This is a genomic window from Pseudomonas lundensis, assembly GCF_002269125.1.
Taxonomy (GTDB): domain Bacteria; phylum Pseudomonadota; class Gammaproteobacteria; order Pseudomonadales; family Pseudomonadaceae; genus Aquipseudomonas; species Aquipseudomonas lundensis_A.
In genome coordinates, this window is record NZ_NQKI01000001.1 from 284,342 (window position 1) to 341,026 (window position 56,685).

General features: G+C 58.4%; 53 protein-coding genes and 1 pseudogene (1 of these 54 running past the window's edge). 20 read left to right on the forward strand and 34 right to left on the reverse strand.

Annotated elements, in window-relative coordinates:
* Positions 1-11: 11 nt before the first annotated feature.
* Complete coding sequence (locus CJF39_RS01330; RefSeq protein ID WP_094991805.1) at positions 12-869, forward strand: SDR family oxidoreductase; 858 nt, start codon at positions 12-14, stop codon at positions 867-869.
* Positions 870-914: 45 nt separating this feature from the next.
* Here the strand turns inward: CJF39_RS01330 and CJF39_RS01335 are convergent, their stop codons facing one another.
* The 6 genes from CJF39_RS01335 to CJF39_RS01360 all read right to left on the reverse strand — a co-directional run bounded on the left by CJF39_RS01335 (position 915) and on the right by CJF39_RS01360 (position 6,239).
* Positions 915-1,658: a hypothetical protein gene (locus tag CJF39_RS01335; RefSeq protein WP_094991806.1), complete on the reverse strand. Its 744-nt coding sequence runs from the start codon at positions 1,656-1,658 to the stop codon at positions 915-917.
* A 70-nt stretch (positions 1,659-1,728) separates the two neighbouring features.
* A complete protein-coding gene (locus CJF39_RS01340; protein WP_019828190.1) occupies positions 1,729-2,109 on the reverse strand; it encodes a RidA family protein in 381 nt (126 codons plus the stop codon).
* Between the two features lie 34 nt (positions 2,110-2,143).
* Positions 2,144-4,249, reverse strand: coding sequence for a bifunctional GTP diphosphokinase/guanosine-3',5'-bis pyrophosphate 3'-pyrophosphohydrolase (gene spoT / locus CJF39_RS01345; RefSeq protein ID WP_047278746.1), 2,106 nt, complete (start codon positions 4,247-4,249; stop codon positions 2,144-2,146).
* Positions 4,250-4,309: 60 nt separating this feature from the next.
* Positions 4,310-4,573, reverse strand: a complete 264-nt coding sequence (gene rpoZ / locus CJF39_RS01350) for a DNA-directed RNA polymerase subunit omega (RefSeq protein ID WP_016782707.1) — start codon at positions 4,571-4,573, stop codon at positions 4,310-4,312.
* 168 nt (positions 4,574-4,741) lie between these two features.
* Entirely contained in the window at positions 4,742-5,362 is a 621-nt protein-coding gene (gene gmk / locus CJF39_RS01355) for a guanylate kinase (protein WP_094991807.1), read from the reverse strand.
* Between the two features lie 13 nt (positions 5,363-5,375).
* Positions 5,376-6,239 (reverse strand): YicC/YloC family endoribonuclease, encoded by an 864-nt coding sequence (locus tag CJF39_RS01360; RefSeq protein WP_094991808.1) that lies wholly within the window; start codon positions 6,237-6,239, stop codon positions 5,376-5,378.
* 285 nt (positions 6,240-6,524) lie between these two features.
* On the opposite strand from CJF39_RS01360, the gene rph reads away from it, so the two are divergent.
* Together rph and CJF39_RS01370 are read left to right on the forward strand one after the other, a co-directional pair.
* Positions 6,525-7,247 carry a ribonuclease PH gene (gene rph / locus CJF39_RS01365; protein WP_094991809.1) on the forward strand — a complete coding sequence of 241 codons (723 nt, stop codon included), beginning with the start codon at positions 6,525-6,527 and terminating at the stop codon, positions 7,245-7,247.
* A 35-nt stretch (positions 7,248-7,282) separates the two neighbouring features.
* A complete protein-coding gene (locus CJF39_RS01370; protein WP_094991810.1) occupies positions 7,283-7,657 on the forward strand; it encodes a DUF4870 domain-containing protein in 375 nt (124 codons plus the stop codon).
* A 102-nt stretch (positions 7,658-7,759) separates the two neighbouring features.
* On the opposite strand, the gene CJF39_RS01375 is transcribed toward CJF39_RS01370, so the two are convergent.
* Positions 7,760-7,963 (reverse strand): hypothetical protein, encoded by a 204-nt coding sequence (locus CJF39_RS01375; protein ID WP_094991811.1) that lies wholly within the window; start codon positions 7,961-7,963, stop codon positions 7,760-7,762.
* Between the two features lie 229 nt (positions 7,964-8,192).
* Positions 8,193-8,972 carry an exodeoxyribonuclease III gene (locus CJF39_RS01380; protein ID WP_094991812.1) on the reverse strand — a complete coding sequence of 260 codons (780 nt, stop codon included), beginning with the start codon at positions 8,970-8,972 and terminating at the stop codon, positions 8,193-8,195.
* Between the two features lie 83 nt (positions 8,973-9,055).
* Between CJF39_RS01380 and pyrE the strand changes: the two genes are divergently transcribed.
* Positions 9,056-9,697 carry an orotate phosphoribosyltransferase gene (pyrE, locus tag CJF39_RS01385; protein ID WP_094991813.1) on the forward strand — a complete coding sequence of 214 codons (642 nt, stop codon included), beginning with the start codon at positions 9,056-9,058 and terminating at the stop codon, positions 9,695-9,697.
* A gap of 66 nt (positions 9,698-9,763) precedes the next feature.
* Here the strand turns inward: pyrE and argB are convergent, their stop codons facing one another.
* From argB to coaBC, 4 genes and pseudogenes are all read right to left on the reverse strand, one after another.
* Complete coding sequence (argB, locus tag CJF39_RS01390) at positions 9,764-10,669, reverse strand: acetylglutamate kinase (protein WP_047278764.1); 906 nt, start codon at positions 10,667-10,669, stop codon at positions 9,764-9,766.
* A 25-nt stretch (positions 10,670-10,694) separates the two neighbouring features.
* Positions 10,695-12,080, reverse strand: a pseudogene (locus tag CJF39_RS01395) (phosphomannomutase/phosphoglucomutase); the annotation flags it as partial.
* Positions 12,081-12,396: 316 nt separating this feature from the next.
* Positions 12,397-12,852, reverse strand: a complete 456-nt coding sequence (gene dut, locus CJF39_RS01405) for a dUTP diphosphatase (RefSeq protein ID WP_047278770.1) — start codon at positions 12,850-12,852, stop codon at positions 12,397-12,399.
* A 5-nt stretch (positions 12,853-12,857) separates the two neighbouring features.
* Positions 12,858-14,066, reverse strand: a complete 1,209-nt coding sequence (gene coaBC / locus CJF39_RS01410; RefSeq protein WP_094991816.1) for a bifunctional phosphopantothenoylcysteine decarboxylase/phosphopantothenate--cysteine ligase CoaBC — start codon at positions 14,064-14,066, stop codon at positions 12,858-12,860.
* Positions 14,067-14,189: 123 nt separating this feature from the next.
* On the opposite strand from coaBC, the gene radC reads away from it, so the two are divergent.
* Positions 14,190-14,864, forward strand: coding sequence for a RadC family protein (gene radC / locus CJF39_RS01415; RefSeq protein ID WP_094991817.1), 675 nt, complete (start codon positions 14,190-14,192; stop codon positions 14,862-14,864).
* A 3-nt stretch (positions 14,865-14,867) separates the two neighbouring features.
* Here radC and CJF39_RS01420 read toward each other — a convergent pair whose 3' ends face one another.
* Positions 14,868-16,454 (reverse strand): ABC transporter substrate-binding protein, encoded by a 1,587-nt coding sequence (locus tag CJF39_RS01420; RefSeq protein ID WP_094991818.1) that lies wholly within the window; start codon positions 16,452-16,454, stop codon positions 14,868-14,870.
* A gap of 513 nt (positions 16,455-16,967) precedes the next feature.
* Here CJF39_RS01420 and rpmB point away from each other — a divergent pair.
* Together rpmB and rpmG are read left to right on the forward strand one after the other, a co-directional pair.
* Entirely contained in the window at positions 16,968-17,201 is a 234-nt protein-coding gene (gene rpmB / locus CJF39_RS01425) for a 50S ribosomal protein L28 (RefSeq protein WP_019410280.1), read from the forward strand.
* Between the two features lie 11 nt (positions 17,202-17,212).
* Positions 17,213-17,368, forward strand: a complete 156-nt coding sequence (gene rpmG / locus CJF39_RS01430) for a 50S ribosomal protein L33 (protein WP_003437824.1) — start codon at positions 17,213-17,215, stop codon at positions 17,366-17,368.
* Positions 17,369-17,499: 131 nt separating this feature from the next.
* Here the strand turns inward: rpmG and CJF39_RS01435 are convergent, their stop codons facing one another.
* From CJF39_RS01435 to CJF39_RS01450, 4 genes are all read right to left on the reverse strand, one after another.
* Positions 17,500-18,111, reverse strand: coding sequence for a hypothetical protein (locus CJF39_RS01435; protein ID WP_094991819.1), 612 nt, complete (start codon positions 18,109-18,111; stop codon positions 17,500-17,502).
* Between the two features lie 9 nt (positions 18,112-18,120).
* Positions 18,121-18,420 (reverse strand): I78 family peptidase inhibitor, encoded by a 300-nt coding sequence (locus tag CJF39_RS01440; RefSeq protein WP_094991820.1) that lies wholly within the window; start codon positions 18,418-18,420, stop codon positions 18,121-18,123.
* A gap of 61 nt (positions 18,421-18,481) precedes the next feature.
* Entirely contained in the window at positions 18,482-18,778 is a 297-nt protein-coding gene (locus CJF39_RS01445; protein WP_094991821.1) for a hypothetical protein, read from the reverse strand.
* Positions 18,779-18,992: 214 nt separating this feature from the next.
* Positions 18,993-19,355 (reverse strand): cupin domain-containing protein, encoded by a 363-nt coding sequence (locus CJF39_RS01450; protein WP_094991822.1) that lies wholly within the window; start codon positions 19,353-19,355, stop codon positions 18,993-18,995.
* A 238-nt stretch (positions 19,356-19,593) separates the two neighbouring features.
* Between CJF39_RS01450 and CJF39_RS01455 the strand changes: the two genes are divergently transcribed.
* Positions 19,594-21,087: an aldehyde dehydrogenase gene (locus tag CJF39_RS01455; protein ID WP_094991823.1), complete on the forward strand. Its 1,494-nt coding sequence runs from the start codon at positions 19,594-19,596 to the stop codon at positions 21,085-21,087.
* A gap of 144 nt (positions 21,088-21,231) precedes the next feature.
* On the forward strand, positions 21,232-22,377 hold the full coding sequence (locus tag CJF39_RS01460) for an MFS transporter (RefSeq protein ID WP_094991824.1): 1,146 nt from the start codon (positions 21,232-21,234) through the stop codon (positions 22,375-22,377).
* Here CJF39_RS01460 and CJF39_RS01465 read toward each other — a convergent pair.
* Positions 22,374-23,924 (reverse strand): phospholipase D family protein, encoded by a 1,551-nt coding sequence (locus CJF39_RS01465; protein WP_212555972.1) that lies wholly within the window; start codon positions 23,922-23,924, stop codon positions 22,374-22,376. The two genes, CJF39_RS01460 and CJF39_RS01465, sit on opposite strands and share 4 nt — an antisense overlap.
* A gap of 34 nt (positions 23,925-23,958) precedes the next feature.
* Positions 23,959-25,380, reverse strand: coding sequence for a PLP-dependent aminotransferase family protein (locus CJF39_RS01470; RefSeq protein ID WP_094991826.1), 1,422 nt, complete (start codon positions 25,378-25,380; stop codon positions 23,959-23,961).
* Positions 25,381-25,560: 180 nt separating this feature from the next.
* On the opposite strand from CJF39_RS01470, the gene CJF39_RS01475 reads away from it, so the two are divergent.
* Positions 25,561-25,794, forward strand: coding sequence for a DUF1127 domain-containing protein (locus tag CJF39_RS01475; protein WP_094991827.1), 234 nt, complete (start codon positions 25,561-25,563; stop codon positions 25,792-25,794).
* Positions 25,795-25,803: 9 nt separating this feature from the next.
* On the opposite strand, the gene CJF39_RS01480 is transcribed toward CJF39_RS01475, so the two are convergent.
* The gene (locus tag CJF39_RS01480; RefSeq protein ID WP_094991828.1) at positions 25,804-27,105 is read right to left on the reverse strand and encodes an NAD(P)/FAD-dependent oxidoreductase; all 1,302 of its coding nucleotides are present in this window, start codon (positions 27,103-27,105) and stop codon (positions 25,804-25,806) included.
* Positions 27,106-27,252: 147 nt separating this feature from the next.
* Here CJF39_RS01480 and CJF39_RS01485 point away from each other — a divergent pair, with 147 nt between their 5' ends.
* Positions 27,253-27,606 (forward strand): YkgJ family cysteine cluster protein, encoded by a 354-nt coding sequence (locus tag CJF39_RS01485; protein WP_094991829.1) that lies wholly within the window; start codon positions 27,253-27,255, stop codon positions 27,604-27,606.
* 24 nt (positions 27,607-27,630) lie between these two features.
* On the opposite strand, the gene CJF39_RS01490 is transcribed toward CJF39_RS01485, so the two are convergent.
* Entirely contained in the window at positions 27,631-28,119 is a 489-nt protein-coding gene (locus tag CJF39_RS01490; RefSeq protein WP_047278794.1) for an Lrp/AsnC ligand binding domain-containing protein, read from the reverse strand.
* A 156-nt stretch (positions 28,120-28,275) separates the two neighbouring features.
* On the opposite strand from CJF39_RS01490, the gene dadA reads away from it, so the two are divergent.
* The 7 genes from dadA to CJF39_RS01525 all read left to right on the forward strand — a co-directional run bounded on the left by dadA (position 28,276) and on the right by CJF39_RS01525 (position 35,434).
* Positions 28,276-29,577 carry a D-amino acid dehydrogenase gene (dadA, locus tag CJF39_RS01495; RefSeq protein ID WP_094991830.1) on the forward strand — a complete coding sequence of 434 codons (1,302 nt, stop codon included), beginning with the start codon at positions 28,276-28,278 and terminating at the stop codon, positions 29,575-29,577.
* A complete protein-coding gene (locus CJF39_RS01500; protein WP_094991831.1) occupies positions 29,549-29,902 on the forward strand; it encodes a RidA family protein in 354 nt (117 codons plus the stop codon). Before dadA ends, CJF39_RS01500 begins: the two co-directional genes overlap by 29 nt.
* A gap of 99 nt (positions 29,903-30,001) precedes the next feature.
* Positions 30,002-31,078: an alanine racemase gene (gene alr, locus CJF39_RS01505; RefSeq protein WP_094991832.1), complete on the forward strand. Its 1,077-nt coding sequence runs from the start codon at positions 30,002-30,004 to the stop codon at positions 31,076-31,078.
* Between the two features lie 127 nt (positions 31,079-31,205).
* Positions 31,206-31,754: a cupin domain-containing protein gene (locus CJF39_RS01510; RefSeq protein WP_047278802.1), complete on the forward strand. Its 549-nt coding sequence runs from the start codon at positions 31,206-31,208 to the stop codon at positions 31,752-31,754.
* 182 nt (positions 31,755-31,936) lie between these two features.
* Positions 31,937-32,350: a c-type cytochrome gene (locus CJF39_RS01515; protein WP_094991833.1), complete on the forward strand. Its 414-nt coding sequence runs from the start codon at positions 31,937-31,939 to the stop codon at positions 32,348-32,350.
* Between the two features lie 350 nt (positions 32,351-32,700).
* Positions 32,701-33,390: an S-type pyocin domain-containing protein gene (locus CJF39_RS01520; RefSeq protein ID WP_170942631.1), complete on the forward strand. Its 690-nt coding sequence runs from the start codon at positions 32,701-32,703 to the stop codon at positions 33,388-33,390.
* 115 nt (positions 33,391-33,505) lie between these two features.
* Complete coding sequence (locus CJF39_RS01525; protein ID WP_094991835.1) at positions 33,506-35,434, forward strand: acetyl-CoA hydrolase/transferase C-terminal domain-containing protein; 1,929 nt, start codon at positions 33,506-33,508, stop codon at positions 35,432-35,434.
* Between the two features lie 72 nt (positions 35,435-35,506).
* Here the strand turns inward: CJF39_RS01525 and CJF39_RS01530 are convergent, their stop codons facing one another.
* Together CJF39_RS01530 and rep are read right to left on the reverse strand one after the other, a co-directional pair.
* Entirely contained in the window at positions 35,507-36,079 is a 573-nt protein-coding gene (locus CJF39_RS01530) for a xanthine phosphoribosyltransferase (protein WP_047296491.1), read from the reverse strand.
* A 56-nt stretch (positions 36,080-36,135) separates the two neighbouring features.
* Positions 36,136-38,145, reverse strand: a complete 2,010-nt coding sequence (gene rep, locus CJF39_RS01535; RefSeq protein ID WP_094991836.1) for a DNA helicase Rep — start codon at positions 38,143-38,145, stop codon at positions 36,136-36,138.
* Positions 38,146-38,408: 263 nt separating this feature from the next.
* On the opposite strand from rep, the gene CJF39_RS01540 reads away from it, so the two are divergent.
* Entirely contained in the window at positions 38,409-40,076 is a 1,668-nt protein-coding gene (locus tag CJF39_RS01540; RefSeq protein WP_094991837.1) for a putative bifunctional diguanylate cyclase/phosphodiesterase, read from the forward strand.
* Positions 40,077-40,097: 21 nt separating this feature from the next.
* On the opposite strand, the gene CJF39_RS01545 is transcribed toward CJF39_RS01540, so the two are convergent.
* Positions 40,098-41,483, reverse strand: a complete 1,386-nt coding sequence (locus CJF39_RS01545; protein ID WP_094991838.1) for a NorM family multidrug efflux MATE transporter — start codon at positions 41,481-41,483, stop codon at positions 40,098-40,100.
* A gap of 152 nt (positions 41,484-41,635) precedes the next feature.
* On the opposite strand from CJF39_RS01545, the gene CJF39_RS01550 reads away from it, so the two are divergent.
* Positions 41,636-42,556, forward strand: coding sequence for a LysR substrate-binding domain-containing protein (locus CJF39_RS01550; protein ID WP_094991839.1), 921 nt, complete (start codon positions 41,636-41,638; stop codon positions 42,554-42,556).
* 32 nt (positions 42,557-42,588) lie between these two features.
* Here CJF39_RS01550 and CJF39_RS01555 read toward each other — a convergent pair whose 3' ends face one another.
* From CJF39_RS01555 to CJF39_RS01600, 10 genes are all read right to left on the reverse strand, one after another.
* Positions 42,589-43,821 carry a VWA domain-containing protein gene (locus CJF39_RS01555; RefSeq protein WP_094991840.1) on the reverse strand — a complete coding sequence of 411 codons (1,233 nt, stop codon included), beginning with the start codon at positions 43,819-43,821 and terminating at the stop codon, positions 42,589-42,591.
* Between the two features lie 63 nt (positions 43,822-43,884).
* Positions 43,885-44,388, reverse strand: a complete 504-nt coding sequence (locus tag CJF39_RS01560; protein WP_094991841.1) for a hypothetical protein — start codon at positions 44,386-44,388, stop codon at positions 43,885-43,887.
* Positions 44,389-44,392: 4 nt separating this feature from the next.
* Positions 44,393-45,127: a hypothetical protein gene (locus CJF39_RS01565; protein WP_094991842.1), complete on the reverse strand. Its 735-nt coding sequence runs from the start codon at positions 45,125-45,127 to the stop codon at positions 44,393-44,395.
* A 33-nt stretch (positions 45,128-45,160) separates the two neighbouring features.
* Positions 45,161-46,708, reverse strand: a complete 1,548-nt coding sequence (locus CJF39_RS01570; protein WP_094991843.1) for an SUMF1/EgtB/PvdO family nonheme iron enzyme — start codon at positions 46,706-46,708, stop codon at positions 45,161-45,163.
* Positions 46,698-47,921, reverse strand: a complete 1,224-nt coding sequence (locus CJF39_RS01575; protein WP_094991844.1) for an ABC transporter permease — start codon at positions 47,919-47,921, stop codon at positions 46,698-46,700. Before CJF39_RS01575 ends, CJF39_RS01570 begins: the two co-directional genes overlap by 11 nt.
* Complete coding sequence (locus CJF39_RS01580; RefSeq protein WP_094991845.1) at positions 47,905-48,609, reverse strand: ABC transporter ATP-binding protein; 705 nt, start codon at positions 48,607-48,609, stop codon at positions 47,905-47,907. The genes CJF39_RS01575 and CJF39_RS01580 overlap by 17 nt, the downstream gene beginning before the upstream one ends.
* 10 nt (positions 48,610-48,619) lie before the next feature.
* Positions 48,620-50,563 (reverse strand): vWA domain-containing protein, encoded by a 1,944-nt coding sequence (locus CJF39_RS01585; protein WP_170046388.1) that lies wholly within the window; start codon positions 50,561-50,563, stop codon positions 48,620-48,622.
* Between the two features lie 41 nt (positions 50,564-50,604).
* Entirely contained in the window at positions 50,605-51,654 is a 1,050-nt protein-coding gene (locus CJF39_RS01590) for a hypothetical protein (RefSeq protein WP_094991846.1), read from the reverse strand.
* A gap of 3 nt (positions 51,655-51,657) precedes the next feature.
* A complete protein-coding gene (locus CJF39_RS01595; protein ID WP_094991847.1) occupies positions 51,658-54,366 on the reverse strand; it encodes a putative virulence factor in 2,709 nt (902 codons plus the stop codon).
* Positions 54,363-56,685 carry the 3' portion of a virulence factor SrfB gene (locus tag CJF39_RS01600; RefSeq protein ID WP_094991848.1) on the reverse strand. The gene runs 749 nt beyond the window's last position, so 2,323 of the gene's 3,072 nt are visible here — the last part of the coding sequence; its start codon lies beyond the right edge, outside the window; the stop codon is at positions 54,363-54,365. The genes CJF39_RS01595 and CJF39_RS01600 overlap by 4 nt, the downstream gene beginning before the upstream one ends.

The following is a 56,685-nucleotide window of genomic DNA, read 5'->3' on the forward strand; positions in this document are numbered from 1 at the left end:
AGGAGTTTGAGATGACCAAAGGCGCTGTGTTGATCGTCGGTTGCGGCGATGTCGGAAGCCGACTTGCCACCCAGTTATTGCAGGCCGACTGGAAAGTGTACGGGTTGCGCCGCTCCATTGATCGACTGCCCAAGGGCGTGATCGGCGTTGCAGCCGACCTGTTCAGCACGCAGTGCCCGACCCAGTGGCCCACAGAACAGATTGATTACGTTGTCTATAGTGTGGCCGCGACCGAGCATGACGAAGCCGGCTATCAAGCCGCGTATGTGCAAGCCCTCACCCACACCTTGAGCTGGCTCAAACAGCACAACCAACACCCTAAACACTTGCTGTTTGTCTCCAGCAGCGGGGTCTATGTGCAACAAGCAGGGGAATGGGTCGACGAGAACTCACCGACCGAAGCTACGCGTTATTCAGGCCGCATCATGCTGGAGGCCGAACAGATCGCATTGAACAGCGGCATCTCCGCCAGCGTTGTACGTCTGACCGGTATTTACGGACCTGGCCGAGAGTGGCTGCTGGGGCAAGTGCGCAAGGGCTATCGTGTCGCGAATGATCCGCCGCAATATGGCAATCGAATCCACGCAGACGATGCGGGCGGGTTGCTGGCCTTTCTGCTGGAAGTCCACCAACAGGGCAAAAAGCTCGACGCGTGTTACATCGGCGTCGATAACGAACCTGCGTCGCTGGCAGAAGTCGTCGACTGGCTGCGCAAGCAACTGGGCGTCACTGAATGGAGTGATGAAGCGAGCGTGCGCCGTGCAGGCAGCAAGCGGTGCAGCAACGCACGTGTCAGGGCATTAGGCTGGGAACCGCGCTACCCGAGCTACCGTGAAGGCTATGCGGCAATTTTGGCAGGGCAGGCTTAATCATGGGCAAGGGCGGGAGCTGTTGAGCAGGCTCCCGCACACGCTCTAGCCCTGTTTTTCAAGCACCCATTCACGCTTGCCCGGATACAACTGGGGCATTTCGTCGGGTTGCGATGCATCCAGCGCTTCAAAGATTTCGAGCTGCTTACCTTTACGCACGAAAATGTGCGCAGCCCCCGCATCTCCTTGCTGCAGCCACAAGCTGTCGTATTCACCGCTCATCGAAGCACAATCGCCCGCCAAACAGAGAGCGTAGGCATTCATGCCGGGCAACCCCGTCAGCTGGCCACCCGGGGAAAACGTAACAGTGCCACCTTTCCCCATGCCACTTTGAATGCGCCACTGGCCACCCAGATAGGCTGATTTGAGCGCTTTTTCAAAGCTGGTGCCAAGCGGGTCATCGGCCATTACATTGACGCCCGACCGCACGAATGATTGCTGAGGATCGGCGTCAGCCGCAGACTGGATCAGCTCATCACCATCCACACTCAAGGCCGTTGCGGCGCTGCCATAAAAATTGACCTGCCACACACCCTTTTCTTCAGGCTGTAATTTGCCTTCGACCCGCTCGAATCCATTGGTATAGCGAGCTTGAGCGCGTTGGGTGTCAATGTCCCACTCGAGGTTGGGGCCGTACGTCAGCAATGCTTCACGCAGGTTGCCGCCCTTGGCAGCTGCATCAATCGCAGCCTGGTTGATCCAGATACCACTGACATCGCGGTGGGCGGGTTCGTTGGCACAGCCACCCAGAAAAACGGTGAGCAGTGACAAGGCTAGCGCTTTGCGCATGGTGGAATCCTTTTAAAACGGGGAAAAGCGGGGGAGTTGGCGCAGCATGAAGACGCTGCGCCGAGGGGCATTACTCGATAACCAGAATAGCGTCCATTTCAACCTGCGAACCCTTTGGCAGGGCTGCAACGCCAATGGCGGCACGTGCCGGGTAAGGTTGTTCGAAGTACGTGCCCATGATCTCGTTGACCTTGGCGAAGTGGCTCAAGTCAGTCAGGAAAATATTCAGCTTGACGATGTCTTTGAACGAACCACCGGCCGCTTCGGCAACCGACTTCAGGTTCTCAAACACCTGGATGGTCTGGGCTTCGAAGCCTTCAACCAGCTCCATGGTTTTTGGGTCCAGCGGGATCTGACCGGACATGTAGACGGTATTGCCAGCTTTGATCGCCTGGGAATAAGTACCGATGGCGGCAGGTGCCTTGTCGCTGGTGATAACAGTCTTGGTCATGTTTGACTCCTTGTAATGGCCGCCGGTAGACGGCCTATGCACGCATCCGAGTGATGCGGATAACCCCGGTAAGGGCACGCAGTTTTTTGATCACGCGAGCCAGGTGCACGCGGTCGTGCACGCTGACCACCAGTTGGACCACGCTGATTCGACCATCGCGTTCGTCCATGCTGATCTTCTCGATGTTACCGTCGGCAGCGTTGACGCTACTGGCCAGCAGCGCGATCAGGCCGCGCTGATGCTCCAGTTCGACGCGCAACTCGACGTTGAATTCGCCCGTTACATCCTTGGCCCATGCAAGCTGGATGCACTTCTCTGGGTTATGGCGGATTTCGCTGATATTGCGGCAGTTGTCCAAGTGCACAACCATGCCTTTGCCCGCAGACAAATGACCCACGATCGGGTCGCCCGGAATTGGCGTACAGCACTTGGCGTAGCTGAGCACCAAGCCCTCTGTCCCCCGGATGGCCAGCGGCCCTTCCGGGCTTGGCAACTGTTCGCCTTCGCCCATCAGGCGGCGAGCGACGACGTAAGCCATGCGATTGCCCAGGCCGATGTCCTCGAGCAAATCTTCGATCTGCTCCAGGCGATATTCGTTGAGCATCGCTTGCACACGCTCGGCCGGGATCTTGTCCAGCGAGCTGTTGAAGCCGTTAAGTACCTTGTTCAGCAATCGCTCGCCAAGGTTCACCGACTCGGAACGACGCTGCAACTTCAGGGCGTGACGGATGTGGGTACGGGCTTTGCCTGTCACCACAAAGTTGAGCCAGGCCGGATTCGGACGGGCGCCGGGCGCGCTGACAATCTCGACCGTGGAGCCGCTTTGCAACGGTTCGGACAGCGGTGCAAGACGACGATTGATCCGACAGGCAATGCAACTGTTGCCCACGTCAGTGTGTACCGCGTACGCAAAATCGACCGCCGTGGAGCCTTTTGGCAGCTCCATGATCCGGCCTTTGGGGGTGAACACGTAAACCTCGTCCGGAAACAGGTCGATTTTCACGCTTTCAATGAATTCAAGGGAGTTGCCTGCGCGCTGCTGCATTTCAAGCACGCCTTTGACCCATTGCCGTGCTCGGGCATGGGTGCCGGTGTGTTGCTCGTCGCCACTGGATTTGTACAACCAGTGGGCGGCAATACCGTTGTTGGCCATTTCTTCCATTTCACGGGTACGGATCTGAATCTCGATCGGTACGCCATGCATGCCAAACAGCGTGGTATGCAGCGATTGATAGCCGTTGGCCTTGGGAATGGCAATGTAGTCTTTGAAGCGCCCCGGAAGGGGTTTGTACAAATTATGTACAGCACCCAGCACGCGATAGCAGGTATCGACCTTGTCGACGATGATGCGGAACGCGTAAACGTCCATGATCTCGTTGAATGCCCGACGCTTGCCGCGCATCTTTTTGTAGATGCCGTAGATGTGTTTCTGGCGACCGCTAACCTCGCCCTGAATGCCGTCAACGGCCAGACAGTGACTCAGCGATTCTTCGATCTTGTTAACGATTTCCTTGCGATTGCCCCGAGCACGTTTAACGGCTTGATAGATGCGCGCCGAGCGCATCGGGTACATCGCTTTGAAACCGAGGTCTTCGAATTCGATTCGAATGTTGTGCATGCCCAGCCGGTTGGCAATGGGCGCATAGATTTCCAAGGTTTCCTTGGCAATCCGTCGGCGTTTTTCACCGGACAACACTTCGAGGGTACGCATGTTGTGCAGACGGTCAGCCAGTTTGACCAGAATCACACGGATATCCCGCGCCATGGCCATGGCCATTTTCTGGAAGTTTTCGGCTTGGGCTTCGGCTTTGGTTTCGAAGTTCATCTGGGTCAGCTTGCTGACGCCATCAACCAGTTCTGCCACGGTTTCGCCGAACTGCGCGACGAGCGCCTCTTTGGCAATACCGGTGTCTTCGATTACGTCGTGCAACATCGCCGCCATCAGGCTTTGATGATCCATGTGCATGTCGGCAAGAATATTCGCGACTGCCAGCGGGTGCGTGACATAAGGTTCGCCGCTACGTCGGCGCTGGCCGTCGTGGGCTTGTTCTGCGTAGTAGTACGCTCGGCGGACCAGATTGACCTGGTCCGGGCCGAGGTACGCCGACAAGCGATCGGCGAGGGCGTCTATGCTCGGCAAGAGTTAACCTCCGACCAAAACTTTGGACCCTTCGCCGTGCTACGTCGACCGGGCATAGGCTTAGTTCGCCTCGTTGGACTCGTCCTCGAACGCTGCAAACAGCGGTTCGTCTTCGACGATTTCAGCGTTGGCGATAAACTCGTAGCTCATCAGGCCTTCAGCGATTTCACGCAGGGCAACAACAGTAGGTTTGTCGTTTTCCCACTGAACCAACGGCTCTTTACCACCGGTGGCCAGTTGGCGGGCACGCTTGGTAGACAGCATGACCAGCTCAAAGCGGTTATCCACGTGTTCTAGACAGTCTTCAACGGTTACGCGGGCCATGGTCTTCCTCGTAGCAAATGCAATATGCGCGCTGCCCGGATGGGCGAGCGGACTGAACAGTTTAAAAAATCACCAGCCATTAGGGAAGCGCTGATTTTTCAAGCGCCCTCCCGAAACCGTCTGTAAGCGCCAATGTAAAGGCGTTACAGGGGTTTTGGGAAGAGCCCTTTAGCCGAGCAGTTCGGCCAGTAATTTGCCATAACGCTGCTGCTGACGCTTCTGCTGCAGGCGATTGGCACGGAAAATAGCCTTCAAGTCCTCCAGCGCCAGCGCAAAGTCATCATTGATAATCAGGTAGTCATAGTCGACATAGTGACTCATTTCACTCACTGCTTCGCGCATGCGGCCGTCAATGATGTCATCGCTGTCCTGCCCGCGATTATCCAGACGCTCACGCAATGCTTGCTGGCTGGGCGGCAGGATAAAAATCGAGCGTGCTTGAGGCATCAACTTGCGCACTTGTTCGGCGCCCTGCCAGTCGATTTCCAGAATCAGGTCGTGACCTTCATCCAGAGTCTGCTGCAAATGGCTTTGGGAAGTGCCATAGAGATTGCCGAACACTTCTGCGCGCTCAAGAAAGTCGCCGTGCTCGATCATTTTCACGAACTCTTCGCGCTCGACGAAGTGATAGTTCACGCCGTCCACTTCACCCGGACGCATCGCCCGCGTGGTATGCGAAACCGAGACGCGGATTTGCGGCTCAAGGTCGATCAGCGCCTTTACCAGGCTGGTTTTTCCTGCACCCGAAGGTGCAGAAACGATGTAAAGGGTGCCAGTGCTGTGGGTCATGTCAGGGGAAGCCTTACTCAATATTCTGTACTTGTTCGCGCATCTGCTCGATCAACACTTTGAGGTTGACCGCTGCTTGTGTGCTGCGGGGATCAAACGCTTTGGAGCCCAATGTATTGGCTTCACGGTTGAGCTCTTGCATCAGGAAATCGAGGCGCCGACCAGCAGCACCCCCCGACTTGAGCACGCGCCGCACTTCCAGGAGGTGAGTGCTCAAACGGTCAAGCTCTTCGGCCACGTCACTTTTTTGCGCCAGCATGACCATTTCCTGCTCAAGGCGCTGTGGGTCCATTTCAGCCTTCATGTCAGCAAAGCGATCGAGCACCTTTTGACGCTGGGTGGCCAGCATCTGAGGGACTAGCTCCCGCAAGGTCTCGACATCACTTTCGATGGCGGCCAGACGATCAGTGATGAGTCGAGCCAGCTCGGCACCTTCCCGCTCACGCCCGTTTTTAAGCTCTTGCAGACCTTGCTTGAACAAGGCCAATGCCTGTGAGTTCAACGCTTGCGGATCCGCGGCGTCAGCCACCAGAACGCCCGGCCATGCCAGCACTTCCAAAGGGTTCAACGCAGCGGGGTGCTTGATGAGGCCTGCGACGCTCTCTGCGGCCGCGACCAGTTGTGCGGCGCGTTCACGATCAATTTGCAACGGCTTGCCCGTGGTCTCCTCAGTGAAACGCAACGTGCATTCGAGCTTACCTCGGGAAATACCCTGCCGCAGCGCTTCGCGCACAGCGCCTTCCAGGTCACGAAAAGACTCGGGCAGACGCAGATGCGGCTCCAGGTAGCGGCTGTTGACCGAGCGCAGCTCCCAACTAAGGGTGCCTTGAGTGCCAGCGCTTTCGACGCGGGCAAAGGCGGTCATGCTATGCACCATGGAGGTACCTCGCGATCCGATGAATGAAGCCAAGCGGCCATTAAGGCGGCGGATTGTAGCGCAGTGCGGGGTATGCCCCCAAATGACGTCTGTCGCAAAACTCGCGACCTCATAAGCCAGCCGGGAATTGGAAAGCCGCACGCAATGCTGATTTGCCCTGAAACGCGCCCGTTGAAAGTCTAAACAGTTGCCTCCTACAAAATGCGGGGAGGTTTTAGATGTGACCCTGCCGGTGTATGGCCTTTATAATGCTCGCCAGTTTTCCGTCCCGTACAGGTATCCCACATGAAACGTCCAAGTGGTCGCGTTGCCGATCAGCTACGTCCGATCCGCATCACCCGCAACTACACCAAACACGCAGAGGGTTCTGTACTGGTCGAGTTCGGTGACACCAAAGTCATCTGTACCGTCAGCGTCGAGAACGGCGTTCCCCGCTTCCTTAAAGGTCAGGGCCAAGGCTGGTTGACCGCAGAATACGGCATGCTGCCACGCGCCACGGGCGACCGTAACCAGCGTGAAGCCAGCCGCGGCAAACAAGGCGGTCGCACCCTGGAAATCCAGCGTTTGATCGGCCGCTCCCTGCGTGCGGCACTGGACATGTCCAAACTGGGCGATATCACTCTTTATGTCGACTGCGATGTAATTCAGGCAGACGGCGGCACCCGCACCGCTTCGATTACTGGCGCCATGGTTGCTCTGGTCGACGCGCTGAAAGTGATCAAAAAACGTGGCGGCCTGAAGGGCGGCGACCCAATCAAACAAATGATCGCTGCAGTCTCTGTTGGCATGTATCAGGGCGAGCCTGTGCTAGACCTCGACTACCCTGAAGATTCGGCAGCCGAAACCGACCTCAATGTTGTGATGACCAGCACAGGCGGCTTTATTGAAGTTCAGGGCACTGCCGAAGGCGCACCGTTCCAGCCGGACGAGCTGAACGCCATGCTGGCACTGGCCCAAAAAGGCATGACTGATATCTTCGCCTTGCAACAAGCTGCACTGGCTGACTGATTACTCTTGCTACCCTTAATCACCCGGAGAACGCCATGAGCGAGCTGGATCTATCAAAACCCGAGCCAGGCCCGAGCCGCGAAGCTCGGCAATGGGCCATGTTTTGCCACTTCTCGGCCTTCCTCGGGATGTGGTTTCCATTTGGCAGTTTGATCGGTCCGCTGATCCTGTGGCAGATGAAACGTGAAAGCGACCCTTTCATCGACGATCAAGGCAAAGAGGCGTTGAATTTTCAGATCACGGTAGCGATCGCTTCAGCTGTTTGCTACGTACTGATGTTTATCCTCATCGGTTTCGCGCTGCTTGGGCTTGTGTTGATCGGCGCAGTGGTGCTGGTTGTAATTGCGGGCGTGAAAGCCAATGACGGGGTGATTTACCGTTATCCATTCACGTGGCGGCCCATCAAGTAAATCAGCTTACGTCTTAAGCTAGATTCACCTCACCACCACCGAAAAGCCCGTATCGAAAGATACGGGCTTTTCTTTAAGCGCTTGTCTCGCTTAGATCAATAATCACGTGAAGTTAAAGCCCACGATGCACAGCTTTTCATCACCACGGATCTGGATTCGATTAGGATCAATCTCTTTGGTCGATGCGTCATTGACGCCAACGACGCGCTCGCGCCCCGTCAGTTCTGTGATGTAGGCTTTAACGCTGGGCACGTATCGGGTGCCAATCAAATGCTTAATAAGTTGTAGAGCTTCATCATTGTTCATTTTTTTATCCTTTGAATGTATGAAATGTCCTCCTGGACCACGCCATTGTGTTGGGAGTACCCGCTCTAGATGCGGTACATAGTTATTGTGTTTTGCAGAACCTTCACAAATATGTAGCTTGATGTTTTGCGAAGAAACGTCTCCCAGACACAGCAGACACACACGAATTCAAACCAAAAAAAATGCTCCAGTCTTGCGACAGGAGCATTTTTTGACTGCAACAAAACACTCAGATAGTCAGCGTCCAGTCGTAGTCCACGATCAAGGGCGCGTGTTGTGAGAAGCGCGGCTGACGCGGCATCCGGGCGCTGCGAACAAAACGGCGCAGGCCGGGTGTCAGCAACTGGTAGTCAAAACGCCAGCCAAGGTTAAGCATCTCGGCCTGTTCGTTATCCGGCCACCAGCTGTACTGATCGCCTTCACGACTGACTTCACGCAGGGCATCAACATAGCCCATGTTGCCGACAATCTCGTCCATCCAGGCACGTTCGGGTGCCAGAAAACCGGGAGACTGCTGGCTGTCACGCCAGTTTTTAATGTCAAGTTTCTGCTGCGCCACATACAGCGAGCCGCAGTAGATGTACTCGCGACGTTTGCGACGCTGTTTATCCAGATAGCGTGCGAAATCGTCCATTAGCTTGAATTTTTGATTCAAGTCTTCATCGCCGTTCTGCCCCGAGGGAAGCAGCAAGGTCGCGATGCTGACCTTGTCGAAATCGGCTTGCAGGTAGCGCCCGTAGCGATCGGCGGTTTCGAAGCCGAGCCCAGTAATGACCGCTTTCGGCTGCAACCGCGAATACAAAGCCACACCACCTTGGGCAGGGACTTCAGCTTCGCAGGCATAAAGAAAGTAGCCATCCAGCTGGTAGGCCGGATCGTCCAATTCAAAGGCGGAGGCGCGGGTGTCCTGCAGGCAAATAACGTCGGCATTCTGAGCTTGCAGCCAACTGAGCAAACCGCGCTCGACTGCCGCCTGAATACCATTAACGTTCACACTGATGATCCGCATAAATGGCCCCAAAAATCACGTGCGTGTATGATACACGCCGTCTTACTATTTAGCTAAATCCGCGGTATTCAGGGGCTTTTTTCATGCAAGCGTATCAGCGCGATTTCATCCGTTTTGCCATCGATCGCGGCGTATTGCGCTTCGGCGAGTTCACCCTGAAGTCCGGGCGCACCAGCCCTTACTTCTTCAATGCCGGCCTGTTTAATACAGGCTCTGCGCTGGCCCAGCTGGGACGCTTCTATGCAGCTGCCATCGTAGACAGCGGTATTCCTTTCGACGTGCTGTTTGGCCCGGCCTACAAGGGTATTCCTTTGGCAGCGACCACCGCCGTAGCCCTGGCCGAGCACCATGACCGCGATGTGCCATGGTGTTTCAACCGCAAAGAAGCCAAGGCACACGGCGAAGGCGGCAGCCTGGTGGGCTCCCCGCTGGAAGGCAACGTACTGATCATCGACGACGTGATCACCGCAGGCACGGCTATCCGTGAGGTCATGCAAATCATTGGCTCGCAAGATGCCAAGGCTGCTGGTGTTCTGATCGCCCTTAACCGCCAGGAACGCGGAAATGGCGAATTGTCCGCCATTCAAGAAGTCGAGCGCGACTTCGGCATTCCTGTCGTCAGCATCGTCTCGCTTACCCAGGTTTTGCAGTTCCTGGCCGATGACGAGGAGCTCAAACAGCATTTACCGGCCGTTGAAGCCTATCGGGCGCAGTACGGAATCTAACCCCCCCGCCCATAAAAAAGGCCTCGCCCCGAAATAGCCGGGCGAGGCCTTTTTATTGAGTGCGGCTTAAACAGTCTTGCTGTTGGTAATCAGCGTACCGACACCCGTGTCGGTGAAGATTTCCAGCAAAACAGCATTCGGCACACGACCATCAACGATGTGCGCCGTGGTCACTCCGCCTTGTACCGCTTCCAGTGCGCAACGAATCTTCGGCAGCATGCCGCCATAGATCGTGCCGTCAGCGATCAGGTCATCCACCTGAGAGGTGGTCAAACCGGTCAGCACGTTGCCCTGCTTGTCCATCAAACCCGCAATGTTGGTCAGCAACATCAGTTTTTCAGCCTTCAACGCCTCCGCCACTTTACCGGCAACCAAATCCGCATTGATGTTGTAAGACTCGCCATTGGCACCCACACCAATCGGCGCGATCACCGGGATAAAATCACCATTGGTCAGCATGTGCAGCAAGTCAGTGTTGATCCCGACCACCTCACCCACGTGACCAATGTCGATGATTTCAGGCGAAGTCATTTCCGGTGTCTGACGGGTCACTGTCAGCTTTTTCGCGCGAATCAGCTCCGCGTCTTTACCGGTCAAGCCAATCGCGCTGCCGCCGTGGCGGTTGATCAAGTTCACGATGTCCTTGTTGACCTGGCCACCCAGCACCATTTCAACCACATCCATGGTTTGCGCGTCGGTCACGCGCATACCATCGATAAAGTGGCTCTCGATGGACAGTCGCTTGAGTAAATCCCCGATTTGCGGACCGCCGCCGTGAACGACGACCGGGTTAATGCCCACCGCCTTCATCAACACGATGTCACGGGCAAACCCGGTTTTCAGATCGTCGTTCTCCATTGCGTTGCCGCCGTATTTGATCACCAGCGTCTTGCCGACATAGCGGCGAATGTAGGGCAACGCTTCGGACAAAACCTTGGCGACGTTGGAGGCGGCATCACGTTCGAGGGTCATTCAGGGCTCCGGTAGGACAAGTCGATCAAAACGGTAGTTGGAGATCAGGTGCCACACGCTTGAGTTGGGCGTGGAAAACATCCTTGATACGTTGCAGTTCGGCTTCGGTATCCGCCTCAAATCGCAGCACCAGCACCGGCGTGGTGTTGGATGCGCGAACCAGGCCCCAGCCATGCGGGTAATCGACCCGCACACCATCAATGGTGGTCAGCTCAGCGGCCTCACCCCATTTGGCATCGTGCAGGGCGCTAATGATGCTGAATTTGCTCTCATCCGTCACATCGATATTGATTTCAGGCGTAGAAATATCGTTCGGGAATGCCGCAAATACCGATTCAGCGGTTTCTTTGCGGTTGCTGAGGATCTCCAGCAGGCGCGCAGCGCTGTAAATGCCGTCATCAAAACCGTACCAGCGCTCTTTGAAAAAGATGTGCCCGCTCATTTCGCCCGCGAGCAACGCACCCGTCTCCTTCATTTTCTTTTTGATTAACGAATGACCGGTTTTCCACATCAATGGACGACCGCCATATTCTTTGATCAGGGGAATCAGGCGGCGCGTGCATTTGACATCAAAAATGATCTCTGCCGCCGGGTTACGCCCCAGCACATCTTGCGCAAACAGCATCAAGAGGCGATCCGGAAAAACCATGGTTCCGGTATTGGTCACCACGCCGACTCGGTCGCCATCACCATCAAATGCCAGGCCCAGATCCGCGCCGACCTCCTTGACCTTCGCGATCAAATCCACCAGGTTTTCCGGCTTGCCAGGGTCCGGGTGATGGTTTGGGAAATGCCCATCCACTTCACAGAACAATGGGATGACTTCGCACTTCAGGGCTTCGATCAATTGTGGCGCAATCACACCCGCCGCGCCGTTACCGCAATCGACGACCACTTTCAGACGCTTTGTCAGCTTGATGTCACGGGTAATTTGCTCACTGTACTGTTTCAGAATCTCTACTTTCGCGATGCTGCCTTCGCCCCATGTCAGGTCGTTGGTCTTGAGACGCGCATGCAATGCCTGAATTTGCTCATTGGCCAGCGTGTCGCCAGCAATCACGATTTTGAACCCGTTGTAGTTCGACGGGTTATGACTCCCCGTGAGCATCACACCGGACTTGCCAGCCAACACGTTGGCTGCGTAATACAGCGCAGGCGTCGGCACCAGCCCCACGTCACTGACATGGCAGCCACTGTCAGCCACCCCTTGAATCAAACGCTCGACCAACGCTGGGCCAGAAAGACGACCATCCCGGCCGACCGACACATTGGGCTCACCTTTGGCCAGGCTTTCAGCGCCAATTGCGCGACCTATCCAGTAGGCCGTTTCAGCGGTCAACGTCTCCGGAACTACGCCACGTATGTCGTAAGCACGAAAAATGCTGTCAGGGAATGCAGGGGCGACCGAAGTTGGGCTGATCATTAGAAGGGATACTCCACTTTCATCGAATTTTGGGCATGCACCGAAGTACTCAGGCACACAAATGCCGACCCGGTGGCAGGACGTATAAACGTCAGGGCACCATACGCGGTCGAATGCAAACTGCAGGTTTGGACGACATTTTCACGGGAGAGTTCGTGAGGCCAATTGGCATCACCGCCCTTGTGGCAAAGGGCCGCCATCCGATCAGGCAAGGAATACGGGGAGTAAACGGGCGCGAATTTCATCCTGAACTACCACGCGATTAATCAAGGTCGGGCAGGGCGCCCGACCCGATGCAGCATAGTCAGAGGCTGCCTGAATGGCCAAAACCGCCCGCGCCACGCTGACTTTCGTCAAAGGTTTCAACCAACTCGAAATGCGCTTGCACCACGGGCACCAGCACCAGTTGAGCGATGCGCTCACCGACCGCGATGTTGAACGCGGTTTGACCACGGTTCCAGCACGAAACCATCAGCTCACCCTGATAGTCCGAGTCGATCAATCCCACCAGATTGCCCAACACAATCCCGTGCTTATGGCCCAGGCCAGAACGCGGCAAGATCAGTGCGGCCAGGCCCGGATCGCCGATATACACCGACAGACCGGTCGGGATCAACAGGGTTTGACCGGGCTCAAGCACGGTGTCTTCTTTGAGCATGGCGCGCAGGTCGAGACCGGCTGAGCCCGGGGTGGCGTACTGCGGCAACGGAAATTCGTTGCCAATGCGTGGATCGAGAATTTTGGCTTGTAAAGCGTGCATACGAGTTAAACCTGGTTCAGACGTTCGGCGATAAAAGTGACCAGTTGACGGGCGATCTTGCCCTTGCTGGTCTGAGCAAACACGGTGGCATGCAGTTGGCGATCAATTACGCTGCACGCATTTTCCTCGCTATTGAAGCCAATGCTGGGGTTAGCCACATCGTTGGCCACAATCAGGTCGAGGTTTTTGTCTTTCAGCTTGCGCGCGGCGTAATCAAGCAAATGTTCGGTTTCGGCAGCAAAACCGACACTAAAAGGACGATCAGGGCGCGAGGCAATAGTGGCGAGAATGTCCGGGTTACGCACCATTTGCAGCAACAGGCCGTCCCCACTTGTAGGGTCTTTCTTGAGTTTTTGCGGAGCAATCACTTCCGGGCGGTAATCCGCAACCGCAGCCGAGGCAATAAAGATGTCGCAAGGCATCGCGGCTTCGCAGGCGGCCAGCATGTCACGCGCACTGACCACGTCGATCCGGTGGACCCGATCCGGCGTCGGCAAATGCACGGGGCCTGTAATCAATGTCACACGGGCACCGGCTTCCACAGCCGCTTCGGCCAGGGCAAAGCCCATTTTCCCGGAGCTGTGGTTTGTGATGTAACGCACCGGATCGATGTTTTCCTGGGTCGGCCCGGCAGTAATCAACACGTGCTTGCCTGTCAAAATCTGACGCTGGAAGCATTCGGCGGCGCAGCTCACCAAATCATCCGCCTCAAGCATGCGACCAAAACCCACATCGCCACAGGCCTGACTGCCGGAAGCCGGCCCAAACACTTTTAGGCCACGGGTTTGCAGCAGCTGAGTATTGGCCTGGGTCGCCGGGTCACGCCACATGGCCTGGTTCATCGCGGGGGCGATGGCGACCGTTGCGTCTGTGGCGAGCACCAAGGTGGTCAGCAAGTCGTTGGCGATACCTTGGGCCAAACGGGCAATCAGGTCAGCTGTGGCGGGCGCAATCAGCACCAGATCCGCCCATTTGGCCAGCTCGATATGCCCCATGGCTGCCTCGGCTGCCGGATCGAGCAGATCCAGATGAACCGGATGGCCGGACAAGGCTTGCATGGTCAGCGGGGTGATGAACTCACTGCCACCACGGGTCATCACTACCCGTACTTCAGCGCCCTGATCCAGCAGACGGCGAACCAGCTCTGCACTTTTGTAAGCAGCAATGCCGCCGCCGACGCCCAAAACAATGCGTTTTCGATACAGCCGCTGCATAGGCCTGCCTTTTTAGTTCGATGATGACTGCGCGGAAAATGGCCAAATGCCACGCAAAAATGATGGGCTAAGATAACACAGCGCCTGCTATGGAACAGCGGCGCCCACTGACATGGAGGTGTTATGAGCATTAGAGATTGGCCCGCAGCAGAGCGTCCGCGGGAGAAACTTTTAGAACAGGGATCAGCTAGCCTTTCAGATGCCGAATTACTTGCCATTTTCCTGCGCACGGGCGTTTCGGGCAAAAGTGCGGTGGATCTTGCACGTCACTTGTTGGCTGAATTCGGCAGCCTGCGAGCATTGCTGGAAGCTGACCTGGGGTCGTTCTGCCGTCAACTTGGGCTAGGCCCCGCCAAGTTCAGCCAACTGCAGGCGGTGCTGGAAATGGGCCGTCGCCATTTGGCCGAACGCTTGCGCCGTGACTCCGCGCTGGAGAGCCCGCAAGCCGTGCGCGATTACTTGAAATCGCTGTTGCGTCACGAGCACCACGAAGTGTTCGGCTGCCTGTTTATGGACTCCAAACACCGTATGTTGGCGTTTGAAGTATTGTTCAGAGGCTCAATCGACAGCGCCAGCGTGTACCCGCGGCAAGTCGTGAAGCGCGCACTGGCGCATAACGCTGCAGCCGTAATTTTTTGTCACAACCACCCTTCAGGGGTGCCCGAGCCCAGCGAAGCCGACCGAACGCTGACCCAGCGCCTGACAGAGGCGCTGGACCTGATTGAAGTGCGCGTGCTTGACCATTTCATTGTCGGCGAAGGCGAGCCGCTGTCCATGGTCGAATATGGCTGGATGTGAGGCCTAAGGCTTTAGGCTCACTGTCGAAAAATCCTGACGGCCAAATGGACTTACCTCATAACCCTGTACGTCTTTACGCGTAAGTGCGTAGGCCGTTGGATGTGCCAGCGGCAGCCACAAAGCTTGCTGCTGAATCTGCGCTTGAGCCTTCTGATACAGCGCACTGCGCTTGTCCTGATCGCTCAGGCGTTTGCCCTCACTGATCAAACTGTCCAGCGTCTTGTCGCAGTAGCGCGCAAAGTTGGTTCCGGACTGCACAGCAGCGCAGGAAAACTGGGGCGTCAGGAAATTGTCCGGGTCACCGTTGTCACCCGCCCAGCCCATGAACAGCAAATCGTGCTCGCCTGCTTTCGCGCGGCGAATCAGCTCGCCCCATTCGATCACCCGAATATCAGCCTTAATCCCGACCTTCGCCAGATCCGCTTGCAACAACTGCGCTCCCAGGCTTGGATTGGGGTTCAACACGCTACCTGTCGGACGTGTCCAGATCGTTGTACTGAAGCCGTCCTTGAGCCCGGCCTTGGCTAATAACGCCTTAGCTTTTTGCGGGTCGTGGGGATACTCCGGCAAATCCTTGGCGTAGCTCCAGGTGGTTGCCGGGTAAACACCCTTGGCCGCTTGCCCGCTGTTTTCAAACACCGCGTTCAAGTAAGTGTCCCTGTCAAAAGCCAGATTGATCGCCTGCCGCACTTCGGGTTTATCCAGCGGAGGATGCTGGCTGTTAATCGCCACGAAAGCCGTCATGAATGCAGGTGTTTGCGCAACTTTCAACGAGGGATCTTTGGCTGCGGCTTCAACATCCAGCGGTTTGGGCGAGAGCGCGATCTGGCACTCATTGCGCCGCAGCTTCTGCAACCTGACGTTGGCATCTGGCGTAATGGCGAAGATCAGCCCGTCAACCTTCGGCTTGCCAGAGAAATAATCAGGATTGGCCTTATAGCGAACCACGGCATCCTTTTGGAAGCGCGAGAACACAAAGGGTCCGGTGCCGATCGGCTGACTGTTCATCCGTTCAGGCGTGCCGGCCTTGAGCAGTTTGTCGGCATATTCGGCCGAATAGATGGAAGCAAAGCCCATGCTCAAGGCAGGCAGGAAGGTTGAGTCCGGATGGGAGAGGGTGAAGCGAACCGTTTGCGTGTCCGGCGTCTCGATGCTTTTAATCAGTGTAGGCAGTTGCAAAGACTGCGCGTGAGGGAAGCCGCTTTGCGCAACCTTGTGCCAAGGGTTGGCCGGATCAAGCATGCGCTCAAAACTGAAACGCACATCCTCGGCATTCAAGTCGCGCGAAGGGGTGAAGTAGGGGGTTTTGTGAAACTTGACGCCCGGACGCAATTTAAAGTCGTACACAAGGCCGTCAGCGGACACTGACCAGCTTTGCGCAAGGCTGGGCACTAACTTCCCGGCCTGCGCGTCAAAATCCACCAGACGGTTCATCAGCACGTCCGCGGAGGCATTGGTGGTGCTGAGCGAGTTGTATTGCACGACATCGAACCCTTCCGGGCTGGCCTCAGTGCACACGCTCAACGTGGCGGCGTGCGCCAGCGGCGTCAGACAAAACGTTAACAATAAGGGGGCAGCAGCGAGGCGCATGGCGGGATTTCCTTGGCAAGTCGTTGGCCCATCTGCAGGTGCAGTCTGGAAAAGACCTACCCTAGTGATCTATAGAGAAAATGACTACTTTTTAGCGCGACTCGTTCCCATGTGACGGTTCATTGATGCAGGGGAAATGGCCAATCACTGTGTTTTAAGTACTTGCCATGGAGATTGTGCTGCAGCTCGACACGCCGCTTGAACGCAAACAGCTGCGATCCTGACCTGAAACCTTTCATCCAGCGACGAGCGGTAAGGGCCCACAGGGCATAGGCTTTAGCGCGGATTGTCGATAGAATGCCGCCTTTATCAATCAATGCAAATCACACTGCATGTTGTTGCTCAATAGTCTTTCTGGTATAAAGCAGCGCTCTTTTCTAGGGGCCCGGTTCCTTCGTTTGTAGGCGTAACCGGTAAGACCCTTAAAGAAACGCGGCGCCTAGCGCCAAATGACTGAGAGATTAAGCGGCCAACCCATGCCGGGTTGGGCATGTGGTTTTAGAGGGCTGAGGCATGTCGAGAGTCTGTCAAGTTACCGGTAAGGGTCCGGTGACTGGGAATAACATTTCCCACGCAAATAACAAAACCCGTCGTCGTTTCCTGCCGAACCTGCAGCATCACCGCTTCTGGGTTGAAGAAGAGAAACGTTTCGTGCGTCTGCGCGTATCTGCCAAAGGCATGCGTATCATCGACAAGCGTGGCATTACTGTCGTGCTGGCCGAAATCCGCCGTGCTGGCAAGATCTAAAGGAGCTAATCATGCGTGAATTGATCCGTTTGGTGTCGAGCGCTGGTACAGGCCATTTCTACACCACTGATAAGAACAAGCGCACCACTCCGGACAAAATCGAAATCAAAAAATTCGATCCGCGGGTTCGCAAGCACGTGATCTACAAAGAAGCCAAAATCAAGTAATTGATTTTTCTTCTTTACGAAAAAGGCCCGCATCTCACGATACGGGCCTTTTTTGTTGCTTACGCCACAGCAAACCTCAGCAGGCGAATGATGCCGCAGTCAGCACCCAACAGAACTTGATGTAAAAAATTTCATCCCGAAAACGGAAATTTCTGTCCCGCTTCAAGCACTTTTAATGTGAACGAACCCGCTGTCCCCGCCCCGCTTTCATTCAGTAAAGGGTAACCCTCGTCGTCCACCACGTTAACCTGGCGCCCGTTAGGGCTGGTCAACTGCACATGTTCAACAACTTGGCCAATGCGCAAAACATCCGTGCCCATGTTATCCAGTTGAAACAACAACTTATTTAAATACCTATCAGCGTGAATATAGTCGGGATGGACGTCGTACAACCCCAAAAAGCTGTTTTTACTAATATCGACATGGTGCCCATTGAAACGGTGATTACGTGCGTCAGGTTGTTCGAGGTGGCGTGTAAAAGCCGCGATACGGTAAAGGTGCCGGCCATCCTCAAAGACATAACAACCAAACCAAAAACTTAACTCCACCAAGTAACGGTCCCAGACCATGCCGTTACTTAAGCGCTTTGTATAGTTATCTTTACCCGCAAACAACCAGCCGTCGTTATTTTTAAAAACGGTCTCATTGTTCATGGTGGCAGCGACTTTATACAGCGTCTGATCTTTACCTTTCCAGTAAATATCTGCACAAAAGCTTTTTTCCAACTTCAGAGCGCTTTTCATAGGCCACCCTCAACCACACATATAACCTTGAATAATGTTGTTTTGGTTGACGATGATGCGCAGTCGATCAGCGTTGTACTCCTTCGTGTAACCTTCGCCGGGCCTTTCAACACGAACAACCGTCGCGCCGGAACGCTGGCGCATGATTTCTACAAACTCGGGGGTTGCCGCATGCAGAATCTTGGGCAGGGCGAAGTCCAGGCTGCATTTTCCTGGCTCACTCTCAGAAGCCGCTGCCTGAACGCTTCCAGCACCCAAGACGAGCAAACACGCAATGGCTGTTTTTTTCATATTAAATAATGTGTTCATTTCACTTCCTTGCAAAATTCAACGCAAACTTTCAACCCTGTTAAACGTTTACCAACGCCCATTACCCGCAGCGGAAGTAACTCACTTTATTATCCGCGCCTACACCGATTCTCAGGCGATTCTCATTGAACTCTGTGGTATAGGCTACGCCCTCGCGCTCGACGCGAATTTCCTTCGCTTCAAAGATGTTGCGCAATACTTCGAAAATTACAGGCGAGGCATCAAAGGGCATAACGGTATTGTATGCAATATCAGTCCTGCACTTTCCACCTTCCGTTGCCATGGCCGGTGCCGACGCAAATACCGACGCAATAATGGCAGCCAGTGCAGTGTTTTTTGTAACGCTTAAAGTAGTCATGTTATTTCCCTATTTAGATAAGTGACGGGCGAATTCAGCCCTTATGCAGGTGTATATAATCGGTCTCTGCATACATCAAAGTCTGGATCTATTTTTCAATAGGGCAGGCATTCAGCTGTAACTGAACTTGTACCGCCTACACATTCAATGCAACACAAAAAAGCCCTGCCATTATCAATGGCAGGGCTTTGTGCAACGCTCTAGTTCGTGCTATTCAGCGCTTGCTCTCGAACACAACGTACACTTTCCTACACGCCTCAAGCACTTCCCACGTCCCCTGAAAACCGGCCGGGATGACAAAGCGGTCGCCTGCTCTCAGGGTTTTGGCATTACCTTCCCCGTCACGTAAAACTGAAACGCCCTGCAAAATTTCACAGTATTCATGCTCAGTGTATTTAACCTTCCACTGGCCCACGTCCCCTTCCCACACACCGGCGTTCATTTGCCCGCATGGGCTGTCGTAATGGTTATGGATCACTTGCTCCGGGTCGCCTTTGAGCACCTTCTCCGGTGCTGGCCGAAAGCGTACGGCCTCGGTGTTGGCGGTATTGAAATCGACGATCGTTTCGATGCTCATAGGTCTTGTCCCCCCGAAATTGCGGTGTGTGTGGCCATAAAGGCCAAAGTCTATGTTTATTAAAACGAACAAGCCATGCCGTTTACGACACGCGTGTCAAATATATTGAAAGTCTCACAGCCACTGGTTTAGGGTGGCGCATGTCTTGTGCCGAACACATTGGTGGATTGGACAGCATTCCTGACGTGCCACGCGAAAAACCGTGGTGCATGTATATCAATAAGAGGAGGACACTCGAATGACCACCCTGACGCGTGCTGATTGGGAACAACGGGCCCAGCAGCTGAAAATCGAAGGTCGCGCCTACATCAACGGTGAATACACCGCCGCGGTCTCCAATGAAACGTTCGAGTGCCTCAGCCCGGTCGATGGCCGTTTGCTGGGCAAGGTTGCCAGCTGCGATGCCGCGGATGCTCAACGCGCCGTTGAAAACGCGCGCAACACCTTCAACTCGGGCGTGTGGTCGCGCATGGCACCGGCCAAGCGCAAAGCCACCATGATCCGTTTCGCGGGCCTGCTCAAGCAAAACGCTGAAGAGCTGGCCCTGCTTGAAACCCTCGATATGGGCAAGCCAATCAGTGACTCTCTGGGTATTGACGTCCCCGGCGCCGCCAACGCGCTGAGCTGGAGCGGCGAAGCCATCGACAAGATTTACGACGAAGTGGCCGCTACCCCGCATAACCAACTGGGCCTGGTGACACGCGAACCGGTCGGTGTTGTCGCCGCCATCGTGCCGTGGAACTTCCCCCTGATGATGGCCTGCTGGAAACTCGGGCCTGCGTTGTCCACGGGCAACTCCGTCATCCTCAAGCCCTCTGAAAAATCGCCGCTGACCGCTATCCGCATCGCAGCACTGGCCGTCGAAGCAGGCATTCCGGCTGGCGTATTCAACGTCTTGCCGGGTTACGGCCACACTGTTGGCAAGGCGCTGGCACTGCACATGGACGTCGACACCCTGGTGTTCACAGGTTCCACCAAAATTGCCAAGCAACTGATGGTGTACGCTGGCGAGTCCAACATGAAGCGCGTCTGGCTCGAAGCAGGCGGTAAAAGCCCGAACATCGTGTTCGCCGACGCACCTGATCTGCAAGCGGCGGCCGAGTCGGCGGCCAGCGCCATCGCCTTTAACCAGGGCGAAGTCTGCACAGCGGGCTCGCGCCTGTTGGTCGAGCGCTCGATCAAGGACACCTTCCTGCCGCTGGTGATCGAAGCCCTCAAAAGCTGGAAACCGGGCAACCCGCTGGACCCGGCCACCACCGTCGGCGCACTGGTCGACACACAACAGATGAACACGGTGTTGTCGTACATCAAATCGGGTCACACCGAAGGCGCCAAACTGGTCGCCGGGGGCAACCAGATCCTTCAGGAGACGGGCGGGACTTATGTCGAGCCAACCATCTTCGACGGCGTGAGCAACGCGATGAAAATCGCCCAGGAAGAAATTTTCGGCCCGGTATTGTCGGTCATTACCTTCGACACCGCCGAAGAAGCCATACAGATAGCCAACGACACGCCTTACGGCTTGGCGGCAGCGGTCTGGACGGCGGACATTTCCAAAGCTCACTTGACCGCCAAAGCGCTGCGCGCCGGCAGTGTCTGGGTTAACCAATACGACGGCGGCGACATGACAGCACCGTTTGGTGGCTTCAAACAGTCGGGCAACGGCCGCGATAAATCGCTGCACGCGTTCGACAAGTACACCGAGCTGAAATCCACCTGGATCAAGCTGTAACACCCGGCCTTCGCCGTCGCAACACCCCTGTGGGAGCGAGCGTGTCTCGCGATGACCATGCCTTAAGGCATACCCATCGCAGACTTGCCCGCTCCCACAGTTGCTTGAACACCCAGAAACCACGTGATCCACAGGAGCACACCCATGCGTTGGGCGACATATTTTGCGGTGCTGGCTTCGGTTCTTAGCGTCGGCCTCGCGCTGGGTGTCAGCATGCCGCTGGTGTCGTTGCGCCTCGAAAACTGGGGCTACGGCGGATTTGCCATCGGCGTGATGGCAGCCATGCCTGCCATTGGCGTACTGGTCGGCGCCAGCATTGCCAGCAAGCTCGCAGCGCGCTTCGGCACACCAGGGCTGATGCGCTTGTGCCTGTGGTGCGGCGCACTGTCCATCGGGTTACTGGCCTTGCTGCCCAGTTATCCCGTGTGGCTGGTGTTGAGGCTGTTGATCGGGGTCGTACTCACCATGATCTTCATTCTGGGCGAAAGCTGGATCAACCAGTTGGTGACCGAGCAATGGCGGGGCCGCCTGGTCGCCCTGTATGGCTGCGCGTATGCCTTGAGCCAATTGTCCGGGCCGCTGCTCTTGGGGGTGGTGGGGTCTGAAAACGATTACGGCTTTGGGATCGGCGTAGCGTTGCTGACCCTTGCACCGTTGCTGCTGATGGGCCGCGATGGCGCACCCGTGACGCAATCCTGCAGCGTGACCTTCACCGATCTACTCGAATTTTGTCGCGGTTTGCCTGCCATTGCGTGGGCTGTCGCGCTGTTTGCAGCATTTGAGGCGATGATTCTGACGCTGCTGCCGGTGTATTGCCTGCGTCAAGGGTTCACGACCGACATTGCGCTGGCAATGGTCAGCACCGTGGTTGTCGGGGATGCCTTGCTGCAACTGCCCATTGGCGCCTTGGCCGACAAAGTGTCGCGCCGCTCATTGTTCACGGCATGCGCCGCGCTGCTGATGCTGTCCAGCCTTGCAGTGCCGTTACTGATCGATACCTTGATGATCTGGCCGGTGTGGGTGATTTTCGGCGCCAGCGCCGGGGGGTTGTTCACGTTGTCACTGATACTGATCGGCGAACGTTACCGTGACGATGCGCTGGTGCGCGCCAATGCACACGTCGCTCAACTGTGGGGCATCGGCTGCCTGATCGGCCCGCTGGCGGCAGGGGCGGGCAGCCAATGGGTCAGTGGTCATGCGTTGCCTTTATTCATGGCCGCCGGGGCGTTCGGGCTAGTGATTCTGGTGTTGCGCCAAGGTGCGTTTGGCGCCGAACAGTCGGCAGCCTAGAGCATCTTCTCCAGCCCCACACTTTTGCTGAACCAGGCATTGAGCCGACGCCACCAGTTGCCCGGCTCACGTTCCAAGGTGTGCAATTGCCCGTTGTCCTCGGTCTGCCAGACGATGTTGCCGTTCTCTAGCACCGGCTGATAACTCAACGCTGGCGACATCCCTTGCAACGCCAGCTTGCGGGCCTCGGCCGCCAACTCAGGGCTGTCGACCAACACACCCACTTCGGTGTTCCACAACCCGGAACGCGGGTCGAAATTGAATGAGCCGATAAAGGACTTTTGCTGATCGAAAATCATCGCCTTGCTGTGCAGGCTCGAATCGGTGCTCAGGCTGGTCTTGAACAAATGCGGCCCGCTGCCACCAGTACTGCCCGGCTGACGACGCAACTCATAGAGCTTGACCCCATGCTCCAGCAGCGCTTTGCGATACGGGGCATAACCGCCATGCACCGCCGGGACGTCAGTGGCTTCCAGCGAGTTGGTCAATAAACGTACATCGACACCGGCGTCGGAACGACCGGTCAGGTAAACCAGGCCGGTTTCTCCCGGCACAAAATAGGCCGAAATCAGGATCAGCTCCTGGTTTACGCCCGCCAGATCCGGCGCCAATTGCGTCGTCAACAATAAGTGTGGGTCGGGTTCATCCTTGGCCAGCACTTTGCTCGGCGCATCCCACAAGGCCTGGTTCCAGGCCCAGATCAGCTCTTTGCGCCAGACCGCCAGCTGCGGGTTGGTTTTGTACGACGCCAGTTGCTGATAGAGCGCCGGGTTGCGCCGTTGCGCCTGGCTGAGTGACGCCTCCAGAGCTTTTCTAGCTTTGGACAGCTCTCGCCTGGACAGGCGCGACGGGACAAAGTCCCCGATGGGCTGGCTCAGCGCGCTGTTCCAGTACTGGTCGAAACTGTGCCCGAGCTGCTCAGCGACCGGCCCGACGCTCAACAAATCAATATCGGTGAAATTCAGGTCGGGCTGGGCATCGAAATACTCATCGCCCAGATTTCGTCCGCCCACAATGGCCACACTGTTGTCGGCCAACCACAGCTTGTTGTGCATGCGACGGTGCTGACGCGACAGGTTGAACAGCCGCCCCATGGTTCGCGTCACGCCAGTGCTACGCCCAAGTTGCAAAGGATTAAACAGCCGGATCTGCACATTGGGATGCGCAGCGAGCGTCGCCAGCAATTCGTCGAGCCCGTCGCTGGCCGTGTCATCAAGCAGAAGTCGCACGCGCACGCCGCGATCGGCCGCCTTCAACAACTCATCGACCAGCATCCGCGTACTCAAACCGTCATGCACGATGTAGTACTGCAAGTCGAGGCTGGTTTGCGCATTGCGAATTAACTCGGCGCGCGCGCGAAACGCTTCGCCGCTGTTGGGCAGCAGGCGAAAACCCGAGCGCCCCTGATAGGGCGCGGCCTGTTGCTCAATGGAACGCCCGAAGGACGACTCTGCTGCAGGGATGGCCTGACTCGGCGCGCGGTGCACGTCCAACGTGGCGCAGCCTCCCAGCAAGACGCTCAGCAAAACTGCGCACAGTGATTTCAACGGGCTGACCTCAATCCAATCTTCGCAAGGGTAGTTAACGTTTTTCTGACAACAACTGGCTGACAGCCATGCCGACCTTGCGTACAGCGTCTTCGATCTGGGACGTGGGCTTGGCCGCGTAGTTCATTCGTAAACAGTTCCGGTACTTGCCCGACGCCGAAAAAATGCTGCCCACTGCAATCTGTACACCTTGCTCCAACAACGCGCGATTAAGCCGCAACGTGTCGAATGCCTCCGGCAGTTCGAGCCACAACATAAAGCTGCCCTGAGGCCGACTGGCACGGGTGCCCGGCGGAAAATAGCGGCTCACCCAACCCAGCATCAAGTCGCGATTGCGCTGGTATTGCGCACGCATCTTGCGCAAGTGCGGCTCGAAATGTCCATTTTTCAAGAAATCAGCAATCGCCAGTTGCGGCTGCGGCGCCGTGGAGCCGGTGCTGATGTATTTCATGTGCAGCACGCGTTCCAGGTAGCGGCCCGGCGCGACCCAACCGATACGCAAACCCGGCGCCAACGTCTTCGAAAATGAACTGCAGAGCAAGACACGTCCTTCGTCATCGAAGGATTTAATCGTGCGCGGGCGAGGATAGGTATAGGCCAGTTCGCCGTAGACATCGTCTTCAATGATCGCGACATCGAAGCGCTGTGCCAATGCCACCAAAGCCCGCTTGCGGGGCTCGGGCATGATGTATCCCAAGGGGTTATTGCAGCTGGGCGTCACTTGGATAGCCTTGATGGGCCACTGTTCCAGCGCCAGCTCAAGGGCCTCAAGACTGATGCCGGTCAGCGGGTCGGTGGGGATCTCCAGCGCTTTCATGCCCAACCCCTTGAGGGTTTGCATGGCGCCGTGAAAGCTCGGGGAATCTACGGCTACGATATCGCCCGGTTCGCACACGGCGCGAATGCTGCACGACAGCGCCTCGTGACACCCCGTGGTGATCACCAGTTCGTCAGGCCCTAACTGGCAGCCAGAGTCGAGCAGCAACCGCGCCAACTGTTCGCGCAGGGCCAGCACGCCATACACGGTGTCGTAATACAGACCGGGTAAGTCCTGACGGCGACTGAGTTGCGCCAGGCTGCGCAGCAACGGCTTGATGGTCGGCGTGGTGACATCAGGCATGCCGCGGCCCAACTGAATCACGTCCTTGCGCGGCACCGATCGCACCAGCTCAAGTACTTGCTCCCACTGTGAAATTTCCACCGGTCTTTGGGCGGGCTTGCCCATGCCCGGCAATGCAGGCAGTTCACGCTCCATCGGCACGAAATACCCGGACTTGGGACGCGGCGAGGCCAACCCGTTGTCTTCCAGCAACCTGTATGCCTGCTGCACGGTACTCAAGCTAACCCCGTGCTCGGCACTCAATGCACGCACTGACGGCAGGCGATCGCCCGGTCGATAAAACCCTTGCTCGATCCGTGTACCAATCAGGTCGGCGAGGTTGACGTAGAGGGTCATGGCAGCACTCTGGGCTAGGAGGTGGAGGTTAAAACCAGTTCAGATGCTGCATTTTTCGGTCATTCAGCGCCAAAAGACCGCATCTGTATGCAAGCAAAAACAGTTCCCTGAATCTGTCATGGTTTTATGTTCGGGGCCATCCTTTTGACACGCAGCCATCGAGCCAAAAGGAACCTGAAGATGAATGGTATGAGCGATGTCCGCCTGACACTGCACGGCCCGCAACTGCAAGAAGAGCATGAAGTTTTCAAACGGGCCGGCGCCCCGGTCGGGCTCAGTCGTTGGGGCCTGTTTTGGCACCGTTCACGCACACGCCGCGTACTGCTGTCGATGGACGATCAGCAATTGCGCGACATAGGGCTGAGCCGTGCCATGGCGCAACACGAAGGTTGCAAGCCGTTTTGGCGCTCGTAACCTGCGCGCTCAACGCAACTCTTTGAGACGGTGCCACAGCATCCCGAGTGCCAGCAGGGGAGAGCGCAGGTACTTGCCGCCGGGAAAGGTGATGTGTGGCACCTTGGCGAACAGGTCGAAGCCATCGCTGTGTTGCCCGCTGATGGCTTCGGCCAGCAGCTTGCCCGCCAAATGCGTGGCGTTCACGCCATGCCCGGAATATGCCTGAGCGAAGTACACGTTCGGCTGATCCGGCAAGCGGCCGATCTGCGGCAACCGGTTAGCGCCAATGCCGATCATCCCGCCCCACTGATAGTCGATGCGTACATCGCTCAGATGCGGGAACACTTCCAGCATTTTGGGGCGCATGTAGGCCGCGATGTCTTGTGGGTCGCGTCCCGAATAGTGGCAGGCACCGCCGAACAACAGGCGTCGGTCGGCGGAAAGGCGGTAGTAGTCCAGCGCCACGCGTTGATCGCACACCGCCATGTTTTGCGGCAACAACGCGTGAGCCTGCGCTTCGCTCAGCGGCTCGGTGGCAATGATGTAACTGCCTGCGGGCAGCACCTTGCCGCTCAATTGCGGGTTGAGGTCTTTCAGGTAGGCGTTACACCCCAGCACCAGGCTCTTGGCACGCACTGATCCCCGGGCTGTGTGAACCCGCACTTGCGGGCCGTAATCAATGCGGGTCACGGCTGAATGTTCAAACAGCTGTACGCCTGACTGCGCTGCAGCGGCGGCTTCACCCAAAGCCAGGTTGAGCGGGTGCAAATGGCCAGAGCCCATGTCAATCAACCCGCCCACATACCGGTCAGAACCCACCACGCTGCGCACTTCATGGGCTTGCAGCAGACGGGTTTCATGGCGATAGCCCAGCGCGCGCAGTTCTTCAGCCTCTTGGGCAAACCCCTCAAGGTCGCGAGGCTTGTTGGCGAGGTCGCAATAACCCCAAGTCAGGTCGCAGTCAATATTGAATCGTTCTACGCGCTGGCGAACGATTTCCACTGCTTCAAGCCCCATCAGCTTCATCTGCCGCACGCCGTCTTTGCCGATGATGCCTTCAAACTGCTCAAGGCCGTGGCCCACGCCGCGAATCAACTGCCCGCCGTTGCGACCGCTGGCACCCCAGCCGATCTTATGTGCTTCGAGCAGGATCACGCTCATGCCACGCTCGGCCAGTTCCAGCGCGGTATTGAGCCCCGAAAAGCCCCCACCCACCACGCACACATCGGCCACCCTCTCACCTTGCAGCACTGGATGGTCAGGCTGCGGCAAGCTGCTGGCGGCGTAATAAGAAGTGGTGTGCTGGCTGCGCTGAACAGGGGCGTTCATGTGCGGGATCCTGATTATTTGTGTTTGGAAAATTTGACGGAGCATAAGCCGTGCCATTCCCATGGGGCAAGAACAGCTGGACGGCGCTGTCTAGGGCAGGGCTTTTCAGGCAGACTCTGTGGCCTTTTGAACATCGGTAGGCGCTGAATGAGCTGTAACAGTCACAAAATCCGCTTTCTCAGGCAGCAAATCCCGTCGTTTGAATGCGTACCGGGCTGCCACGACTGCTGCGGGCCCGTGACCACCTCGTCCGAAGAAATGGCACGCCTGCCGCGCAAAACGGCGGCCGAACAGGAAGCAGCCATGGACGAACTGAACTGCGTTCACCTGGGGCCTGATGGTTGCACCGTGTATGAGGAGCGCCCTCTGATTTGCCGCCTGTTCGGCACCACCCCGACATTGCCGTGCCCCAATGGCCGGCGCCCTGTGGAGATGATTCACCCAAGCGCTGAAAAGCTCGTGCATGAATACATCGCCACCACGCGGCAAGTGCTGGTTTAAACGCTCGCCCCTGTACTGTTCCGGTCAATCCGGGATCGGCAGGTTCAGGCTTTCTTTGACTTCTTCCATCACGATGTAACTTTTGGATTCGCGCACGTGGGGCAGTTTCAACAGAATATCCCCCAGCAATTTGCGATAAGACGCCATCTCACTGATGCGCGCTTTCACCAAATAGTCAAAATCGCCTGACACCAAATGGCACTCCAGCACATGGGGAAGTTTCAGCACGGCACGTCGGAACTCATCAAACGTGTCGCCTGATTTGTAGTCGAGGCTGATTTCTACGAATACCAGCAAACTGCCCTGCAAATGCTGCGGGTTGAGGCGGGCGTTGTAGCCCATGATAATTCCTTCGCGCTCCAGCCTGCGCACCCGCTCGGTGCACGGCGTGGTCGACAGCCCCACCTTCTCCCCCAGCTCGGTAAACGAGATGCGCCCATCGGCCTGCAGGATGCGCAAAATGTTGCGATCAATCTTGTCCAATTCACGCTTTGTTTGGTGATTTGTACGCATAGGAGAATCTCCTTTGTCAAAAGCGTTTTAGCCGAGAATTGTCGCCAAATATAGCCATTTATACAGTGAATTCCACTAGCCAATGGTTCATATACTGCGCCCATCTTCGCTTTGAACAATAAACGTCTGCGGCTGGCCGCGATGAGGGATATAAATATGCGAGTTATGGTATTGGGTGGCGGCGTAATTGGTACTGCCAGCGCCTATTATCTGGCCCGAGCCGGCTTTGAAGTGGTCGTGGTCGACCGTCAGCCCGCCGTTGCAATGGAAACCAGCTTTGCCAACGCAGGCCAGGTTTCTCCAGGTTATGCCTCACCCTGGGCAGCCCCGGGCGTGCCGCTCAAAGCCATGAAATGGCTGCTCGAACGCCACGCACCTTTAGCCATCAAAGCCACCGCCAATATCGACCAATACCTGTGGATGGCGCAGATGCTGCGCAACTGCACCGCCAGCCGTTATGCAGTAAACAAAGAGCGCATGGTGCGTCTGTCCGAGTACAGCCGTGACTGCCTCGATGAACTGCGCGCCGAAACCGGCATTGCCTACGAGGCTCGCAACCTGGGAACGACTCAACTGTTTCGCACCCAGGCGCAACTCGATGGCGCGGCTAAAGACATTGCCGTCCTCAAGGAATCGGGCGTTCCTTACGAATTGCTCGACCGCGATGGCATTGCCCGCGTTGAACCTGCGCTGGCCAGTGTCACCGACATTCTGGCCGGGGCCTTGCGCTTGCCGAATGACCAGACGGGCGACTGCCAGATGTTCACCACCCGCCTGGCGGAAATGGCGAAAAATCTGGGCGTGGAATTCCGTTTCGGCCAGGACATTCAGCGTCTCGACTACGCGGGCGATCGCATCAACGGCGTGATGATCGACGGCAAACTCGAAACTGCCGACCGTTACGTGCTGGCGCTTGGCAGCTACTCGCCGCAGTTGCTCAAGCCGCTGGGCATCAAAGCCCCGGTTTACCCGCTCAAGGGTTACTCGCTGACCATCCCGATTACCAACCCGGACATGGCCCCGACTTCGACCATTCTCGACGAGACCTACAAAGTCGCGATCACCCGTTTCGACAACCGCATCCGCGTTGGCGGCATGGCTGAGATCGCCGGTTTTGACCTGTCGCTTAATCCGCGCCGGCGTGAAACCCTGGAGATGATCGTCAACGACCTTTATCCTCGGGGCGGTGACTTGAGCCAGGCCAGCTTCTGGACCGGCTTGCGTCCAACCACGCCAGACGGCACACCGATTGTAGGCGCGACCCCGTTCAAGAACCTGTTCCTGAACACCGGCCACGGCACACTGGGCTGGACCATGGCGTGCGGGTCCGGCCGTTATCTGGCCGATGTCATGGCGAAGAAAACGCCGCAAATCAGCACCGAAGGCCTCGACATTTCGCGTTACGGCAACCCTCAGGAGACTGCTAAACATGGCAATCCAGCGCCAGCTCACCAATGAACGCATGAGCCAGATCGTCGTCCACAACGGGACCGTCTACCTGTCCGGTCAAGTCGGCGATGACATGAATGCGGGTGTCGAGCAGCAAACCCGTGAAACGCTGGTTAACATCGAGCGCCTGCTGGATTTGGCAGGCACCGACAAGAATCACATCCTGTCAGTGACCATCTACCTGAAGGACATCGATGCTGATTTCATCGGAATGAACACGGTGTGGGACCAATGGTTGCCCAAAGGCGTGCAGCCCGCCCGTGCCACCGTTGAAGCCAAGCTGTGCGAACCCGAAATCTTGGTTGAGCTGTCGGTGATCGCAGCGCTGCCATAAATGTTGTGCTCCTTAGTAAAAGTCCCTCTTGCGGCGCAGGTGGCAGTTAACGCTGCGGGTTGCGCCGTTTTTTTATTCATTAGCCGTTAGAAGCCCGCCATGCGTCCAGCCCGTGCCCTGATCGACCTTCAAGCCCTGCGTCATAACTACCAATTGGCCCGCGAAGTGACGGGGGCCAAGGCCCTTGCCGTAATCAAGGCCGATGCTTACGGCCATGGCGCCGTACGCTGCGCGCAGGCGCTGGAGGACGAGGCGGATGGCTTTGCGGTTGCCTGCATCGAAGAAGCCCTTGAGCTGCGCGACGCTGGCATCCGTGCCCCGATCCTGCTGCTGGAAGGCTTTTTTACCGCGCAGGACGAATTGCCGCTGATCGTCGAGCACGACCTGTGGTGCGTCGTGCATTCGCTGTGGCAACTTGAGGAAATCCTCGACAGCGCGCTCGCCAGCCCCATCAACGTATGGCTCAAGCTTGACACCGGCATGCACCGCGTCGGGCTGCATCCGGCCGACTTTCAGGCGGCTTACCAACGCCTGCTCGCCAGCCCCAACGTTGCCAAGGTGGTGTTGATGAGCCACTTCTCGCGCGCAGATGAACTGGGATGCGGCCGCAGCGAAGAACAGGTGGCTGTATTTGAAGCGGCCCGCGCTCAATTGGACGCTGAAGTGAGCCTGCGCAATTCACCCGCTGTCCTGGGATGGCCGAATGTGCCCAGCGACTGGGTACGCCCTGGCCTGATGCTCTATGGCAGCACCCCGTTCGAAGAGGCTCAGGCACTGGCTGAGCGTTTGCAGCCGGTCATGACAGTGGAATCCAAGGTCATCTGCGTGCGCGAATTGCCAGCGGGCGAACCTGTGGGCTATGGCGCCCGATTCATCACCGACCGCCCCATGCGCATCGGCGTTGTAGCCATGGGCTACGCAGACGGTTACCCACGTCATGCACCCACGGGCACGCCTGTTTGGGTGGGCGGGCAACGCAGCCAACTGCTGGGCCGCGTGTCGATGGACATGCTGTGCATCGACCTGACCGATGTGCCGCAAGCGGGTTTGGGTTCTAGCGTCGAACTGTGGGGCAAAAACATCCTCGCCAGTGAAGTGGCGGCCCATGCTGAAACCATTCCTTACCAGATTTTTTGCAACCTCAAACGCGTGCCACGCCTCTATTCCGGGAGCTGATGGCAGAACTTCCAAACCAGGAGCCAAACGGTTGCGCAGGATTGAAGTCGAAGTGTTGTAAATACTGAACGCTATCGCCATGATGGCGCCAACTCGACCTAAATCTGAACCCCAGGAGGCTCCCGCATTGGACGTCGGTGAACGACTGCAATCCATCCGCAAACTGAAAGGGCTATCTCAGCGTGAACTCGCCAAACGCGCGGGCGTCACCAATAGCACCATTTCGATGATCGAAAAGAACAGTGTCAGCCCTTCGATCAGTTCGCTGAGAAAAGTGCTGAGCGGCATCCCGATGTCGATGGTCGAGTTCTTTTCCGAAGAAATCCTTCAAGAAACACCGACTCAGATTGTCTATAAAGCCAATGAGCTGATCGACATTTCAGACGGTGCAGTGACCATGAAACTGGTCGGCCGCGCGCACCCCAGCCGGGCCATTGCCTTCCTGAACGAAATCTACCCACCGGGCGCCGATACCGGCGACGAAATGCTGACCCACGACGGTGAGGAAACCGGCATTTTGCTGGAAGGTCGTCTTGAATTGACCGTAGGTCTTGAGACGTTCGTGCTGGAGGCGGGTGACAGCTACTATTTCGAGAGTTCCAAGCCGCACCGTTTTCGCAACCCGTTCGACGTCGCAGCGCGACTAATCAGCGCAGCTACCCCGGCGAATTTCTAAGAAAAGAGGCGCCCTGCATGCCCTGCAGAGGCTCCCCACGTTGCATTTCGCCACTTATAAGACCCCTTCTACTTTAGGGTTGTTTCAGAGTGGCGGGCTAACCGTTATACTTTCGCCCGCCCGCGAAACCGTGGTTGTGGGCGTGACTAGCCACCATTGAGGGTGAACGCGTGAACCTAATTATGAAAATGCTGGCCGTACCAGCAGCAGTAGTGGCCCTTTGGGCAGTCAACGCTCAAGCAACGACGAACGATGACATCGCAAAACGTCTTGAGCCAGTGGGTAAAGTCTGTATTCAAGGCCAGGAATGCAAAGGGATGGACGTTGCAGCTTCAGTTGGTGGCGGCGGCGGTATGTCAGCAGATGACATCATTGCCAAGCATTGCAGCGCATGCCACAGCACAGGCCTGTTGGGCGCACCGAAAATCGATGACACCGCTGCCTGGAAAGAACGCGCAGACCAGCAGGGCGGCCTCGACGGCATCCTGGCCAAGGCCATCACCGGGATCAACGCCATGCCGCCTAAAGGCACATGCAGCACTTGCTCCGATGAAGACCTGAAAGGCGCCATCCAGAAGATGTCCGGTTTGAAATAAGCCGAACTCCTGCAAAAAAACCGCTGATGGGCGGTTTTTTTGTGCCTGCCGTTTGAGTACTGCGCACTGACCTTACGCCGCACGGCCGAAAGACCAAGTTACAAACCGCTCAGAAAACTCAGAATTCTCCTACATGCCCCGTACCGGCATGTCGCTAGCATCGCGACACACCCATACAGCGACTCATGCCTGTGTACGAAACTTGTGTTGCCTCACCTCATTCCCGTTGCCAATGTGCCGCCTGCACCCAGCAACGCAAAGCTGTCTCGGCCCTCACCGAACCCGCACGTCCAGAAGGGATGGCACGGGGCAGCGTGTTCGCAAAATCTTGTGCGTTGCCAGACGGGCTGATGGATTTCAGCAATTACAACGCGTTCGTACCCGTAGAAGCGCTGACCCAGTACGGCGAATTTGCCGTGCTGGGCACTGAAACCCACACCGCCTGTGCCCCCGCGGCCTTGCACTGGATTGGGGGCTCTATCAGCGCCAGGCTGTTTGCCGCACGCCTGCAGGGCAGCTTGTCGGTGAAGGCCCCACCGCGAAGCCGGGTCGTCGTCACCGTGCTGATGCCCAGCACCAATTCAGGCGACAGTGCGTTCTACCGTCACGAGCAATATGGCCAACTGACTGACGGCAATACCCGTGTGCGATTAACCGTCAAACAGTTGCAAGACGGTTCCATCAGCGCCTACGGTTTCTATACCGGCACCAAGTCCGAATGGCAGCGCGTCCCCGTCATCGCGGCCCAGGCGCACGATGAACAACGGATCGCCCACGTGGGCAACGGCCTTGAAATAAGCTGGAAACCCACCCCCGACCCGTCGTCCATCGCCCCCCTTGCGCGCCTCGAAGGGGCTTCGCTCAAACCGGCCGCCTGGGTGTTTCCGCCCTCCGAACAGGCTGACAAGATGCTGATCAACCCCGTCTACCCCCCTGACTATCAGGACGCAATCGTGTGGTTTCCGGGGCTTGCGCACCGTGCGCCTGTGTATGTTTCGATCAACGTGCGCTTGCCGGAAAACGACGAACATCACGGCTGACGTTAACCCGCTAGTTCTGTCCCGAGAAGGCCAGACGGGGTTAGTCTTGGCCATTGCAACCAACACCCGTCACGCTCAGTCACATCCCTACACATGGATGGTTTTGGAGGATCAGATGGTGCAGTCCTGTTCAATCGAGCGCGCAGTCGATGACGTATTGGCGCGGCTTCCCTCGCATATTCACTTGGGTTTGCCGCTGGGTCTGGGCAAGGCCAATCGCTTCGTCAACGCGCTCTACCAACGCATCAGGCAACTGCCCGAACGCCGACTGACGATTTATACCGCCCTCAGCCTCGGCCGTCCGCCGCTGGGCGAAGGCCTGCAGAGGCAGTTTTTGGAACCGTTTATTGAGCGGGTGTTTGGCGACTACATTGAGCTGGACTACCTCGCAGACCTGCACCGCAATAGCCTGCCGGACAACATCCGAGTCGAGCAATTTTTCATGCAGCCGGGCAGTCTGCTCAACAGCCCGGCAGCTCAACAAGACTATGTCAGCAGCAATTACAGCCACGCCGCGCGCGACATTAACGCCAACGGCTTGAATCTGGTGGCGCAGCTCATTGCCCGTGATCCGCAGGATGCCAGCCGCCTGAGCCTGAGTTGCAACCCCGATATCACCCTTGATCTGTTGCCGATGATCGCCAAGCGCCGGGCCGCAGGCGAGACTATCTTGATGCTGGGCCACGTGCACTGCGACCTGCCGTTCATGCCCGGCGACGCCGAGATGAACGCCGAGGATTTTGACCTGCTGATCGATGAGGAGGAGCGCACGACGCTGTTCTCCACCCCCAATATGCCCGTGAGCCTGCAAGACCACTTTATTGGCCTGCACGCCAGTACCCTGGTGCGTGATGGTGGTACGTTGCAAATCGGAATTGGCGCTATGGGTGATGCGCTGGTGGCCGCCTTATTGGCGCGTCAGGCTGACAATTCGGGCTATCGCGCCGTGCTCGACGACCTGGACATAAGCCCTTGGCACGCTCTGATCGAAGCAGAGGGGGGCATCGCACCTTTCGTCCAAGGCTTGTACGGTTGCAGTGAAATGTTTGTCCACGGGCTCATGGTTTTGGTGGACGCGGGCATCGTGCGGCGCAAGGTGTACCCGGACGCCGAACGTCAGGCGCTCGCCAACGCGGGCATGCTTGACGAGAGCCTGCACACTGACGGGGTGTGCGTGCATGGCGGCTTCATCCTCGGCCCGGCGAGTTTTTACCAACGCCTGCGGGAGGTGCCTCACAGCAAACGCAGCGAATTCAACATGACCGCCATCAGCTTTATCAACGAGCTGTACGGCCATGAAACATTGAAACGCCTGCAACGCCGCAACGCGCGCTTTGTGAACAGCGCGTTCACCATGACCCTGCTCGGCGCCGGGGTGGCCGATCAACTGCAAGACGGCCGCGTGCTCAGCGGCGTGGGCGGGCAATACAACTTTGTCGCGCAGGGGCACGCCCTGCATGATGCCCGCTCGGTCATCATCCTGCGCAGCTGGCGCGAATCGGGCGGGGAGGTGAGCTCCAACATCGTTTGGGAATATGGCCACTGCACCATCCCGCGTCACCTGCGCGACATCGTGATCACCGAATACGGCATCGCTGATTTGCGCGGCAAGACAGACCGCAAAGTCATCGAAGCCTTGCTCAACATCACGGACTCACGCTTTCAGACCGCACTGATCGAGCAGGCTCAGCACATCGGCAAGCTGCCCAACGACTTTTGCCTTGATCCGCGCTTCGCCAACAACAGCCCGGAGCGCTTGCAGGCCATTGCGGCACGCCATCCGCACCTGTTCCCGGAGTACCCGCTGGGCTGTGATTTCAGCGCGCAGGAGCAAGACCTGCTGCGAGCCCTGAACTGGCTCAAAAGCAAATTCAAACTCACGCAGATCTATGAGCTGGGCAAGGCCACCTTGGACGCACCGGCACCCCACGCCTTCCCGGAACACCTGGAACGCATGCAACTGGCCACGCCCACTGGCCTGCGCGAAGAGTTGTATCAACGGTTGCTGCTGGCGGGCTTACAGGCAACCGCCAAGCCGCGCTGAAACAACGCAGGCACGCACGCTTTTTAGCCGCTGGCGGCGCACTGCCGTGGCCAGCCGCTAAAAAGCAGCGCCTTACTCGATAAAGGTCACTTTGCCGTCAGTCAGGGACTTGACCCGTGCCAGCGACTCAACGCGATAACCCTGGGCGTCCAGTTCGGCGCGGCCGCCCTGGAACGACTTCTCGATCACGATGCCCAGGCCCGCAACGGTCGCACCGGCTTGCTTGATGATCGAAATCAGGGCCTGCGAAGCTTTGCCATTGGCCAGGAAGTCGTCGATCACCAGCACGCGGTCGGTGCTTTTGAGGTGACGCGGCGAGATCGCAACGGTGCTTTCGGTCTGCTTGGTGAACGAATAAACGGTCGCCGTCAGCAAGTTCTCAGTCAGGGTCAACGACTGGTGCTTACGGGCGAAAATCACCGGCACGCCCAGGTTCAAGCCCGTCATCACCGCAGGGGCAATGCCCGACGCTTCGATGGTGACGATCTTGGTGATGCCCGCATCTTTGAACAAACGCGCGAACTCGTCGCCGATCTCTTTCATCAATTGCGGATCGATCTGATGGTTCAAAAAGGCGTCGACCTTCAAAACCTGATCGGAAAGCACGATGCCTTCTTCGCGAATTTTCTTGTGCAGTGCTTCCAACGTAACGTCCTCAAATAGCGCTTATGCGCTGAAGGTAGAGTGAAAAATAGTCGATTTTAGCGTTTAAGCATGGCGCGTATATCGGCCAATGCCGTATTTCCGCGAACCGCTTTGACTTCGGTAGGGGTGTCGTCGTTACCTTCCCAGGCCAAATCGTCCGGGGGCAGCTCATCCAGAAAGCGGCTAGGCGCGCAATCAATGATCTCGCCGTACTGTTTGCGCTTGGCGGCAAAGGTAAACGCCAGCGTCTGACGTGCGCGGGTAATCCCGACGTAGGCCAGGCGCCGTTCTTCTTCAATGGTGTCGGCTTCAATGCTGGAACGGTGCGGCAGGATTTCTTCTTCCATGCCCATGATGAACACGTAGGGAAATTCCAGGCCTTTGGACGCGTGCAAGGTCATCATCTGCACGCCTTCGGCGCCGTCTTCCTCTTCCTGCTGGCGTTCGAGCATGTCGCGCAACACCAACTTGCCAATGGCCTCTTCGATGGTCATGCCGCCGTCTTCGTCTTTTTCGAGGGTGTTTTTCAACGCCTCGACCAAAAACCAGACGTTGGCCATGCGGTAATCTGCCGCTTTCTCGCTCGAACTGTTGGTGCGCAGCCAGTTCTCGTAATCAATGTCCATGATCATGCTGCGCAGCGCGGCGATCGGGTCTTCACCCGCGCACTGCTGGCGGATGCGGTCCATAAAGCGCTTGAAGCGCGCCAGCCGGTCGGTGTAACGGGTATCCAGGTGTTCGCCAAGGCCGATTTCGTCGGTAGCGGCGTACATCGAAATTTTGCGCTCTGTGGCGTAGTTGCCGAGTTTTTCCAGGGTTGTGGAACCGATTTCCCGGCGCGGCACGTTAATCACCCGCAGGAAGGCGTTGTCGTCATCCGGGTTCACGATCAAGCGAAAGTAAGCCATCAGGTCTTTGACTTCCTGACGCCCGAAGAAGCTGTTACCACCGGACAGACGATACGGAATCTGATGGTGCTGCAATTTCAGCTCAATCAGTTTGGCCTGATAGTTCCCGCGATAGAGGATCGCAAAGTCGCTGTAGGGCCGATCGGTGCGCAGGTGCAAGGTGAGGATTTCAACCGCCACGCGCTCGGCTTCAGCGTCTTCGTTTCGGCAGCGAATGACCCGCACTTCGTCGCCATGGCCCATCTCGCTCCACAGTTGTTTCTCGAACGCGTGCGGGTTGTTAGAAATGAGCACGTTGGCACAACGCAGGATACGGCTGGTGGAGCGATAGTTTTGCTCCAGCATCACCACTTTCAGGGACGGGTAATCGTCCTTGAGCAGCATCAGGTTTTCCGGGCGGGCGCCGCGCCAGGCGTAAATCGACTGGTCGTCATCGCCCACCACGGTGAACTGGTTGCGCGTGCCGATCAGGTACTTGACCAACAAGTACTGGCTGGCGTTGGTGTCCTGGTATTCGTCCACCAACAGGTAACGGACCTTGTTCTGCCACTTTTCGAGGATGTCGGCGTGTTCTTCGAACAGCTTCACTGGCAACAGGATCAGGTCGTCAAAGTCCACTGCGTTGTACGCCTTGAGCGTGCGCTGGTAGTGGGTGTAGACGATAGCCGCCGTCTGCTCTTTGGGGTTGCGGGCGTCTTCAAGGGCTTTGGCGGGCAGGATCAGGTCGTTTTTCCACGAGCCGATCATGTTCTTGATTTCATCGACCCCGTCGTCGCCCGCGTACTCCTTCTGCATGATGTCGGTCATCAACGCTTTGACGTCCGCTTCGTCAAAGATCGAAAAACCCGGCTTGTAGCCCAGCCGCGCATGCTCCTTGCGGATGATATTGAGCCCCAGGTTGTGGAACGTACTCACCGTCAGGCCTCGGCCCTCGCCCTTTTTGAGCAATGTGCCGACCCGCTCCTTCATCTCGCGCGCCGCCTTATTGGTAAAGGTCATGGCGACGATGTACTGGGCGCGGATGCCACAGTTCTGGATCAAGTGCGCGATTTTGCGGGTAATCACGCTGGTTTTGCCCGAGCCCGCGCCGGCGAGCACCAAAAGAGGGCCGCCGACGTAGCTCACGGCTTCTTGCTGCCGGGGATTGAGTCGGGACATGACGAGTCAGGGGGTCGTATCTGAAAAGGGCGGGCATTTTAACAGGCTGAGCAAATATTGCTGCCACTCTGCGACAGTGTGACGTAGCACTCTGTCTAAATTTGCTGCTTTTGTTACTTTCGCGCAGGATGCCGGGCGAATTTGCGGCTAACGTTCGATGTAGGCCGCCAACCTGTATTTGATAACCAATGTCATTTGCCAATGATCGTTGGCGCGTCATAATGCCCACCGCCTGAAATTACTGCAGAGTCTAGGGAGCCAGCTTGTCTACGCCTGTCGAACCCTTGCGTTTGCTGCTATTGGCCGAAGAGCCTTCTTGGGCAGCGTTGTTGCGCGAGTGTCTGGCGCCCATAAAAACCGTTGCTGTTCTTGTGTGCGCGCCAAATTGGGAGTCGGTCAGTTATCTGTTCGAAAACGACCGCAATGCATTGCTGCTCACAACCCCGGGTCTACAACCCGCACCCGGCCGCTGCCGACTCGCGACGATCCTGCTGCTGGAGGCTGAACCTGACGTCTCGCCGCAAGGTGTCAGCGACTGGTTCGTCGCGCCCAACCTGACGACCGATGTCGTGCGGCGCAGCCTGCGCCATGTGCGCGAGCGCGGTGTGCTCGAACACACCTTGCAGCGCCTGGCCGAAGAAGACCCGCTGACCGGCATCGCCAACCGCCAGGGCTTTCAGACCTTGCTGGCCGTGCGCCTGGCCGAAAGCGAAGGCCGCGGCATCGCCCTCGGGCATCTGGACCTGGACAACTTTCGCCACGCCAATGACGCCCTCGGCCATCAAGCGGGGGATCGCCTGATCCTGCAAGTGGTGGCCCGGCTCAAAAGTCAGCTGGAAGCGGGCGATCAGTTGGCCAGACTGGGCAGCGATGAGTTCGCTTTGTTGATCGATACCCGCCGCGCACCCGAGCGGGCCGAGCAGATCGCTGAACGTATTACCGAAGCGCTGGCCGAGCCTTACTGGATTGACGGCGAAAGCCTGTTGATCGGTTGCAGCCTCGGCATCGCCCATGCGCGGGCCAACGCGGGGGCCGATCCGTTGATGTGGCATGCGCATATCGCCATGCAACAGGCCAAGAGCACGCAAGGCTGTACGTTTCACCTGTTCAATGAACGTATCAACCGCAACGCCCGCAGCCTCGCAGACCTTGAAAGCGAGTTACGCCGCGCCCTGCGCCGCGACGAGCTGGAGCTGCATTATCAGCCGCGCCTGGACTTGGGCACCCGGCAGATAGTCGGCCTTGAAGCGCTGGTGCGCTGGCGTCACGGTGAACGCGGCCTGTTGGCCCCCAGCGAGTTTGTGCCGCTGGCCGAGCAAAGCGGGTTGATCGTGCCCTTGGGCTATTGGGTGATTTCCCGGGCGCTGCGCGACATGCAAGCCCTGCGCGAGCACGGGTTTGCGCCGCTGCACATGGCGGTCAACCTGTCGTTTCGGCAATTTCAGGACAGCCAGTTGCTCTCCACCCTCAGCCGTTTGATTAGCGAGCGCGGGGTGGAGGCGCAGTGGCTGGAATTCGAACTGACGGAGACCGCCGTGATGCGGCGCAGCGACCTGGTCAAGCAGACGATGGATGCGCTGGGGCGGCTCGGCGTGAGGTTCTCGCTGGACGATTTTGGTACTGGTTTCTCTTCCTTCGTGCACCTCAACAGCCTGCCGATTGCTTTGTTGAAGATCGACAAAAGCTTTGTCGGGGGCATGGAAAGTCGCGAAGAGAACCGCAAGCTGGTGCCAGCCATGATCAACCTGGCGCACAACCTCAAGCTGGAAGTGGTCGCTGAAGGGGTCGAAACCCCCGAGCAACTGGCACTGCTGCGCAGCTTTGGCTGCGATCAGGTGCAGGGCTACTACATCAGCAAGCCCTTACCGCTACCTGAACTGGTGACGTTCCTGACCCACGACACGGACAAGAGCCAAGTGGCCTCGCAGTAACATCGCGGGCCACACCCACCCTTACCATTTGATCGCAGCAGATTGCGCACGCCTGAGCATGCGCCGCATCTTCCACTCAAACGCCAGGGTCAGGCTGATGGCGGCGCACGCCAAGCCCAACGCCAGGCCCCACCACACACCTGCCGGGCCCCAGTCGAAGGTGAACGCAAGCAACCAGGCCAGCGGAGCGCCAATTGCCCAGTAGCAAAACAGGCCGACCAGAAAGGTCGTACGGGCGTCTTTCAGTCCGCGAATCGCGCCCATGGCGATGGTTTGCGCCCCGTCGAACAGCTCAAACCACGCGGCCACCGCCAGCAGGCTCATCGCCAGTTCGAACACCGGGCGGAACGCCAGGTTGTCGTAGTCCAGCAACAAGCCAACCAATTCCTTGGGCCAGAACCAGAACACCACCGAAAAACACAGCATGGTCACGGCCCCGGAGCCGATCCCGACACGGCCCGCCAGCCGCGCACGCAACAAATCCCCTGCGCCGTAATGCTGGCCGATACGCATAGTGATCGCGTAAGACATGCCTGCCGGAACCATGAACGCGGCAGACACAATTTGCAGTGCAATTTGGTGTGCGGCCAGTTGCGTACTGCCCATGGTGCCCATGCACAAGGCCGCAAAAGCGAACAGCCCGACTTCCACCGCGTAGGTGCCGCCAATCGGTAAACCCAGGCGCCACAGTTCGCGCAGGTACGTCATATTAAGCCGCGACAAGCCCTTGCGCAGCGGGTAGGCGTCATAAGCCGGGTGCCGGCGAATATGCCAGGCAAGCCCCAGTGCCATGCCCGTGGCCACAATCGCCGTAACCAGGCCGATGCCCATCAAGCCCAGTTTGGGCAGGCCGAACATGCCGGTAATCAGCGCATAGTTGAGCAGGAAGTTGGCCACAGTGCCGATCACGCTGATGACCATGACCGGCACCGGCCGGCCCATGGCGCTGGTAAAACCGCGCAAGGCCATAAAAGTCATGTAACCGGGCAGCGCAAAGGGCAGCAATAGCAGGAACTGGCCGGCCATTTCGACGTTGCTCGGGGTTTGCCCGAACAGCAACAACACCGGCTTGATGTTCCATAGGATCAGCGCAGCCCCCAACGCCAGCGCCCACGCCAGCCAGACGCCTGCCTGCGTGAGGCGGGTAGCACCTTCGATGTCACCCGCGCCCTGACGGATCGACACCAGCGTGCCCACGGAGGCAATTACCCCCAGGCAGAAGATCGACACGAACGAATAGCTGGCTGCCCCCAGACTGCCGCCGGCAAGCGCTTCAGGGCTCAGGCGCGCCATCATCAGGGTGTCGGTGAGGACCATCAGCATGTGCGCCAACTGCGAAGCAATCAGCGGCCCAGCCAACCGCATGATGGCCCGGAGTTCGATACGTGCAGAATGCTGTTTGGTCATCGGCTTGAATTCTTAAGATACGTTGAAAGGCTGGATTCTCGGCGCCTTCAGTGATTTAAGCAAAGGGATAAAAACGATCCATGGCATGATTAAAACTCATGCCAAATACCTTTTTGTCAGTCTGATCCTGTCGCATACATGGAATCCTCCTCATGTCTCGTAGTTTGCCTGCGCTCTATGCCTTGCGCGCCTTTGAAGCGGCCGCGCGTCACAGCTCATTCACCCGTGCAGCGGATGAGCTGTCGATTACCCAAAGCGCCGTCAGCCGTCACATCAAAACATTGGAGGCGCACTTCGCCTGCCGCTTGTTCCAGCGCAACGGCCGCACGCTGCAACTGACCGAAGCTGCACGTTTGCTGGTGCCGGGCGTGCGCGAAGGGTTCCTCGCACTGGAACGCGCCTGCACCACCTTGCGCGCTGAAGATGACATCTTGCGCATGAAGGCCCCGTCGACCCTGACCATGCGCTGGCTGCTGTCCCGGCTCAGCCGCTTCCGTCATTTGCAGGCCGGTAACGAAGTGCAACTGACCAGTGCCTGGATGGACATCGACCACGTGAACTTCAATCAGGAGCCGTTTGACTGCGCGGTTTTATTGAGCAACGGCCACTTCCCGCAGGATTGGGAAGCCACCTTGTTGTTCCCGGAGATGCTGATTCCAGTGGGCGCCGCCAACCTGATCGACGACCGGCCCTGGGACGTTCAGCGGTTGGCAGGCACGGAATTACTGCACCCCACGCCTGACCGCCGAGACTGGCGCCGCTGGCTGGACTGCCAGGGGCTGACCGGCCAGGTATCGCTCAAGGGCGGCCAGGTGTTCGACACCCTTGAACTGGGGATGATTGCGGCGGCACGCGGGTATGGCATTTCGATGGGGGATTTGCTGATGGTGGCCGAGGACGTGGCACAAGGGCGATTGAGCCTGCCGTTCCCAACCGCCGTGGCCAGCGGCGAGAACTACTACTTGGTGTGGCCAAAAACCCGGCCCGGCGGCGAGCGCTTACGCCGCCTGAGTGACTTCTTGCAGCAAGAAGTCGAGGCCATGGCGCTGCCCGACGTACAGCGGCTGGCGTGAGGCTGGCGCTCGCAGCCGCGTCTACAACAAGGTCATTGGCATTCTGAAACGGCTTGGGTGGCGTTTTTCAAAGCGTTGGCCAGGTCACTGGCGTTACGGCTGGAGTAGATGCTGCCGCCCGTATTTTCCGCAATGCAATTGGACAACGAGCTGTCACCGATATTGACCACATTCACCCGCAGCCGTGGTTGTTCGACAGCAATGCGTTGCGCCACTTTGCAGACGTTTTCATTACAGCCGTCGTCGCCGTCCACAAACATCACGATGACCGCATCGCGGTCCCGGCCATTGACCTGGCGGGCTGCCTTTTTCAGGCTGGAGGCCAGCGGCGTGCCTTCGTTGGCGTGCAGCCCCTGAATCCCGGCGATCAATTGCGGGCGTTGTGCCGCACTGAAGACCCCGTGGTCCGGCTGGCGGGCACATCCGGCAAAGGTCATCAGCCGCGTGTCGATATCAGGGTGCAAGTTGTTGATGATCCCGGTCAGCGAGGTTTTCGCTACGTCGAGCCGCGTTTGCGGGGCGAAGATTTTCACGGTCCGCGGGTCGTCATCTTCCGGCTGGGGACGGCTCTTGAAGTACCAGTCCTCATCGTCCTTGGTCGCGTTGATGTTGAGGTTCATCGAGCCGGACGTGTCGAGGATCACCACAAACTCGGGCGGCAACTCGTTGCCTGCCGGGGTTTTCGCACGGCACACAGGATGGCTCTGCACCGACAACAGGTTCATCGGCGGCAAGCGCCAATGCCACAACGCCCACAGCAACAGGCCCAGCAGCAGTAACAGTGCCAGCAGCAGCCACGGCCAGAGACGCCGCGTGCGCTGCACCACAACGGGAGCCGCCACCGGCGCAGGGGGCGGGGTCGCCACCGCAGGTTGTGGCTGCAAACCCCAGCGCACCACCACCGGATCGCCGTTGATGCTGTAGAGGTTATTGACGTCGGGCGCACCTATCAGCGTGCGCAAGCTGGCAGCCTGTTCAGGCTGGCCCCGGGTGACCAGCTCGTCGGCCAGTAACCCAAGGGTTTCCTGCCGTTGGCGATAACGTTCCAGCAGCGCCGCTTGCTGCTCTTCGCTCACGTCATGAAAGCGCATGGGCTGGCCGCCCAGTTCGGTCCACCACTCCACCACGTCACCGCTGCCGATGCGCGGGATCGCGTAGACACTCGCCACCGAGGGCGGAAAGTGCTTGAGGATCAGGGCGATTTTGGCTTTTAGCGCGTCCAGTCCTTGTGGCGTGGCGTGCTCGTCCCGGGTAATGCGCTGCATGCGGTGAATTCCTGAAAAAGACGTCGGCAGCCCTTGGCTGCCGACCGGGTGAACCAGAAGGGCTTATTCGTAACCGAGGCTGAATTGCAGCTGGTTGACCTTCTTTTGCAGAGCCTTGAGCTCTTCCTGCTTGGCGGCCAGTTGCTTGGCGTTGCCTGTGCTGGCGGGCTTGGCTTTCGCGGCGTTGAGCTGTTGCTCAAGTGAGGCGATCTGTTTCTGCACCTGCGCTTTGTTGCCGCTGCGGGTCTTGAGCGAAGCCAGCAGTTGACTCAGGGACTGGTTGAGCGCCGCCTGGGACTTCTGCTGCGCCAACAGATCGGTACGTGACACCGCCTGCTGCGCGGCAATGTCCTGGTACACCTGATGGAACATCGCGTTTTCTTGTTGGGATTTGGCCAGCGCCGCCTCGTTCTGGCGGATTTGCTCGCTGTAGCCGCCGCCCGCGTCGCAGTTCACCTTGGTGAACAGGCTCGCATCGCGGTTTGTGGCATCGCATTCACCCGGCTGGGTGGCGCAACCGGACATCACCAGCAACGCGCCAACCCCTAGCATTAATCGTACGTTCATGGTTTCAACCCAAGGTGATCGCGGAACGCTGGCTGTACAAGCCATCGACTTCTTTTTGCAGGCTGGCCACTTTCTCGTTCATCTTCGAAATATTGGCGTCGATCTGCTTCAATTCGGGGGCATTACCCTGGGCACGCTCGACTTTCACCACGTCGTTGTAGCCGGCGACTTTGGTCTGCATATTTTTGACTTCGCTGCGCAGCTGATCAATGTTGCTGTCGATCGCGGCAATCTGCTTTTGCGCCTGAGCCTTGTCGATTTTTTTGCTCGCCAGGTCGCGCTTGATCTGGGCGATTTGCGCCTTGTCATCGTTGATGACTTGTTGAGCCGTTGCGGTGCGCGTGACGACCTTTTGCGTGTCCAACTGCACGTCGCTGTTGTACTTCTGCAAGCGCTGGGTGGTGTTGGCGTATTCGCTACGACGTTGATCGACGTAATAGTTGGCCCCCATCGCCACCCCACACGCCGCCACGCCTGCAGCGATCATGCACACTGCTTTATTCCCGGAGTTGGTCAACGCACAGGTCAACACCGCAGCCCCCGCGCCCATGGCGCAGGCCTGATAGCCGGACTTGCTGAAAAACTCGGCATCAGTGCCCTGGGTCAGGCGCGGATCGGGGGCCGGGGCGCCCGCCCCCAACATGCCACTGCCGGTGCTGGCGCAACCGGTCAGCAGCAAGCTGCCCGTGAGCATAAAACTGACCAGTAATTTGGAAGAGGACCACAGGCTGCGCATCATCGTTTTTCTCCTTGTTGAAGCGGTTTTCAGGGCTTATTGGGTGACGGACTTGCAGCTGCTCAGCCAGGCGTCAGTGTCGATCTTCTGCTTTTGCAGGTAGGTCTTCTGATTGGCCCAGTGGGTACGCAGGTACGGCTTGAGTTCTTGCAGCTGTTTGTTCTGGTTGATGATTTCTTCCATCACCGGCACTTGCGGCTCAAGCAGCGGCTGGCCGTACAAGGACGCGGACTCCACCAGGCTGCTGGCGTAGTAGCGGCTGAGCTTGTGCAGACGGTCCTTTTGCTCGTCGAGCTTGCCCTTGCGCATGTCGCAGCTCGGGTCTTTGTCGTCGGATTCGCAATTGAGCGCGTAGTTTTTCTGCAAGAAGTCCAGGTAACGGCCGTCATCAAGCATCTTGGTGCACAGGAACGCGCCAAGGTTGAGGCTGGCGCGAATGGCTTGGTCGCGGGTTTCTTCCTGCTGCTGATTGCTGGCGCGCAACTGGTTTTCCAGCGCTTGCAGCTTCTCTTTGAGGGCTTTGTCTTCCACGGCGGAGGCGAGGCTGTTCAATTCCTGAACCGTGCCTTTGTCCTGCGATTTGTCCCCTTCCTGGGCGCCGGTGCCGAGCTTTTTCCAGCTCTTCTCGATGCTGCCCACGCGCTCGCGGGAGGTCAGGGTCGGTGACACCAGCACCAGCCGCAGGCCGGTGGTTTTGTTTTTTACCTGGCCGTCGGCGTTGTAGTAAGGCTCTTCCTTACGCAGCGCCGTGCGCAGGTCCGCCTGTGGCGTCAGGTAGTTGCCACCGCGCACCACGTAGCCACCGGCCTGACCGTGCTGGCGGTCCAGTTTGTTCAGGCGGAACGGTTCAAACATCATTTCGTCGGCGTTGCCGAGCATGTCGTGCAGGCCCAACGGGTTGGGCTTTTGCAGCCCCGTAAGTTGCAGCTTGCCGTTGGACGACTGCGCGCCGCCAAACCATTCGTAGGCGTTCAGGCCGTCAGGCATCGGGTAGCGCGTGTCGCTAAACTCGGCCGCGCCAACCTCCAACCCGCCACGGGCTGCGAATTCCCATTCGGTTTCGGTAGGCAGGCGCAGGAAGCCCAGCGCGCCATCTTCTTTCGGGAGTTTGTCGGCGGCATTTTTACGCAACCACAGGTTGTATTGGTCAGCGGCGTCGATCGCCTGCACCCAACTCACCGAAACGTGCGGCAGGCGCAGTTTGTTCGACGGGGCCGGGCAGGTCTCGGCGGTCAGCGCCTGATACTGCAACTGGCTCATCTCGTACTTGGCCATCAAGTAGTAACGCGACTTGTCGCTCTTGCCGCCGGTGAAGCTGCCAGCAATGAACGCCGGTCGCTTCTGCTCGACATACCCCCAGTCCGGGCTGTCCTGACCAATATTGATCGGGTAATCGTCCAGCGGGCCGGTGACCGGGATGAACACCTTGCGAAACACCATCGAGCCGTCGCACGGCATCGGCAAGACCACGTCACTAGCGTCGGGCGCAGGGTTGAAATACTTCTCGTCCCAGCCTGCCGCCGAAGCATCAAGCAGGTAACCGAAGCTCAGGGATGCGAGCAACACAACACGTTTATAGCTCACGCAAACTCTCCGCAGGTTGGATGCTGATGGCCCGCAGCGCACCGATCACGGCGACCAGTGCAGCGACCAACAGTGCAATCAGCAGGGCAGCCAGCCCGTGCCAGACAGTGATGTGACAAACAAAGGTTCCCGTGGCCTGGCTGCTGCCGAGCAGGTGGTCGAACAGCACGCTGCCGATGCCATAAAAAGCCAGGCCACCGGCATAACCCACAAGGCTCAACAGCAGCGCCTGGACGATGACAAACCCCGCCACCGCCGGGCTGCTGAAGCCGAGCAACCGCAGCACGGCGAGGCTTTTGCGCTTGCGGTCGATGTTGGCCAGAAACGCGCCAATCATCGAGGCAATGCAGCCGATCAGCGCCGCCCCGGCGATCACACCGAAGATCAGCCCCAGTACGTGGTTGATGGCTTTGACGTTGTCGATATCGGCCAGACGGCTGGCGGTTTCGATGTTCTGCCCGTTCAACCAGCGCTCCAGCGGCGCAACGCCATCCACGTCGCGGGCGTACACCCGGGCCCTGGCGTACAGCGGTTGCAGGTTGCCTTGCGGTTTGCCGGTGTCGAGGCCGAACGCGGGCACCTGATAACCGTCGCGAAAACGCTCCAGCGCCAGCAGCAGGGGCGGCGCGACAAACCCTGCGGCCCGGCCGAAGCGGGCAGCATCGAGCACCGCGACCACCTGCAAAGTCAGTTCGCCACGTTCATTAATACCGTCCAGACGACGGGTTGCGCGCAAACGCACGCTGTCACCGACCTTGGCCTGCAAGCGTTGCGCGGCGCGATCGCTGAGGATCACTTGCTGCCCGCCAAGGCTGATCTGCGGCACGTTGAGCAATGGGTCTGCGGCCTCACTGGGGATGATCTCCGCGTTTTCGACAAACCGCTGCATGCCCATCAGCAAGTCGGCCTGCGTATTAAGCGAACGGGTCTGGCCGATGGCAAAGCCGACCTCGGGCTGCTGGCGCAAACGCTCGATCCAGGCCGTGTCGTAGTTGCCACTGCTGAGCATTTTCACTTCGAGGTTGCGCGGGTCGCTGAGCAGTTCGTTCTGCAACTGGCTGACCACGCCATGCTTGAGGCCGAACAACAGCAACAGCGGCGCAATCACCGCCACCAGCGAGGCGGCGATGCAGAACGACACTTTGCGGTCATGCCAGAGGTCGTCGACCGCCAGCTTACCGAGCAGGCCGAGACGGCTAATCCATAGCTTCAAACAGCGTTTCTCCCTGACGGCTGATCGCGCCCAGGCGCGGCAAGCCGAAGTCGCGCACCAGCGCCCAATCGTGGGACACCACCAGCGCGCTCAAGCCCAGTTCGTTGACCAGACTCAGCAACAATTCAAACAAGCGCCGGGCGCTGTGGGGGTCGAGCGCGGCGGTCGGTTCGTCAGCCAGCAACACCTGCGGCTCATGGGCGATGGCCCGCACGCACGCCACACGCTGGCGCTCGCCGATGGACAAGGCCTGCGGCAGTTTGTCGAGCAAGCCGTCAAGGCGCAGCGCCTGCACGGCACGGTCCACCTGCGCGCTCTCAGCAGGCATGCCGAGCAGGCGGCGGGGCAGGCTGATGTTGTCGCGCACGCTCAAGAAGGGCAGCAAGCCGCCGCTTTGCAGGATGAAACCCAAGTGCCGCGAGCGCACGGCCGCCAGGCCGGACTGATCATTCGCGGCTAGCATCTGCGCGATGTCCAGTGAAGCCGTCGCCGGGCCGAGGTGAAAGCGGCCCAGTTCCACGGGTTGCAACAGCAAGCCGATGGCTTCCAGCAAGGTGCTTTTGCCGCAACCGCTTTCGCCGGTGATGGCCAGAATGTCGCCGGGCTTGACCTGCAATGTCGGCAAACGCACGTTGTGCGCCTGTGCGCCGCTGCCACGGCGCACCCACATGTTCTGAATATCGAGCATGGGCGCCCCGTTAAGGCATCATTTCCAGCGGCACCGGGTACACGTTGTCCCGCGCATCGCTGTCTTTGGCCAAGGCTACCCAGCGGTCCACGTCCGCGTTGTAACGCTGGTAGTGGCGCAGCTTGGTGCTCAAGTTACGAATGAAGCGTTCTTGCGCCAGACCGTCCCAGCTCTTCCAGGTTTCTTCGTCCAGGTTGAGCACTTCGCTCTGGTACGGCAGGTCTTCGAGGTACTCACCGAGTACGCCCATGTCCGCCAGTTTGGCGGTGCCGTTCTGTTTGAGCTGGTTGGGGTCGGCGCCCATGGTCGCGGCCACTGAACGCAGGCGATCGAACATGTCCGTTGGCGAGATCAGCCCCTCGTTGGCCGCGTCCAGAATCTGCTTCATCACGTCGCTCAAATCGCTGAGCTGGGCTTTGGTCAGCAACACCCGCACATCGGTGGTAGGGATGTTTTGCTTGATCAGGTCACGATCCGTGATCCACGCCTGAAACACGGGCGGCGCCTGGCTATTGGTTTTTTCACCCAGATACGCCAGTTGCATGGCATGGCCAATCAAGGCCGCGTCATCAAGCATTTGCTGTTCGGCCGGGTCTTTCTGAGCCGTCACATCCTGTTTGGCATTCAACGCGCTGCCAATGGCGTCTTCACCCATGTAGGCGGCCTTGACCTGCGCGGTGATGGCACCGGCGAGGGCATCGACCTTCTGGCCAAACGCCTGCACATCACCGGCATTGACCGGGTAGTACAGCGACGTATTGGTGCCGGGGTAGGTCGACAAGTTCTGGTACTGCGCCTCGGCCTTGCCGTGATCTTTGATCCCGGCCGGGGTTTTCAGGTGCAAGGTGTAAATCGCCACGCCGGGGTTGGCCGCTTCAAGGCGAACTTGATCGGCACTGAGCCCGGTGCTGCTGAGTTTGTCATCACCCTCGAGTGCACCCGCATCGGTAATCAACACCACATAACGTGCGCCGAACTGCGACCAGTCGACTTGCTCGATGCTGTGCATCACGCCTGCATACGCGTCTTCGTCGAAGCTTTTGCTGGAAACCTTGGCCTGTTTGAGGTCAGCAACCTTGGCCAAAAAGTCTTCACTGCCGGTGACCTTGTTTGGGTCGGCGTACATTTTGGTGACGTACTCCAGCCCCGGTACCGCTTTGGTGTTGGAGCGAAACGCCACCAGACCGAATTTGACCTGGTTGCCCAGGTTTTCGCTTTCGATCTGTTTGTACACCTTGCGAATCGCTTCGCGGGTGCGGTCGATGTAGGGGTCCATCGAGATGGTGGAGTCGATCACAAACACCACGGCCGCGCTGAACTCTTTCAACTGGCTGGCTTTCGCTGCGCCCGCCTCGGCGGCGTTGGCCGCAGCGGCTTGCACCGGCTTGTCATCGGCCTTGCTCACCGACGCCACGTTGAGCAACCGCGTGCGGAAGCCTTCTTCGGTCATCACTTCCTCGCCGCTCAACACGGGCAGCAGGTAGAACTGCTTGTGCAGGTCGACGAAGTATTCAGGCTCTTGGGCCAGCACACCCGGCGCCAGCGTGCCCTGTTTGAGCTTGGCCCGCAGCGGCGCCACTTTGCTTACCGGATCCGGCGCATCGAGGATGCCCTCAAGCATGGCGCGGTCTTTGAAAAACATCAGGCGGTCACGGTTGGCCGGGTTGGTGAAGGCCAGCGTGAGCTGCATTTTCCAGTCGGTGGTGCAACTGGCTGGTAGCCAGCCGATGGTTTTGCCATAGCTGTCAGGGCCGACCTTGAGCCACTCTGCGTTGGCAGCCTGCGCACGCTCGTACACGTAAAAACGACTGAACGTGGGCTGCGCGGCGCCTGCTTGACCTCCCGCGCTGCTGCTGAGAGTGCAGCCCGGGGTGGTCAGTACGCGCTGGAACAGGGTTTTCTTGCCTTCCTGAATCAGCGGCTTGTCATCGGCGTGGGCCAGCGAGCTGCCCATGCACAGGGCCAGCAGGGCGCTGGCGGCCAAAGCAAAACGGCTCACGGCTTCAACTCCTCAAAGCGCGCCTTGGCGTCGGCATTGTCCGGGTCCTGGCTGAGAATGGTTTCGTACCAGTACGCCGCCGTGGCTTTGTCCGGCTCAGCAAAGCAGGTGCTGGCCTGATGGAATTTCGGGTCGTATTCGTGGGCATAGGCCGTGGCGATTTGCAGATCACCGGCCTGAGCACGGTTGGCGTACAGCCGCTGGGCCACGCCGCAGTGGTTATTGGCCTTGGCGACGTTGATGATTTCCAGCAGCTCAGCGCTGCCTGGCGCTTTTTTGATACACGTTTGCACAAACGTCAGCTCGGGCAAGGTGCTCATGCTGTCCAGCGTGCACGCTTCGGCGCCGGTGGGTACAGGTGCGGGTTCAGGCGTTTGCACCACCGGTTTGTCACCCGCCGGTGCTTCGGCCGCCGGTTCTTTGTTCAACCACCACCAGGCGCCCACCGCAATGGCCGCCAACACCACCAGGGCGATGATCAAAGGCAGCACCCAGGCTTTTTTGCGAGGCGCAGCAGGTGCAGGCGGTGCCGGCTCTGGCTCGGGCTCCGGTGTAACAGGCTCAACCACCGGTTCCGGCTCGGCCACTGGCACCGGCACCGGCTCTGCAGGGGCTGCCGGTGCCCTCGGGGCGGCGAGCTCGCCGGTGTCTTTGTGCTCAGGCAGTTTTTCTTCGGTGTTCGCAGAGGACGGTTGCAAGCCGACGGCCGGTTTAAGCACCCCACGGTCGCTGTGTCCGCCGCCGCCCTGCTCGCGCAGTTCGATCATGAACTGGGCATTGGCCCCGCCTTCAAGTACCGGGTCGATCAGTTGCGGGCCGACCACGGTTTCCAAGTCTTCTTCGCTGGCACCCACGCTAAAGTGCGCGACCTTGAACCAGTACGGGCTGTTGCTCCAGTGCTGGTCGCCCTGAAGGAAGTGGCCGTCCTGATTGCGCTGGATGGAAAACTCCAGGCACTCATGGCCGCCTTGCCATTTTTTGACCGACAGACAGCCCTGGCCAGCGATATGGGGTTGCAGCTTGAACAAGTCGACTCGAATTGGCATTGCTTATCTCGCAGGGAAAGTCTTGAGCACGTGGCCCAAACGTTCATTTTGTTCTGGAGTGATTTCATTACCGGAGCCATGCCCGGCGTTTTCCATCGTGATGTAGGCCACACCGCTCAGCCAGTCGCCCAAAAACTGCTGCGCCTGATTCGCCGGTTGCGCCGGCAGAATTGGCAGTTGGTCCGGGGCCACGTCGCCGTAAAACGCAAACAGCGCATCACGATTGCCCGCATGGCTTTTCGGGCGCTCAGCCAGAGGCTTTTGGGTGTAACCGAACCAGGCCACGAAGTCGCTCAATACGCGTTGCACTTCCAGCACCTGGCGTTCAACCATCTGATCGCGGCGCGACCCGCTTTGCGCCCGCTTGAGCACAGCGTCGCGCAGCTGACCCGGCAAATCGAGGCGATAGCCGCTGGTGATGAGTTCGTCCACCAGGGCCTCAATCGACGGTTTGTCGAGTTGCAGCACATCCATCAAGCCCTGACGGCCGGGAATCGCACGCAGGTAGGCAATCCAGTCTTTGAACACCGCACGGGCGAACTTGTGCTCGTTGCTCTGCAGCTCTGGCGCCTTGTTGCCCTCGGTGGCCGCCGCAACGGGCGCATCGAAGTCCACCGACAGATCACCAAAGCTGTCGCCAAAATCAAAGTCGCTGCTCGGCGCGTAAATCTGCGGTTTTTTCTCAACCACTTCGGCGTCATCTTCGGCGTGTTCGCTGTCGTCTTCGTCATACACGCCGTTGAGGTACAGCTCGCGGATGTCTTCGCTGGGCAGTTGCAAGGTGTTGATCAGCTCACCCAACACCGGACCACGGCGCTTGAGCTGGGCCAGAATCATCTGCGCCTGTTCGCGCTTGGCAGCACTGGCGTCGTCGCCATCGGCCCGGTACAAGCGGCTCAAGGCCTTGAGCGTGTCGCCGTTGAGGGTCTGGTCCAGTTGTTCGCGAATACGGCTGAGCTTGAACTCAAGCCCTGCCAGTTCGCTGAAGCTTTCACTGAAACGGGTGATGCCGCCATCGTTGAGGGTCAGCATCGCGTCCCACGCCTGATCGACGTCTTTGACGTGCTTGCTCACCAGCTCGGCCTTGGCGAAGGTCTTGCGCATCAGCGTCAACTGCTCGCCGCAGCTGTCGGAGAATTGCTGCTCGTCCTTGCCCACAAGGTTGATAAACGGCGTCGGCATACGCGGTTTACGCACCAGATAGGTGTTGTTGAACGCCTGGTCGTTCTTCCAGTTGGCCATCCACGGGAAGCTCTTGAAGCGCTCCAGCATGGTGCGCGTCATCATGCCTTCCCACTCTTCGTCCAACTGAAGCGCGGATTTTTGCAGGGACTGGGCGATGCACTTGTCGAACATGGTCAGGGCCCAGATCAGGCCGGTCGCACGGCCCGCACGCTCTTGCGCGGTCTTGCCCTGAGTGACTTCAATCCAGCGGCTGAGCACCGGGCCTACGTCATTCACGTCGCTCTGGTTGGTGGAACCGGTACACACCACCAGCGCGTTCATTTCCTGATCGTCGGTGTAGCGTTCGAACAGGTAGGCCACCTTGCCCCGCAGGATCAATTGCGAGACCGAGTTTTCCTGACCGTTTTCGCTGGAGATGCTGCTGATCTGACGTCGCCCGCGGTAGCCGGGGAAGTCGAGCAGGTCGACTTGTTCAACGATTTTCGCGTTCGGGGTTTCAACCAGCCGAAAGGTCATTTCCGCCGTCAGCGCCGCCAGTTGGGCGATCGGCAGGGAGTTGGGGTTCTGCAGGCGGCCGTCGGTGAACGGACGCACTTCGACTGGCAGATCCTGCGGGCTGCCGAAGCGCTCCAGGATGTCGACGCTCATGATGCTGTTGCGGCGGCTGTATTCGTCGCCCTGACGCTCCACCAGTACCGAGAGCGGCGCAAACACCGTCGCCGGCATGCCGAGGCGGTTCAGCGAACCGGCCAATTGCTGGTACACACGGGTCAGCGCATGTTGCTCGCCCCACAGGATCGAGAACAGCTCGCCCCGTTCCTGAAAGTTCAGGCGCGGCGCCAGCTTGATCACTTTGGGCCAGTAGTGATGGGTCAGTGCCTTGAGGGATTTTTCGAAGCTCTTGTTCAGGTAGTCGAGCAGCGAGACCACGTCGTCAGCGCTGACACCTGGCTGCAAAGGCCCGGTTTCACGGCCTTCGAACGGCTTGAGGGCTTTGCGGATGCACTCTTCGTCGATGACGTAATTGACCTTTTCCTGATCAAAGTCCTTGAACCAGGTGTTGGCCAGAATCTTCGCCAGCTCAATTTCGTTAAACAGTTTGAGCTCGACCGGGAAGTTATCGTCTTCGCTCTTTTTCGCCAGACGGCTGAAACGCGTGACCAGCCCGGTGGCTTCTTTACCGCCACCGCCAGGGTTCACGTGCTCGATAAAGTCCATGCGCTGAGTGCCAAAATCGGTTTCCAGCGTGCCTTTGGGGCCTGCGGCGAGGGCCGAAATCAGAAAGGACTTGCCCGCCTGCGACAAGCCGAAAAACCCGGCCGTCATCGGCGTGGTCGCCACACGGCTCAGGCTCTTGGCCTGATTGCGCGCCTTGTGCAGTTCCAGGCTCAGCTTGTCGGCTTCGCTGTCCAGACGCGGAGCGGTGACGCGGGTTTTCTCCACCCAGTCCAGCGCCTGACCGGCACCTTCATACACCGCTGCCCAGCTGTCTCGCAGGGCTTGTTGCTCAGGGGTCAGAATGCTCATTTGCGTTTTACGCTCCCGCTGTCCAGCCAATACTTGTTGTCACTCAAGCCCGCTACCAGCAACGTGTTGAGTTGCAGCACCAGATCGGTCTTGCGGAACGATTTGTCGGTGTTGGATTCCACCAGGTCGATGCTCAGCAGGTCGCTGAGTTGTTCCTGGCGCTTCATCTGTGCGGTCGGCTCAAGCACTTTGAAGGTGACGTTGACCACCGGCATCTCGCCTGCAACCAAAGGCCGCGCTTCGGAGAACCGCTGACGCCCCGACGGCGTGAAGCTCAGGGTGTACAGCGGCGAAGCGGACCAGCGCTCGGCCGCCAGTTGGCGGAAACCCAAGCGCATGTCACCGCGCATTGCCAACGCGGGCGTACGGGCGTCGAGGCCCTCACCGATTTCAGGTAGCACGATGCGCCCGTCCGCCGATTTCAGGTCGCGGTACAGCACGTCGGCGTCGGTGATGATGTTGCTCAGGTCGATCACGCCCATGTGCTTGATCGTCGAGTAGGGCTTGAGCGCCGAAGAGCGGAAGTAGAAGTTCGGCACGCTGTGGTTGGCGCACAGCAGGCACAGCATGGCGCCCACCGAGGCGGTGCTTTTCGGGTCGTCGATCAGGCCGTTCTTGTGGAACGGGTACCAGCCGCCGGTGCGGTAGTTTTGCAGCGCGAGGATGCGGCCCGGTGGCAGCGGCAGCATTTTACGGATAAACGCCTGAATGCCCGGCAAGCGGGACGGGCGACCGGTCAACAGCAACATGTCGCACGGGTAGTGGGCGATCACTTCACACAGCGCACCGAGGATTTTGGTGATGTTGATCTTGCCGTTGAGGAACGCGCCATGCATTACCTGCAGGTCAAAGGTGATGGGGGTCTTGAGCAGGTCGAAATCGGTCTGGCCCCCCAGCTCACGGCGAACCGCGCTGTTCACGTAATCGAGCACGCTCTGGCTGATGGCGTCTTTGCCGAGCAGTTGCAAGTAGGTGTGGGTGCTGGCAACGACCGGGAACTCCGGGTTGTAGAGCTCGTAGTGACGCAGCAGCTCCAGCCCCAACGGGGTGAACACCTGCAGGTTCAGTTGCTGGCGCAGCACCATGTCTTGCGCACTGCCGGACTCGGCGCCGCACAGGCGCGACATGAGCGAAGCCGGGGCTTTCACGCCAGCGTCCTGCAAGGCTTTCTCGAAGCTGGGCAGGATGAACTCCTGGATCACGTCGAGCAGGATGTCGTCGCCCGCCACCTTGAAGCCATCACGGAAACGCTGTTCCGGCACGATGTGCACGTTACTGCCGCTGGTGGCGTTGCCCGCCCGGTCCAGCCGGTAGTCAGTAATGACCAGATCCGTGGTGCCGCCACCGATGTCGATGGTGGCCAGCGTGATGCGCTCACGATCTGTCTTGCCGGGGCGCGAGATGGCGTCGAAAAACTCTTCGGGGTGGCCCGCAAAGTTTTCGTTCACTTCGGTGTAGAGGTACACCAGTTGACCGCACGAGGCCTCGTCCCATTCCACGCGTACCTTGGGCAGCGGCGTAGTGGACGGCGCGGCGTCCTGATCGTAGGGGTCCAGTTCATCGGTCTGCCAGTTCAGGCTCTTCCACACCAGGCCGATGGCGTGGCGCATGCGTTTCTCAAGGATACTGCGCTCAGCCTGCGGCATGCCCGGCGGCACGGTCAGGGTGATGCTGTTCAGACGACGGGGCACGCGGGTATGGCCCTGACGCGAGCGCTGGGCAGGGCTGTTGATTTGCATCAGCGCCTGCGCCAGCACCTCGGCCAGCATGAAGGTCATCAGCGAACTGCGCGAATAACGCGGCATGAACACAGGCAGTTGCTCGTCAGGGTTGAGGCTGTACAACGCGTCGCCGGTCTCGTTAATCAAATGCGAAAACGGGGAGGCCGTGGCGAACGGTTCCTTGTCGGTCTTGACGTAGGCACAGTTGAAGCGCCAGCCGTGGTCGTAGGTGTTCTCATCCCACAGATAGCGCTTGGGGCTCGACAGCCCGGTCGATCCTTCAGTGCCACGGCGGCGGCTGGCCAGGCGCCCGGCCTCCTTGCCGACGCGGGCGATGGTGGCCCACTGGAACGCATCGTGACGGCCGCTTTTGACTGAGCAATGGTCCTTGCCGAACGACGCTTGCGCGAACTCGACGCGGCTTTCGAAGGCGTCGTTGTAGGTGTGCTCAGGGGTAATCAGGTCGCGCAGCTCAAGCACATAGTTGTCCTTGAGGCCCGAGCCGGTCTGGCCGTGGTCTTCGATGAGAATCCCGCAGGTGCGCGAATTGCCGACGTCGAGTACCAGGTCCACCGGAATCGGCGGCGTGACACCGCTG

Excerpts from the sequence above, each read along its gene's own strand:
- CJF39_RS01330 (WP_094991805.1), top strand. The coding sequence starts at position 12 with ATGACCAAAGGCGCTGTGTTGATCGTCGGTTGCGGCGATGTCGGAAGC.
- CJF39_RS01335 (WP_094991806.1), bottom strand. The coding sequence starts at position 1,658 with ATGCGCAAAGCGCTAGCCTTGTCACTGCTCACCGTTTTTCTGGGTGGC.
- CJF39_RS01340 (WP_019828190.1), bottom strand. The coding sequence starts at position 2,109 with ATGACCAAGACTGTTATCACCAGCGACAAGGCACCTGCCGCCATCGGT.
- rpoZ (WP_016782707.1), bottom strand. The coding sequence starts at position 4,573 with ATGGCCCGCGTAACCGTTGAAGACTGTCTAGAACACGTGGATAACCGC.
- gmk (WP_094991807.1), bottom strand. The coding sequence starts at position 5,362 with ATGACCCACAGCACTGGCACCCTTTACATCGTTTCTGCACCTTCGGGT.
- CJF39_RS01360 (WP_094991808.1), bottom strand. The coding sequence starts at position 6,239 with ATGGTGCATAGCATGACCGCCTTTGCCCGCGTCGAAAGCGCTGGCACT.
- rph (WP_094991809.1), top strand. The coding sequence starts at position 6,525 with ATGAAACGTCCAAGTGGTCGCGTTGCCGATCAGCTACGTCCGATCCGC.
- CJF39_RS01370 (WP_094991810.1), top strand. The coding sequence starts at position 7,283 with ATGAGCGAGCTGGATCTATCAAAACCCGAGCCAGGCCCGAGCCGCGAA.
- CJF39_RS01375 (WP_094991811.1), bottom strand. The coding sequence starts at position 7,963 with ATGAACAATGATGAAGCTCTACAACTTATTAAGCATTTGATTGGCACC.
- CJF39_RS01380 (WP_094991812.1), bottom strand. The coding sequence starts at position 8,972 with ATGCGGATCATCAGTGTGAACGTTAATGGTATTCAGGCGGCAGTCGAG.
- pyrE (WP_094991813.1), top strand. The coding sequence starts at position 9,056 with ATGCAAGCGTATCAGCGCGATTTCATCCGTTTTGCCATCGATCGCGGC.
- argB (WP_047278764.1), bottom strand. The coding sequence starts at position 10,669 with ATGACCCTCGAACGTGATGCCGCCTCCAACGTCGCCAAGGTTTTGTCC.
- dut (WP_047278770.1), bottom strand. The coding sequence starts at position 12,852 with ATGCACGCTTTACAAGCCAAAATTCTCGATCCACGCATTGGCAACGAA.
- coaBC (WP_094991816.1), bottom strand. The coding sequence starts at position 14,066 with ATGCAGCGGCTGTATCGAAAACGCATTGTTTTGGGCGTCGGCGGCGGC.
- radC (WP_094991817.1), top strand. The coding sequence starts at position 14,190 with ATGAGCATTAGAGATTGGCCCGCAGCAGAGCGTCCGCGGGAGAAACTT.
- CJF39_RS01420 (WP_094991818.1), bottom strand. The coding sequence starts at position 16,454 with ATGCGCCTCGCTGCTGCCCCCTTATTGTTAACGTTTTGTCTGACGCCG.
- rpmB (WP_019410280.1), top strand. The coding sequence starts at position 16,968 with ATGTCGAGAGTCTGTCAAGTTACCGGTAAGGGTCCGGTGACTGGGAAT.
- rpmG (WP_003437824.1), top strand. The coding sequence starts at position 17,213 with ATGCGTGAATTGATCCGTTTGGTGTCGAGCGCTGGTACAGGCCATTTC.
- CJF39_RS01435 (WP_094991819.1), bottom strand. The coding sequence starts at position 18,111 with ATGAAAAGCGCTCTGAAGTTGGAAAAAAGCTTTTGTGCAGATATTTAC.
- CJF39_RS01440 (WP_094991820.1), bottom strand. The coding sequence starts at position 18,420 with ATGAACACATTATTTAATATGAAAAAAACAGCCATTGCGTGTTTGCTC.
- CJF39_RS01445 (WP_094991821.1), bottom strand. The coding sequence starts at position 18,778 with ATGACTACTTTAAGCGTTACAAAAAACACTGCACTGGCTGCCATTATT.
- CJF39_RS01450 (WP_094991822.1), bottom strand. The coding sequence starts at position 19,355 with ATGAGCATCGAAACGATCGTCGATTTCAATACCGCCAACACCGAGGCC.
- CJF39_RS01455 (WP_094991823.1), top strand. The coding sequence starts at position 19,594 with ATGACCACCCTGACGCGTGCTGATTGGGAACAACGGGCCCAGCAGCTG.
- CJF39_RS01460 (WP_094991824.1), top strand. The coding sequence starts at position 21,232 with ATGCGTTGGGCGACATATTTTGCGGTGCTGGCTTCGGTTCTTAGCGTC.
- CJF39_RS01470 (WP_094991826.1), bottom strand. The coding sequence starts at position 25,380 with ATGACCCTCTACGTCAACCTCGCCGACCTGATTGGTACACGGATCGAG.
- CJF39_RS01475 (WP_094991827.1), top strand. The coding sequence starts at position 25,561 with ATGAATGGTATGAGCGATGTCCGCCTGACACTGCACGGCCCGCAACTG.
- CJF39_RS01480 (WP_094991828.1), bottom strand. The coding sequence starts at position 27,105 with ATGAACGCCCCTGTTCAGCGCAGCCAGCACACCACTTCTTATTACGCC.
- CJF39_RS01485 (WP_094991829.1), top strand. The coding sequence starts at position 27,253 with ATGAGCTGTAACAGTCACAAAATCCGCTTTCTCAGGCAGCAAATCCCG.
- CJF39_RS01490 (WP_047278794.1), bottom strand. The coding sequence starts at position 28,119 with ATGCGTACAAATCACCAAACAAAGCGTGAATTGGACAAGATTGATCGC.
- dadA (WP_094991830.1), top strand. The coding sequence starts at position 28,276 with ATGCGAGTTATGGTATTGGGTGGCGGCGTAATTGGTACTGCCAGCGCC.
- CJF39_RS01500 (WP_094991831.1), top strand. The coding sequence starts at position 29,549 with ATGGCAATCCAGCGCCAGCTCACCAATGAACGCATGAGCCAGATCGTC.
- alr (WP_094991832.1), top strand. The coding sequence starts at position 30,002 with ATGCGTCCAGCCCGTGCCCTGATCGACCTTCAAGCCCTGCGTCATAAC.
- CJF39_RS01515 (WP_094991833.1), top strand. The coding sequence starts at position 31,937 with ATGAAAATGCTGGCCGTACCAGCAGCAGTAGTGGCCCTTTGGGCAGTC.
- CJF39_RS01520 (WP_170942631.1), top strand. The coding sequence starts at position 32,701 with ATGGATTTCAGCAATTACAACGCGTTCGTACCCGTAGAAGCGCTGACC.
- CJF39_RS01525 (WP_094991835.1), top strand. The coding sequence starts at position 33,506 with ATGGTGCAGTCCTGTTCAATCGAGCGCGCAGTCGATGACGTATTGGCG.
- rep (WP_094991836.1), bottom strand. The coding sequence starts at position 38,145 with ATGTCCCGACTCAATCCCCGGCAGCAAGAAGCCGTGAGCTACGTCGGC.
- CJF39_RS01545 (WP_094991838.1), bottom strand. The coding sequence starts at position 41,483 with ATGACCAAACAGCATTCTGCACGTATCGAACTCCGGGCCATCATGCGG.
- CJF39_RS01550 (WP_094991839.1), top strand. The coding sequence starts at position 41,636 with ATGTCTCGTAGTTTGCCTGCGCTCTATGCCTTGCGCGCCTTTGAAGCG.
- CJF39_RS01555 (WP_094991840.1), bottom strand. The coding sequence starts at position 43,821 with ATGCAGCGCATTACCCGGGACGAGCACGCCACGCCACAAGGACTGGAC.
- CJF39_RS01560 (WP_094991841.1), bottom strand. The coding sequence starts at position 44,388 with ATGAACGTACGATTAATGCTAGGGGTTGGCGCGTTGCTGGTGATGTCC.
- CJF39_RS01565 (WP_094991842.1), bottom strand. The coding sequence starts at position 45,127 with ATGATGCGCAGCCTGTGGTCCTCTTCCAAATTACTGGTCAGTTTTATG.
- CJF39_RS01580 (WP_094991845.1), bottom strand. The coding sequence starts at position 48,609 with ATGCTCGATATTCAGAACATGTGGGTGCGCCGTGGCAGCGGCGCACAG.
- CJF39_RS01585 (WP_170046388.1), bottom strand. The coding sequence starts at position 50,563 with ATGGGCAGCTCGCTGGCCCACGCCGATGACAAGCCGCTGATTCAGGAA.
- CJF39_RS01590 (WP_094991846.1), bottom strand. The coding sequence starts at position 51,654 with ATGCCAATTCGAGTCGACTTGTTCAAGCTGCAACCCCATATCGCTGGC.
- CJF39_RS01595 (WP_094991847.1), bottom strand. The coding sequence starts at position 54,366 with ATGAGCATTCTGACCCCTGAGCAACAAGCCCTGCGAGACAGCTGGGCA.